Origin of the sequence: Micromonospora sp. WMMC264, from assembly GCF_027497275.1 — a bacterium.
Taxonomy (GTDB): domain Bacteria; phylum Actinomycetota; class Actinomycetes; order Mycobacteriales; family Micromonosporaceae; genus Micromonospora; species Micromonospora chalcea.
The window spans coordinates 3471666-3528312 of record NZ_CP114907.1 but is presented as its reverse complement, the minus strand read 5'-3'; the positions used below and the strand labels follow the sequence as shown (position 1 = coordinate 3528312).

Annotated in this window: 56 protein-coding genes (2 of these 56 only partly in view); 34 read left to right on the top strand and 22 right to left on the bottom strand. The window is 73.7% G+C overall.

Translation table 11 applies throughout. The features are described from left to right. Together O7542_RS15045 and O7542_RS15040 are read left to right on the top strand one after the other, a co-directional pair. Positions 1-218: the 3' portion of a glycosyltransferase family 9 protein gene (locus tag O7542_RS15045; RefSeq protein WP_166456359.1), read on the top strand. The gene continues 742 nt to the left of window position 1, outside the view; 218 of the gene's 960 nt are visible here — the last part of the coding sequence; the start codon falls outside the window, past its left edge; it ends in the stop codon at positions 216-218. Further along, positions 202-1191: a DNA topoisomerase IB gene (locus O7542_RS15040; RefSeq protein ID WP_166456358.1), complete on the top strand. Its 990-nt coding sequence runs from the start codon at positions 202-204 to the stop codon at positions 1189-1191. The genes O7542_RS15045 and O7542_RS15040 overlap by 17 nt, the downstream gene beginning before the upstream one ends. A 170-nt stretch (positions 1192-1361) precedes the next feature. Here O7542_RS15040 and O7542_RS15035 read toward each other — a convergent pair whose 3' ends face one another. The 4 genes from O7542_RS15035 to O7542_RS15020 form a co-directional block, all read right to left on the bottom strand. After that, positions 1362-2405: a helix-turn-helix domain-containing protein gene (locus tag O7542_RS15035; RefSeq protein ID WP_043325022.1), complete on the bottom strand. Its 1044-nt coding sequence runs from the start codon at positions 2403-2405 to the stop codon at positions 1362-1364. A 125-nt stretch (positions 2406-2530) separates the two neighbouring features. Then, entirely contained in the window at positions 2531-3034 is a 504-nt protein-coding gene (locus O7542_RS15030; RefSeq protein ID WP_064448748.1) for a hypothetical protein, read from the bottom strand. Positions 3035-3098: 64 nt separating this feature from the next. After that, complete coding sequence (locus O7542_RS15025; RefSeq protein ID WP_064448747.1) at positions 3099-4730, bottom strand: ATP-dependent DNA helicase RecQ; 1632 nt, start codon at positions 4728-4730, stop codon at positions 3099-3101. A gap of 68 nt (positions 4731-4798) precedes the next feature. Then, positions 4799-4921 (bottom strand): hypothetical protein, encoded by a 123-nt coding sequence (locus tag O7542_RS15020; protein ID WP_255358596.1) that lies wholly within the window; start codon positions 4919-4921, stop codon positions 4799-4801. 139 nt (positions 4922-5060) lie between these two features. On the opposite strand from O7542_RS15020, the gene O7542_RS15015 reads away from it, so the two are divergent. After that, positions 5061-6560, top strand: coding sequence for a glycoside hydrolase family 3 protein (locus O7542_RS15015; RefSeq protein WP_113973169.1), 1500 nt, complete (start codon positions 5061-5063; stop codon positions 6558-6560). A gap of 45 nt (positions 6561-6605) precedes the next feature. On the opposite strand, the gene O7542_RS15010 is transcribed toward O7542_RS15015, so the two are convergent. After that, positions 6606-6893 carry a GNAT family N-acetyltransferase gene (locus tag O7542_RS15010; RefSeq protein WP_064448745.1) on the bottom strand — a complete coding sequence of 96 codons (288 nt, stop codon included), beginning with the start codon at positions 6891-6893 and terminating at the stop codon, positions 6606-6608. After that, a complete protein-coding gene (locus O7542_RS15005; protein ID WP_281604757.1) occupies positions 6890-8116 on the bottom strand; it encodes a cysteine desulfurase-like protein in 1227 nt (408 codons plus the stop codon). The genes O7542_RS15010 and O7542_RS15005 overlap by 4 nt, the downstream gene beginning before the upstream one ends. A 99-nt stretch (positions 8117-8215) precedes the next feature. Between O7542_RS15005 and O7542_RS15000 the strand changes: the two genes are divergently transcribed. The 7 genes from O7542_RS15000 (at position 8216) to O7542_RS14970 (ending at position 12513) form a co-directional block, all read left to right on the top strand. Next, positions 8216-8575, top strand: a complete 360-nt coding sequence (locus O7542_RS15000; protein ID WP_030499883.1) for a hypothetical protein — start codon at positions 8216-8218, stop codon at positions 8573-8575. Positions 8576-8641: 66 nt separating this feature from the next. After that, positions 8642-9463 (top strand): DUF1206 domain-containing protein, encoded by an 822-nt coding sequence (locus O7542_RS14995; RefSeq protein ID WP_281604756.1) that lies wholly within the window; start codon positions 8642-8644, stop codon positions 9461-9463. Positions 9464-9541: 78 nt separating this feature from the next. Continuing rightward, positions 9542-10738 carry a mechanosensitive ion channel family protein gene (locus O7542_RS14990; RefSeq protein WP_043325015.1) on the top strand — a complete coding sequence of 399 codons (1197 nt, stop codon included), beginning with the start codon at positions 9542-9544 and terminating at the stop codon, positions 10736-10738. 242 nt (positions 10739-10980) lie between these two features. Continuing rightward, a complete protein-coding gene (locus O7542_RS14985) occupies positions 10981-11415 on the top strand; it encodes a phage holin family protein (protein ID WP_043325014.1) in 435 nt (144 codons plus the stop codon). Beyond that, positions 11412-11753, top strand: a complete 342-nt coding sequence (locus tag O7542_RS14980) for a DUF3618 domain-containing protein (RefSeq protein ID WP_043325013.1) — start codon at positions 11412-11414, stop codon at positions 11751-11753. The genes O7542_RS14985 and O7542_RS14980 overlap by 4 nt, the downstream gene beginning before the upstream one ends. Next, a complete protein-coding gene (locus O7542_RS14975) occupies positions 11750-12022 on the top strand; it encodes a DUF4235 domain-containing protein (protein WP_043325012.1) in 273 nt (90 codons plus the stop codon). The genes O7542_RS14980 and O7542_RS14975 overlap by 4 nt, the downstream gene beginning before the upstream one ends. Positions 12023-12309: 287 nt before the next feature. Beyond that, a complete protein-coding gene (locus O7542_RS14970; RefSeq protein WP_007075740.1) occupies positions 12310-12513 on the top strand; it encodes a cold-shock protein in 204 nt (67 codons plus the stop codon). 81 nt (positions 12514-12594) lie between these two features. On the opposite strand, the gene O7542_RS14965 is transcribed toward O7542_RS14970, so the two are convergent. Both O7542_RS14965 and O7542_RS14960 read right to left on the bottom strand, forming a co-directional pair. Beyond that, positions 12595-12783 carry a hypothetical protein gene (locus O7542_RS14965; RefSeq protein ID WP_043325011.1) on the bottom strand — a complete coding sequence of 63 codons (189 nt, stop codon included), beginning with the start codon at positions 12781-12783 and terminating at the stop codon, positions 12595-12597. A gap of 82 nt (positions 12784-12865) precedes the next feature. After that, positions 12866-13849 (bottom strand): aldo/keto reductase, encoded by a 984-nt coding sequence (locus O7542_RS14960; RefSeq protein ID WP_043325010.1) that lies wholly within the window; start codon positions 13847-13849, stop codon positions 12866-12868. An 84-nt stretch (positions 13850-13933) separates the two neighbouring features. On the opposite strand from O7542_RS14960, the gene O7542_RS14955 reads away from it, so the two are divergent. Further along, a complete protein-coding gene (locus O7542_RS14955; RefSeq protein WP_209961139.1) occupies positions 13934-14725 on the top strand; it encodes a trans-aconitate 2-methyltransferase in 792 nt (263 codons plus the stop codon). Then, on the top strand, positions 14722-15747 hold the full coding sequence (locus O7542_RS14950) for an adenosine deaminase (RefSeq protein WP_064448740.1): 1026 nt from the start codon (positions 14722-14724) through the stop codon (positions 15745-15747). Before O7542_RS14955 ends, O7542_RS14950 begins: the two co-directional genes overlap by 4 nt. Here O7542_RS14950 and O7542_RS14945 read toward each other — a convergent pair. The 3 genes from O7542_RS14945 to O7542_RS14935 form a co-directional block, all read right to left on the bottom strand. After that, positions 15704-15979 (bottom strand): hypothetical protein, encoded by a 276-nt coding sequence (locus O7542_RS14945; RefSeq protein ID WP_113973165.1) that lies wholly within the window; start codon positions 15977-15979, stop codon positions 15704-15706. The genes O7542_RS14950 and O7542_RS14945 overlap by 44 nt on opposite strands. Before the next feature lie 225 nt (positions 15980-16204). Next, entirely contained in the window at positions 16205-17593 is a 1389-nt protein-coding gene (locus O7542_RS14940) for a HAMP domain-containing sensor histidine kinase (protein ID WP_176722905.1), read from the bottom strand. 29 nt (positions 17594-17622) lie between these two features. Next, positions 17623-18312, bottom strand: a complete 690-nt coding sequence (locus tag O7542_RS14935) for a response regulator transcription factor (RefSeq protein ID WP_064448739.1) — start codon at positions 18310-18312, stop codon at positions 17623-17625. A gap of 73 nt (positions 18313-18385) precedes the next feature. On the opposite strand from O7542_RS14935, the gene O7542_RS14930 reads away from it, so the two are divergent. After that, the gene (locus tag O7542_RS14930) at positions 18386-19315 is read left to right on the top strand and encodes an ADP-ribosylglycohydrolase family protein (RefSeq protein WP_274478034.1); all 930 of its coding nucleotides are present in this window, start codon (positions 18386-18388) and stop codon (positions 19313-19315) included. 140 nt (positions 19316-19455) lie between these two features. On the opposite strand, the gene O7542_RS14925 is transcribed toward O7542_RS14930, so the two are convergent. Continuing rightward, the gene (locus O7542_RS14925; protein WP_281604755.1) at positions 19456-20397 is read right to left on the bottom strand and encodes a YcnI family protein; all 942 of its coding nucleotides are present in this window, start codon (positions 20395-20397) and stop codon (positions 19456-19458) included. A 202-nt stretch (positions 20398-20599) separates the two neighbouring features. Here O7542_RS14925 and thrS point away from each other — a divergent pair, with 202 nt between their 5' ends. The 4 genes from thrS to O7542_RS14905 all read left to right on the top strand — a co-directional run bounded on the left by thrS (position 20600) and on the right by O7542_RS14905 (position 25158). After that, on the top strand, positions 20600-22621 hold the full coding sequence (gene thrS / locus O7542_RS14920) for a threonine--tRNA ligase (protein WP_043325007.1): 2022 nt from the start codon (positions 20600-20602) through the stop codon (positions 22619-22621). Positions 22622-22676: 55 nt separating this feature from the next. Beyond that, positions 22677-23192 carry an HIT domain-containing protein gene (locus tag O7542_RS14915; RefSeq protein ID WP_162881603.1) on the top strand — a complete coding sequence of 172 codons (516 nt, stop codon included), beginning with the start codon at positions 22677-22679 and terminating at the stop codon, positions 23190-23192. A 32-nt stretch (positions 23193-23224) separates the two neighbouring features. Beyond that, a complete protein-coding gene (locus tag O7542_RS14910) occupies positions 23225-23893 on the top strand; it encodes a hypothetical protein (RefSeq protein WP_281604754.1) in 669 nt (222 codons plus the stop codon). 263 nt (positions 23894-24156) lie between these two features. After that, positions 24157-25158, top strand: coding sequence for an aldo/keto reductase (locus O7542_RS14905; protein WP_281606476.1), 1002 nt, complete (start codon positions 24157-24159; stop codon positions 25156-25158). Positions 25159-25188: 30 nt separating this feature from the next. Here the strand turns inward: O7542_RS14905 and O7542_RS14900 are convergent, their stop codons facing one another. Beyond that, positions 25189-27345, bottom strand: coding sequence for an elongation factor G-like protein EF-G2 (locus O7542_RS14900; protein WP_064448894.1), 2157 nt, complete (start codon positions 27343-27345; stop codon positions 25189-25191). 252 nt (positions 27346-27597) lie between these two features. Between O7542_RS14900 and pgsA the strand changes: the two genes are divergently transcribed. From pgsA to O7542_RS14865, 7 genes are all read left to right on the top strand, one after another. Next, a complete protein-coding gene (gene pgsA / locus O7542_RS14895) occupies positions 27598-28218 on the top strand; it encodes a phosphatidylinositol phosphate synthase (protein WP_043325003.1) in 621 nt (206 codons plus the stop codon). Next, on the top strand, positions 28215-29147 hold the full coding sequence (locus O7542_RS14890) for a phosphatidylinositol mannoside acyltransferase (RefSeq protein WP_064448893.1): 933 nt from the start codon (positions 28215-28217) through the stop codon (positions 29145-29147). The genes pgsA and O7542_RS14890 overlap by 4 nt, the downstream gene beginning before the upstream one ends. Before the next feature lie 12 nt (positions 29148-29159). Beyond that, the gene (locus tag O7542_RS14885) at positions 29160-30320 is read left to right on the top strand and encodes a glycosyltransferase family 4 protein (RefSeq protein WP_043325002.1); all 1161 of its coding nucleotides are present in this window, start codon (positions 29160-29162) and stop codon (positions 30318-30320) included. Positions 30321-30403: 83 nt separating this feature from the next. Beyond that, a complete protein-coding gene (locus O7542_RS14880) occupies positions 30404-30907 on the top strand; it encodes a hypothetical protein (protein ID WP_043325001.1) in 504 nt (167 codons plus the stop codon). Between the two features lie 125 nt (positions 30908-31032). Continuing rightward, a complete protein-coding gene (pdxS, locus tag O7542_RS14875) occupies positions 31033-31944 on the top strand; it encodes a pyridoxal 5'-phosphate synthase lyase subunit PdxS (protein ID WP_187693718.1) in 912 nt (303 codons plus the stop codon). Positions 31945-32020: 76 nt separating this feature from the next. Then, entirely contained in the window at positions 32021-32626 is a 606-nt protein-coding gene (pdxT, locus tag O7542_RS14870) for a pyridoxal 5'-phosphate synthase glutaminase subunit PdxT (RefSeq protein ID WP_043324999.1), read from the top strand. Between the two features lie 234 nt (positions 32627-32860). Further along, entirely contained in the window at positions 32861-33610 is a 750-nt protein-coding gene (locus tag O7542_RS14865) for a YebC/PmpR family DNA-binding transcriptional regulator (protein WP_043324998.1), read from the top strand. Positions 33611-33677: 67 nt separating this feature from the next. On the opposite strand, the gene O7542_RS14860 is transcribed toward O7542_RS14865, so the two are convergent. The 4 genes from O7542_RS14860 to O7542_RS14845 all read right to left on the bottom strand — a co-directional run bounded on the left by O7542_RS14860 (position 33678) and on the right by O7542_RS14845 (position 37674). After that, complete coding sequence (locus O7542_RS14860; RefSeq protein ID WP_113973161.1) at positions 33678-34739, bottom strand: ABC transporter permease; 1062 nt, start codon at positions 34737-34739, stop codon at positions 33678-33680. After that, entirely contained in the window at positions 34736-35629 is an 894-nt protein-coding gene (locus O7542_RS14855) for an ATP-binding cassette domain-containing protein (RefSeq protein WP_043324996.1), read from the bottom strand. The genes O7542_RS14860 and O7542_RS14855 overlap by 4 nt, the downstream gene beginning before the upstream one ends. A gap of 81 nt (positions 35630-35710) precedes the next feature. Further along, the gene (locus O7542_RS14850) at positions 35711-36388 is read right to left on the bottom strand and encodes a response regulator transcription factor (protein WP_281604753.1); all 678 of its coding nucleotides are present in this window, start codon (positions 36386-36388) and stop codon (positions 35711-35713) included. Beyond that, positions 36385-37674 (bottom strand): sensor histidine kinase, encoded by a 1290-nt coding sequence (locus O7542_RS14845; RefSeq protein ID WP_043324994.1) that lies wholly within the window; start codon positions 37672-37674, stop codon positions 36385-36387. Before O7542_RS14845 ends, O7542_RS14850 begins: the two co-directional genes overlap by 4 nt. An 87-nt stretch (positions 37675-37761) precedes the next feature. Here O7542_RS14845 and O7542_RS14840 point away from each other — a divergent pair, with 87 nt between their 5' ends. Then, positions 37762-38322: a GNAT family protein gene (locus O7542_RS14840; RefSeq protein ID WP_043324993.1), complete on the top strand. Its 561-nt coding sequence runs from the start codon at positions 37762-37764 to the stop codon at positions 38320-38322. Between the two features lie 62 nt (positions 38323-38384). On the opposite strand, the gene O7542_RS14835 is transcribed toward O7542_RS14840, so the two are convergent. Together O7542_RS14835 and O7542_RS14830 are read right to left on the bottom strand one after the other, a co-directional pair. After that, entirely contained in the window at positions 38385-39326 is a 942-nt protein-coding gene (locus tag O7542_RS14835; protein WP_113973160.1) for a permease prefix domain 1-containing protein, read from the bottom strand. After that, a complete protein-coding gene (locus O7542_RS14830; protein WP_043324991.1) occupies positions 39323-39664 on the bottom strand; it encodes a PadR family transcriptional regulator in 342 nt (113 codons plus the stop codon). The genes O7542_RS14835 and O7542_RS14830 overlap by 4 nt, the downstream gene beginning before the upstream one ends. A gap of 184 nt (positions 39665-39848) precedes the next feature. Here O7542_RS14830 and dnaE point away from each other — a divergent pair, with 184 nt between their 5' ends. Beyond that, positions 39849-43382 (top strand): DNA polymerase III subunit alpha, encoded by a 3534-nt coding sequence (dnaE, locus tag O7542_RS14825; RefSeq protein WP_064448535.1) that lies wholly within the window; start codon positions 39849-39851, stop codon positions 43380-43382. Between the two features lie 24 nt (positions 43383-43406). Here dnaE and O7542_RS14820 read toward each other — a convergent pair whose 3' ends face one another. After that, positions 43407-44972 carry an N-acetylmuramoyl-L-alanine amidase gene (locus tag O7542_RS14820; protein WP_281604752.1) on the bottom strand — a complete coding sequence of 522 codons (1566 nt, stop codon included), beginning with the start codon at positions 44970-44972 and terminating at the stop codon, positions 43407-43409. 154 nt (positions 44973-45126) lie between these two features. Here O7542_RS14820 and O7542_RS14815 point away from each other — a divergent pair, with 154 nt between their 5' ends. Next, the gene (locus O7542_RS14815) at positions 45127-46035 is read left to right on the top strand and encodes a hypothetical protein (protein ID WP_233514691.1); all 909 of its coding nucleotides are present in this window, start codon (positions 45127-45129) and stop codon (positions 46033-46035) included. Positions 46036-46398: 363 nt separating this feature from the next. Beyond that, entirely contained in the window at positions 46399-47436 is a 1038-nt protein-coding gene (locus O7542_RS14810; protein ID WP_113973156.1) for an aminotransferase class V-fold PLP-dependent enzyme, read from the top strand. Between the two features lie 21 nt (positions 47437-47457). Here the strand turns inward: O7542_RS14810 and O7542_RS14805 are convergent, their stop codons facing one another. Then, entirely contained in the window at positions 47458-48630 is a 1173-nt protein-coding gene (locus tag O7542_RS14805) for an acyl-CoA dehydrogenase family protein (protein WP_043324984.1), read from the bottom strand. Between the two features lie 87 nt (positions 48631-48717). Between O7542_RS14805 and O7542_RS14800 the strand changes: the two genes are divergently transcribed. The 6 genes from O7542_RS14800 (at position 48718) to O7542_RS14775 (ending at position 54978) form a co-directional block, all read left to right on the top strand. Then, complete coding sequence (locus tag O7542_RS14800) at positions 48718-49371, top strand: TetR/AcrR family transcriptional regulator C-terminal domain-containing protein (RefSeq protein ID WP_043324983.1); 654 nt, start codon at positions 48718-48720, stop codon at positions 49369-49371. Between the two features lie 48 nt (positions 49372-49419). Beyond that, on the top strand, positions 49420-50862 hold the full coding sequence (locus tag O7542_RS14795; RefSeq protein WP_281604751.1) for an aldehyde dehydrogenase family protein: 1443 nt from the start codon (positions 49420-49422) through the stop codon (positions 50860-50862). Then, positions 50859-51935, top strand: coding sequence for a zinc-binding dehydrogenase (locus O7542_RS14790; protein WP_281604750.1), 1077 nt, complete (start codon positions 50859-50861; stop codon positions 51933-51935). Before O7542_RS14795 ends, O7542_RS14790 begins: the two co-directional genes overlap by 4 nt. Before the next feature lie 88 nt (positions 51936-52023). Next, a complete protein-coding gene (locus O7542_RS14785) occupies positions 52024-52659 on the top strand; it encodes a transcriptional regulator (RefSeq protein WP_281604749.1) in 636 nt (211 codons plus the stop codon). A 133-nt stretch (positions 52660-52792) separates the two neighbouring features. Continuing rightward, positions 52793-54361 carry an MFS transporter gene (locus tag O7542_RS14780; RefSeq protein ID WP_064448531.1) on the top strand — a complete coding sequence of 523 codons (1569 nt, stop codon included), beginning with the start codon at positions 52793-52795 and terminating at the stop codon, positions 54359-54361. Positions 54362-54372: 11 nt separating this feature from the next. Continuing rightward, a complete protein-coding gene (locus O7542_RS14775) occupies positions 54373-54978 on the top strand; it encodes a TetR/AcrR family transcriptional regulator (protein WP_030502541.1) in 606 nt (201 codons plus the stop codon). 24 nt (positions 54979-55002) lie between these two features. On the opposite strand, the gene O7542_RS14770 is transcribed toward O7542_RS14775, so the two are convergent. Then, positions 55003-56647, bottom strand: the 3' portion of a protein-coding gene (locus O7542_RS14770) for a helix-turn-helix domain-containing protein (protein WP_209964175.1). Its footprint extends 275 nt past the window's final position; only the last 1645 of its 1920 coding nucleotides appear in the window; its start codon lies off the right edge, out of view — the gene reads right to left on this strand; its stop codon occupies positions 55003-55005.

Below are 56647 nucleotides of genomic sequence, written 5' to 3'. Positions count from 1 at the left end.
TGGTGCTGTTCGGGCCGATGCCGGCGGCGCACTGGGGGCCACCGGCGGACCGGCCTCGCCACCGCGCCCTCGGTGCGATCGAGCCCACGCACGTCAACCCGGATTCGACCGGGTCACGCGGGGTAGGAAGCCACCCGACATTGAATGCCATCGGGATCGACGAGGTGGTGGCCGCGGTGGCCGACGTGGAACGGGTTTCCGGTGCGGTTGCGGCGTAGCGATCCGGGCCGGCCGGGGTACGCGCGCCGGCGACGCGGCAAGGGCTGGCTGTTCCTCGACCCGGCCGGCGAGCCGGTGCGCGACGCCGGGGATCTGGCCCGGCTGCGCGAGCTGGTCATCCCGCCCGCCTGGCAGGACGTGTGGATCTCGCCGTACCCGAACGGCCACATCCAGGCCACCGGCATCGACGCGGCGGGCCGCAAGCAGTACCTCTACCACCCGGGCTGGCGGCGCAAGCGCGACGAGGCGAAGTTCGACCACGTGCTGGAGGTGGCCCACCGGCTGCCCGCGCTACGGGACCGGGTCACGCAGGACCTGGCGCTGCGCGGCCTGCGCCGGGAGCGGGTGCTCGCCACCGTCGCCCGGCTGCTCGACATGGGCGCCTTCCGGGTCGGCAGCGACCAGTACGCCACCGGCGACGACCCGACCTTCGGGGTGGCCACGCTGCGCCCCGAGCACACCCGCTCCCGGGGCGGGTGCGTGGTCTTCGAGTTCCCCGCCAAGGGCGGCATCGAGCAGGTCCGCCGGATCGAGGACGCGGAGCTGTGCCGGGTGCTGCTCAACCTGCGCCGGCGGCGGCGGGCCCAGGAGCGGCTGTTCGGCTACTGGGACGGCCGGTCCTGGCGCGACGTGCGCAGCGACGAGGTGAACGACTACCTGCGCGACGCCAGCGGCGGGGAGATGACCGCGAAGGACTTCCGTACCTGGCACGCCACAGTGCTGGCGGCGGCCGAGCTGGCGACAGTGGGCCCGCAGCGCTCCGCCACCGCCCGCAGGCGGGCGGTGGCCGGGGTGATGCGGTCGGTGGCCGAGTTGCTCGGCAACACCCCGACGGTGGCGCGGGCCTCCTACGTGGACCCGCGGGTGGTCGACCTCTACCACGACGGGGTGCTGGCGCCGGTGCAGCCGGAGATGCCACGCGAGGCGGTGGAGAAGTCGGTGCTGGCGCTGCTGGAGGAGGAGGCCGGCTGACCGGCCCCGTCGGTCCTGGGGGGAAGCGCGACGGGGCCGGAAACCTCGTCCGGCGCGGATGCGGGGAGACCGCCACCGGGGCGGCCGCCCGCGGCCGGGCCGCCGCGGACGCCACGCCACGGCCCCCCGATACCAGTGGGCCGCCGCTGGGAGCGGTCTCAGCCCTGCGTTCAGTATGTCCGCGCCGAGTTGACTGCGGATGCCGTGGTGTTGACGATCCGTGCCGGTTCCAGATGACGGGCCCGGAATGCCTGCGGTGTCTCCGCGTGCGCGGCCCGGAAGGCGCGGCTGAAGTGTGCCTTGTCCCGGAAGCCCCAGCGGGCGGCGATGAGCTGGATCGAGCGGTCGCTCAGCGCCGGGTCGGCGAGGTCGCGCCGGCACCGGGCCAGCCGCTCGTCCCTGATGTACGCCGCGACGGTGGTCTCCTCGTCCTCGAAGAGCCGGTGCAGCGAGCGCACCGAGATGTGGTGCGCGTCGGCGATCCGGCCCGGGTCCAGCGAGGCGTCCCCGAGGTGCTGCTCCACGTACGAGCGCACCTGGGCGAGCAGGGCGCGCCGCCGGATCTCGGTGGGGACCGCCTCCTCGGAGACCAGGTTGCGGCCGAGCAGCGTGGCGACCAGGTCCAGGCCGATCCCGCCCAGCCGCTCGGCGTCGGCGGCGTGGTACTGCTCGGGGTGCGCGGTGATCCGGACGAGGAAGTCGGCGAGCAGGCCGCCGACGCCCTCGGAGCCGGACATCCGCCCGGCGAACAGGGGAGCGAGACGGCGGCGCGGCAGCGGCAGCGCGTCGTACGGCATCAGGGCCACGATCGAGCGGGCGTACGCGGGCCCGGCCGGGTCGGCGTGGTGGCTGACCTCGTGCGGGCGGGAGCAGTCGTAGAAGGTGAGGTCGCCGGGGCGGCAGCAGGCCCTTTGCCCCGCCTGGTCGGCCTGGCTGGTCCCGGTGAGCGTGAGCGCGAGCAGGTAGTAGTCCGGGTCGGAGCGCTGGATCAGCTTCGAGGTGCGGACGCAGTCCACCGACGGGTAGCGGTAGCGGATGAGCCGCATCCGGCCCAGCTCGACGAACTCGGCCCGCGCGACGAAGTCGTCGGCGTGCGCGGTGTGCACCCGCAGCGGCGTCGGGGTGCTGGCCATCATGTCCAGCCACATGCCGAAGCGCTCGCGTGGTGGCAGATCCTCCGTGTCGAGCACCTGCCGGCGCAGCTTCCCGTCCATCAACCGACCCCCGTGGTTCGTCACACCTGCTAGAACCAGGACGCCCCACGGGGCCGAAAAGCGACACCCGTGGGGCCGTGACGTCCGTCATTGACGGACCGGGGAGCCTTCTGTTAGCAGTCCGTTCAGTCGTTCAGCACCTGGGCCAGCCGGTCCCGGAACCGCCGCTCCGAGTCGGTCACCGTGTCGCCGCCGAGGCCCAGGATGCCGCCGGTGGAGGCCGCGCCCACCACCTGCTCGGCGATGTCCACCAGCCAGTGCCGGTACGCCCCGGCCTGACCCTCGTCCACCCGGGCGGCGAGCAGGGCGGCGGCCTGGCCGGCCCGGGCCAGCACGTCCTCGATCATCGCCTTCGGGTCCTCCGGCGTGAGCACCGGAAGCTCCGCGCCGGTCTCCGGGTCGCCGACCCGGTCGACGATCTCGCCGGCCACCGCCGCGACGAGCGGGCTCGCCGACTCGCGGCCGGCGGCGATGGTCTGCAGCCCGGCGGCGTTCTCGGCCATGGTGCGGCGGGTGCCGTCGGACTCGGCGGCGGCCGCCGCGGTGAGCACCGACTGCGGCAGCCCCACCAGCAGCCCCCACTCCTCGTCGGAGACGCCGAACCGGGTGTACGCCGGCTGCTCGATCACGATCAGGCCCCTTTCGCCGTGGTCGTCGTTCGTCGACGGGCGCCGCCGCGGCGCCCGGGTCAGGCTAGTCGAGTTCCAGCAGTCCCTGTTCGGACACCACGGGCACGGAGAGCGTCTTGTAACCGACCTCGTCGAAGAGCACAGTCATCCGGTCCTCCTCGTAGCTGAGCACCAGGCCGGCGCCCCACTCCGGGTGGCGCACCTGGCTGTGCACGGGGAACGGCCCGACCGCGCCGTCTCCGGCCACGCTGGTGCCGGCGTGGCAGTTGTCGCAGTGCCCGCAGACCTCGTGCATCTGCTCGCCGAAGTACGCCAGCAGGGCCTGGCCCCGGCACCCGGTGGTCTCGGCGAACGCGCGCATCATGTCGGTACGCGACCGGGTCACCGTCTGCTGCCGTTCCGCCTCGGCCAGCGCGGCCCGGCCGGACTCGGCGGCCGCCGGGGCGTACCGGGGCGCGCCGATGCGCTGCCGGGCGCGCGGCTCGGCGGCGCCGACCTGCTCCAGCAGGGACAGGTACTGGCCCAGTTTGCGCGGGCCGAGCCCGGTCAGCTCGCGCAGCTCCTTGCGGTTGCGGGCCTTGCCGCGCAGCACCGCGGCCAGCTCGGTCAGCTCCTTTTCGTCCGGCAGCCCGCCGCTGAAGTAGCGCTGCAGGCCGACGTCCTCGGCGCGCCACAGCAGCAGCACCCGGGCCGGTGAGCCGTCGCGCCCGGCGCGGCCGATCTCCTGGAAGTAGCTGTCCGGCGAGTCGGGCAGCGCCATGTGCACCACCCAGGCGATGTTCGGCTTGTCGATGCCCATGCCGAACGCCGACGTGGCCACCATGATCGGCACCCGGTCGGCGAGGAACGCCTCGTGCAGCTCGTGCCGGGCCGCGGTGGGCATGCCGCCGTGGTAGAACTCGGCCGGGAAACCGGCGCCGGTGAGCCGCTCGGCCAGTTCCTCGGCCGCGCGCCGGGTCGGCACGTAGATGATGCCGGGCCGCTCGTCGTCGCGCAGCAGCGCGATCAGCCGCCGCCACCGGTAGTCGTCGGTGGGGCAGTGGGCCACCTCGAGGAAGAGGTTGGGCCGGTCCAGCCCGGAGACCACCACCTCGGGCTCGCGCAGCCGCAGCCGGGCGATGATGTCGTCGCGTACCGGCGGGGAGGCGGTGGCGGTGAGCGCCACCACCGGCGGGCGGCCCAGGCCGTCGATCAGGTGGCCCAGCGCCAGGTAGTCCGGGCGGAAGTCGTGGCCCCACGCCGAGATGCAGTGCGCCTCGTCGATCGCCACCAGCGCCGGCTTCAGCTCCCGGACCTCGGCGAGCCGGTCCGGGTTGCTCAGCGCCTCCGGCGTGATGAACAGGAACTCCGCCCGCCCGGCCCGGATGTCCTCGATCGCCTCGGCCTGCTGGGCGGCGCTCTCGTCCGAACTGATCCGCACCGCGCGCAGCTCCGGACGCTGCCGTTCGTTGAGCGCGGCGATCTGGTCCTGCTGCAACGCCAGCAGCGGGGAGATCACCACCGTGGGGCCGGGGATCAGGCTGGCCGGGATCTGGTAGATCGCCGACTTGCCGGCGCCGGTGGGCAGCACCACCAGCGCGTCGCGGCGCTTCATCACGGCGCGCATGGCGGCGAGCTGGTTGGGCCGCAGCGCGGTCCAGCCGAACAGGTTCCGTGCCGCCCGGCGCAGGCTGGAGGAGTGAGTGGTCAGTTTCATCAAGCGCCTCAGCTACCCCCGGCGATCCCGCGCGAAACCGCCTGCGCCGCTCACCCGCCCGGTGCGGATCAGCGGCGGAACATGGCGCGGATGGCGATCAGCAGGAACAGGCCGCCGACGATCAGGCCGAGCAGCCGTACGCCGGGGATGTCGGCGGCGCTGGTGGCGTCGGCGAGCGGCAGGGCGGACATGTGGGAACTCTCCCACGGGAGGTCGCGGGACGCCACCGCCTAACAGTAAGGATTGTTGACTATTTAGCTGCGCGGTGTGACCATGTCAGCACCCGCCGGCCCCGGCGGGTCCGTGGGGGAGACGGGGGTACGACAGCACATGAGCGAGCGGACCGAGGGATCGACCGGAGATCTGGCGGCGCTCGCCGCCGCCGTCCTGCAACCGGGGTTCGTCGGCACCACGCCGCCGCCGTGGGTGTGCCGCTGGCTCGGCGAAGGGCTCGGCTCGGTCGTCCTGTTCGCCCGCAACGTCGTCGACCACGAGCAGGTCGCCACGCTCACCGCGAACCTGCGGGCCGAGCGGCCGGACGTCATCGTGGCGATCGACGAGGAGGCCGGCGACGTCACCCGGATCGAGTCCGCCCGGGGCAGCTCCCGGCCCGGCAACTACGCGCTCGGCGCGATCGACGACCCGGCGCTGACCGAGGAGGTCGCCCGCGACCTCGGCGCCGAACTGGCAGCCGTCGGCGTCACTCTGGACTACGCCCCGGACGCCGACGTCAACTCCAACCCGGCCAACCCGGTGATCGGGGTGCGCGCGTTCGGCGCCGACCCGGACCTGGTCGCCCGGCACACCGCCGCCTGGGTACGCGGCCTGCAGTCCGGCGGCGTCGCCGCCTGCGCCAAGCACTTCCCCGGACACGGCGACACCCGGGTCGACTCGCACCACGACCTGCCCCGCATCGGCGGCGACCGGGCCCGCCTCGACGCGGTCGAGCTGGCCCCGTTCCGGGCCGCCGTGGCCGCCGGGGCGCAGGCGGTGATGACCGGCCACCTGCTGGTGCCGGCGCTGGACCCGGAACTGCCCGCCACGCTCAGCCCGCGCGTGCTGGGCGGGCTGCTGCGCGAGGAGATGGGCTTCGGCGGCGTGGTGGTCACCGACGCGGTGGAGATGCGGGCGGTGGCCGACCGGTACGGCTTCACCGGCGCGGCGGTGCGCGCGCTCGTGGCCGGCGCGGACGCGATCTGCGTGGGCGGGGAACGGGCCACCGAGGCCGACGCCCGCGAGCTGCGCGACGCGATCGTCGCCGCGGTGATCAGCGGCGAGCTGCCCGAGGAGCGGCTCGCCGAGGCGGCCAAGCGCGTCGGTCAGCTCGCCGCCTGGAGCGTCGCCGCCCGCGCCCGCCGGGTCGCCGGCACGCCACCGGCCGACGGCTCACCGATCGGGCTGGCCGCCGCCCGCCGGGCGGTCCGGGTCAGCGGCGACGCCGCGCTGCTGCCGCTGGCCGGGCCGGCGCACGTGGTGGAGTTCGCGCCGCCGCGCAACATCGCCATCGGCGAGGAGACGCCGTGGGGGATCGCCGCGCCCCTGGCCAGCCTGGCGCCGGGCACCACGACCGCCCGCTACGCCGCCGACGCCGTACCGGCCGACCCGGGCGACCTGCCGGCCGGACGGCCGCTCGTGCTGGTGGTGCGGGACCTGCACCGGCACGACTGGATGCGGGACGCGGTGCGCCGGGCGCTCGCCGCGCGCCCGGACGCGGTGGTGGTCGAACTGGGCGTGCCCGAGCTGGTCACCGGCGCGGTGCACCTGGCCACCCACGGCGCCACCGCCGCCGCGGCCCGCGCCGCCGCCGAGGTGCTCAGCGGCGCCCGCTGACTCCCGGGCCGGCCGGGCGGGGAGGTCCCCCGGCCGGCCCGGGCCTCACGCCGGGTCGGCCACCAGGTCGGCGTACTCGGGGTGACGCTTGACGAACGCGGCCACGAACGGGCAGCTCGGCACGATCCGGCCGCCCCGGGCGCGGACCTCGTCCAGCGCGCCCCGGACCAGCGCCGCGCCGACGCCCTGACCCTGGAACCGGTCGTCGACCTCGGTGTGCGTGAAGACCAGCACCCCGTCGCCGGGGGTGTACGCGGCGAACCCGGCCAGCGCGTCGTCCACCAGGATCTCGAAGCGACGCTTGGCGGGGTTGTCCTCGACCTGAAAGCTCACCGGGCCATTCTCCCTCCGGGGCCGGCCAGCCGGTCCAGTTCGGTCAGCAGCCGGTCCACCTCCTCGACCGTGTTGTAGTGGTAGACGCTGGCCCGGACCGCGCCGCCGTCGGCGCGCAGGCCCATCGTGCGGAAGTACTCGTAGGCGTAGTAGTCGCCGTGCGACAGGCACAGCCCCGCCTCGCCCAGCGCCGCCGCCGTCTGCGCCGGGGCCAGGCCGGCCACCCGGAACGACACCGTCGGGCAGCGCCGGGCCGGTGCGCCGTAGACGGTCACGAACGACCGGCCGGTCAGCCCGGCGAGCAGCCGATCGAAGACCGCCTCCTCGTGCGCCTGCGCGGCGGCCAGCCCGGCGCGTACCCGCTCCCGCCGGTCGCCGGTCGCGGCCGGATCCAGGCCGGCCAGATGGTCCACCGCGGCGGTCACCCCGGCCAGCAGCGGGAAGCTCGGCGTGCCGTACTCGAACCGGTCCGGGACCGAGTCGGCGGAGGGGAGCAGCTTCGCCGGGCGCAGCGCCTCCCAGCGCGCCGGGTCGGCCACCATCGCCGCGAGGTGCGGCCCGGACCACTTGTACGCGCTGGTCACCAGGAAGTCCGCGCCGAGCGTGGACAGGTCGGTCGGGCCGTGCGGCACCGAGTGCACGCCGTCCACGCACACCAGCGCGCCGGCCGCGTGCGCGGTCTTGGCGATCGCCGCCACGTCCGGCACGGTGCCGATCGCGTTGCTGCCGGCGGTCACCGCGACCAGCCGGGTCCGCTCGGTGACCAGGTCGGCGTACTGGCCGGCGGGCAGCTCGCCGCGCACCGGATCGAACTCGGCCCAGCGCACCGTGGCGCCGGCCGCCTGCGCGGCCTGCACCCAGGGCCGGACGTTCGCGTCGTGGTCCAGCCGGGACACCACCACCTCGTCGCCCGGCCGCCAGCCGGCGCCGAGCGTGCGGGCCAGGGTGTACGTCAGCGCGGTCGCGCTCGGACCGAGCACCACGCCCGACGGCTGCGCGCCGAGCAGGTCGGCGACCGCCGCCCGCGCCCCGGCGACCAGCTCCAGCGCCCGGCGGCCGGGTACGAAAGCGGCGCTGCGGTTGCCGGTGGCGGCGCGCATGGCGCCGGTCACCGCCTCGATCACGCCGGCCGCGGTCTGGGTGCCCCCGGCGCCGTCGAAGTGGGCGAATCCCTCGGCCAGGGCGGGGTAGGCGGCCCGGACCCGGGCGACGTCGAAAGCCATTCCGGCACCCTAGCGCGCACCCCGGACGCCCCGCCCGGCGTGCCGTCGCGGGCCCCGGGCGCGACGGCGCGCTGGCGCAGTCCGCCTATCCTTGGGCGGGTGACGATCCGACGCGCCACCTCCGCCCCCGCCCGCCGTGCCGCCGGTCTGCTCGCCGGTCTCGCCCTCGGCGCCGCGCTGCTCGCCGGATGCAGCTCCGAAGGCGCCGAGACCGACTGCGGCCTCGACGCCTGCACGATCACCTTCGACCGCGGCGTGGAGGCCAGCGCCCGGATCCTCGGCGTCGAGGCGAAGCTGGTCGGCGCCCAGGGCGACCAGGTCACCGTCGAGGTGGCCGGGGAACAGCTGTCCCTGACCGTGGGCCAGCAGGCCACCGAGGTCGCCGGTTTCCAGGTCAGCCTGGACAGCGTCACCGACCAGCAGGTGGTGCTGCGGGTCGCCCGGGACCTCGCCGGCTGATCCGTTTCGGCCGCTCCCGGCGGGCGCGGACGTTTGGAAAATCGCCCGCCGGGAGATTGAGGGCTCATGTCTCTCACCCGGAATGCCGGAGCCACCGCCGCCCAGGCTCGAAACAGCCGGTGGCTCGAACTGTTGACCCGTGGCGGCTTCATCGGATACGGAATCGTGCACCTTCTCCTCGCCTGGCTGGCGCTGCAGATCGCCTTCGGCAAGTCCGGCGAGGAGGGGAACCAGAACGGCGCGCTGCGCACCCTCGGTGAACAGCCGCTCGGGAAGTTCCTCCTGATCGCGATGGCGGTCGGCCTGTTCGCCATGGCGATCTGGCAGGCCTTCGAGGCGATCTCCGGCCACGTCTCCCGGACCGGCAAGGAACGCACGTTCGAACGGATCGCCTCGGCGGTCCGGGTCGTCGTGTTCGTCTGGCTGGGCTGGACCGCGATCAAGGTCTTCCAGGACGCCAGCGCCAACGCCTCGGACCAGCAGCAGCAGTTCTCCGAGAAGCTGATGGCCTCCGACGGCGGCCGGTGGCTGGTCGGGCTGGCCGGACTTGCGCTCGCCGCGCTCGGCGTCGGCATGGTGATCTACGGCCTGAAGAAGAAGTTCGAGCGCAACCTCAAGATCGGCGAGATGAGCCCGAAGACCCGCCAGCTCACCCGCCGTCTCGGCATGGCCGGGTACGCCTCCCGGGGCACCGTGTTCGCCATCGCCGGCGTGCTCGTCGTGGTCGCCGCGGTCAACTACGACCCGGAGAAGGCGCGTGGCCTGGACGCCGCGCTGCGGACGCTGCGCGACCAGTCGTACGGGCCGTGGCTGCTGGCGCTCATGGCGCTGGGCATCGCCGCGTTCGGCGTCTACTGCTTCTTCCAGTCCCGGTACCGCAAGGTCTGATCCTGGTCGATACCCGGGCCGCCGGGCACCATTGGGCCTTTGCGCCCGATTCCGCCCGGTCGGAGGGAGAGAGAGTTCGTGCAGAGTTACGTCGTGACCATCGCCGCCGCGCTCGCCGCGGCGGCGATCGCGTTGGTGCTGGCCCAGGTGGTGCACCGGGTCACCCGCCGGCTGGGCCGCCGCTCGCTGCTGATGACCGAGCTGACCGAGCACGCGCACCGCGCGTTCCAGGTGGCCGCCACAGTGGTCGCGGTGCAGATCGCGGTGCGGTTCACCACCCTGTACGCGGTCGGCAGCCCGTGGCGGCAGTTCGTCCTGCACACGCTCGTGCTGGCGATGATCGCCGCCACCGCCTGGCTGGTGGCCTCGCTGCTGGTGGTGGCGGAGGACACCGCGCTGGCCCGGTTCCGGGTGGACGTGCCGAACAACAGGCACGCCCGCCGGGTGCGTACCCAGGTGGTGCTGCTGCGCCGGCTGACCATCGCGGTGATCGTGATCCTCACCGTCGGCGTCATGCTGATGACGTTCCCGGCCGTACGCGGCGTCGGCGCGGGTGTGCTGACCTCCGCCGGTGTGATCGCCGCGGTCGCCGCGCTCGCCGCGCAGAGCCTGCTCGGCAACGTCTTCGCCGGTCTCCAGCTCGCGTTCAGCGACGCGGTGCGGCTCGACGACGTGGTGGTGGTCGAGGGCGAGTGGGGCCGGATCGAGGAGCTGACGCTCAGCTACGTGGTGGTGCAGGTCTGGGACGACCGCCGCCTGATCCTGCCCACCTCGTACTTCACCAGCCGGCCGTTCCAGAACTGGACCCGGACCGAGGCGGCGGTGCTCGGCACCGCCGAGTTCGACCTGGACTGGGCCATCCCGGTGCAGGCGATGCGGGAGGAGCTGCGCCGCCTGTGCGAGGGCACCGAGCTGTGGGACGGGCGGGTCTGCGTGCTCCAGGTGACCGACGCGACCGGCGGCATGGTCAAGGTCCGCGCGCTGGTCAGCGCCGCCGACGCGGGCAGCCTGTGGGACCTGCGCTGTCTGGTCCGTGAGCACCTGGTGACCTGGGTACGCGACCAGCGCCCGACCGCCCTGCCCCGGCTGCGCGCCGAGGTGGGCGACGCCACCGGCCCGCTGCCCTGGCAGGCGGCGCAGCCGCGCCGCCCGGTCCGCCGCCCGGCCGGCACCGAGGCGCCCGACGACGCGCGGGTCTTCGGCGGCAGCGACGACGGCGAGGCGCGCAGCGAGGTGTTCGTGGGCCGCGAGGACCACGCCGAGGCGCGTCGCTGACCCCGTACCCCCGATCGGGGACCCCGGCTGCCCACGGCGCCGGGGGTTCCCGCGTTCGGGCGGCTTTCCGGCCGGACGGGTTTGGCCGGACGGTTGCGGGGGACGTGGTGCGCACGCCCCGGATCCGGCGCTCACGGCGCCGGGTTCCGGCGGCGCGCGGCCGGGCGGACCGGCCGCGCCGCGCAGGATTGACGGGCGGCGACTCCGGGCATACAGCGCGGTGATGACGAAAGGAGGACAGCATGGCTGACGTCGCGAGTCGCAGCACGTCCCGGACCGGGAACGAGCCGTCCACCGCGGAACTGGTCCAGCGCGCCACCGAGCAGGTCACCCGTCTGGTACGGGACGAGCTGGCGCTGGCCCGGGCGGAACTGACCCAGAAGGGCAAGCACGCCGGGATCGGGATCGGTCTGTTCGGCGGCGGCGGGGTGATGGCGCTCTACGGCGCCGGCGCCCTGGTCGCCACCGTGATCCTGCTGCTGGCGCTGGTCATGCCGGCGTGGCTGGCGGCCCTGATCGTGGCGGTGGCGTTGTTCCTGCTCGCCGGGATCCTGGCGCTCGTGGGCAAGAAGCAGGTCAGCCGTGCCGTCCCGCCGGTGCCCGAGGCGGCCGTCCGTAGCGTGCGGGCGGACGTCGACACGGTCACCGCCGCGGTGAAGGACGGGAGACGGGCATGACCGGCAACGGAACCGGGGACGTGGCGGCGCTCCGGGAGGAGATCCGCCGGACCCGGGTGGAACTCGGTGAGACGATGGAGCTGCTCGCGGCCAGGGCCGACCCGAAGGCGCTGGTGCGGCACTCCGCCGAGGCGGCGAAGGCGCGGATGCGCGAGCAGGCGTCGCTGACCGCGGCCCGGGTGCGCGGGCGGGCGGCGGAGCGGGCCCGGCTGGTCCGGGCGCAGGCGTACGAGAAGGGTGAGGCGGTCGGGCGCAACCCGTTGCCGTGGGCGGCCGTCGCGGCCGGGGCCCTGGTGACGGTGGTGGTGCTGGCGATCGTCCGAGGGAGGCGCAGGTGAGCGGGAAGATCGGCAAGGCGGCGTACAAACCGGTGGGGGTGCTGCTCGGCCTGGCCGCCGGTACCGTCGCCGGCGTGATCTTCCGCCAGGTCTGGAAGTTGACAGCGGGCGACGGCGAGGCGCCGAGCGCCACCGACGAGGACCGCCGCTGGGGCGAGGTGCTCGCCGCCGCAGCGCTGCAGGGCGCCATCTTCTCGGTGGTGCGGGCCGCCGTCGACCGAGGTGGAGCGGTGGGCGTGCGCCGGTTGACCGGTCGCTGGCCGGACTGACGAAAGGCCGGAAAGGCCCCTTTCCCGAGCGCGGGAAAGGGGCCTTTCGCATGGCTCCGGCGGGGCCGCGCAGCGGCGTCGGCGCGACCTTCAGGTCACATGTCGGAGAATTTCGTCCGCTAGGCTGTGCGAAGTTTTTGCGTACGTGGTTTGCTGTCTCACGCTGTTGAGAGACGCGTGGGTTGAGAGAAGTCTCCGGTACTGGGGGCCGCCTCAGGCGCCGCTGCTCGAAAACGGCCAATCGGCCGCACGGCGTGCTCGGCCGCCAGTTTTAGAAGGAGATACACATGGCGCAGGGAACCGTGAAGTGGTTCAACGCTGACAAGGGCTTCGGCTTCATCACCGTCGACGGCGGGGGTGCTGACGTGTTCGTCCACTTCTCGGCCATCCAGACCAGCGGCTACCGCACGCTGGAGGAGAACCAGCGGGTGGAGTTCGAGATCGCCCAGGGTCAGAAGGGTCCGCAGGCCGAGCAGGTCCGCCCCATCTGAGCTGACCGCACCGGCCGCGCCGGCCGGTGCCGGAAGCCCCGCATCCCGTACGGGAGGCGGGGCTTCGCCTTGCCCGGCTCCTCAGCGGCGGGCACGCATGCCCCACCACAGCCCGACGAGTCCGATCAGGATCAGCACCGCGCCCACGTACGCCCAGAGCCGCTCGTCGCTCAGCGCGCTGCCCTCGACATACCCGAGCCCGAGCACCGTCCACAGCGCACCCAGCACCACGGCGAGCAGCCCCACTGTGAGCCGGAACCAGCCCCTCATCGTTCCCCCTCCGACGACGACAGTTCCGCTCCAGCATGCCCGGCGGCGCGGGCGGCCGGCGACGCCGCGCCGGCCGGCCGGCTCACCACCGGTCGTGCACCTGCGGGCGGATCAGCTCGTCGTAGGCGGCCCGCACCGCGGCCAGCTCCACGTCGGTCAGTGCCGGCTGGCCGGCTGCCTCCGCGTTGCGCCGCGCCTGCTCGGGGGAGCGGGCGCCGGGGATCACCACCGTCACGCCCGGCTGGTCGAGGATCCAGCGCAGCGCGAACTGCGCCATCGTGCGGTCGTCGCCGACCAGCGGGGCGAGCCGGCGCACCGCGGCCAGGCCCAGGTCGTAGTCGACGCCGGAGAACGTCTCGCCGACGTCGAACGACTCACCGTGCCGGTTGAACGTGCGGTGGTCGTCCGCCGGGAACGTGGTGTTCTCGTCGTAGCGGCCGGAGAGCAGGCCGCTGGCCAGCGGCACCCGGGCGATGATCCCGACCCCGGCGGCAGCGGCGGCGGGCAGCACCTGCTCCAGCGGCTTGTGCCGGACCGCGTTGAGGATGATCTGCACGCTCGCCACCCCGGGCCGGGCGATGGCGGTGAGCGCCTGGTCGCAGGTCTCCACGCTGACGCCGTACCCGGCCACGCGCTCCTCGGCGACGAGCGTGTCGAGGGCGTCGAAGACCCGGTCGTCGGCGAAGACGGCGGTGGGCGGGCAGTGCAACTGCACCAGGTCGAGCGTGTCGACGCCGAGGTTGGCGCGGGATCTGTCGGTCCAGGCCCGGAAGTTGTCGAGTGTGTACGCCTCCGGCGTCTGCTCCACCCGGCGACCCATCTTGGTGGCCACGGTGAGCCCGTGTCCGGGGCGGGAGCGCAGGAACCGGCCGATCAGCGCCTCGCTGCGGCCGTCGCCGTACACGTCGGCGGTGTCCAGGAAGGTGACGCCCGCGTCGACGGCCGCGGCGAGCACGGCGAGCGCCGCGTCCTCGCTGACCTCGCCCCAGTCCGCGCCGAGCTGCCACGCGCCGAGTCCGATGATGCCGACGTGCCGGCCGAGCCGGTCGAAGCTGCGCTGTTCCACCCGGCCGAGCCTAGTGAGCCGCTTGCCGTGGCGCGCGGCGGGCCGTACGGTCTAACAAGACGTACGTACGGTTTGGAGGCTGTCATGTGGGATCCGCGCACCTACCTGCGCTACGGCGACGAGCGCTCCCGGCCGTTCCACGACCTGCTGGCCCGCGTCGGCGCCGAGTACCCGCGTGCCGTGGTCGACCTCGGCTGCGGCCCCGGCACGCTCACCGCCACGCTCGCCGGCCGCTGGCCCGGCAGCCGCGTCACCGGCCTCGACTCCTCCCCGGAGATGATCGCCCGGGCGAGCGCCGAGAGCGGACCGGTCGGCTACGCCGTCGCCGACGTCCGCGACTGGCGGCCCGAGCCCGACGTCGACGTGCTGGTCGGCAACGCCGTGCTCCAGTGGGTGCCGGAGCACCGCGACCTGCTCCGCCGCTGGGCGCACGCACTGCCGGCCGGCGCCTGGATGGCGTTCCAGGTGCCGGGCAACTTCGACGCGCCGTCGCACCGGCTGCTGCGCTCCGTCGCCGCGCGGGAACCGTGGCGCGACGCGCTCGCCGGCAAGCTGCGCGAGGCGCCGGTCGACGAACCCGTCGGCTACGCCACGCTGCTGACCGGCGCGGGCTGCGCGGTCGACGCCTGGGAGACTACGTACGTGCATCTGCTGCCCGCCACCGGCGCCGACCACCCGGTGCTGGCCTGGATGGAGGGCACGGCGCTGCGCCCGGTCCGCGCCGCGCTGGACGCCGCCGGCTGGGCCGCCTTCCGCGCCGAGCTGGGGGTACGGCTCGCGCAGGCGTACCCGGTGCGGCAGGGTCAGGTGTACTTCCCGTTCCGCCGGATCTTCATGGTGGCCCGCACCGGCGCCCGCGCAGAGGAGAACTCGTGACCGACCTGCCCACCTTCATCGCCGGACTACCAAAGGTGGAGCTGCACGTGCACCACGTCGGCTCCGCCTCGCCCCGGATCGTCGCCGAGCTGGCCGCCCGGCACGAGGGGCGCAGCCCGGTGCCGGCCGACCCGGAGGCGCTCGCCGACTACTTCGCGTTCCGCGACTTCGCCCACTTCATCGAGGTCTACCTCAGCGTGGTGGACCTGATCCGCGACGCCGACGACGTCTGGCTGCTCACCCACGAGGTCGCCCGGGAACTGGCCCGCCAGCAGGTCCGGTACGCCGAGCTGACCGTCACGCCGTACTCGCACGTGAACCGGGGCATCCCGGCGCCGGCGTTCTGCGAGGCCATCGAGGACGCCCGCAAACGCGCCGAGGCCGACTTCGGCATCGCGCTGCGCTGGTGCTTCGACATCCCCGGCGAGGCCGGCCTGCCCGCCGCCGAGCAGACGCTGCGGATCGCGCTCGACGAACGACCCGACGGGCTGATCAGCTTCGGCCTCGGCGGCCCCGAGATCGGCGTGCCCCGGCCGCAGTTCAAGCCGTACTTCGACCAGGCACGGGCGGCCGGGCTGCGCTCGGTGCCGCACGCCGGCGAGACCACCGGCCCGGAGACGATCTGGGACGCGCTGCGCGAACTGGGCGCCGAGCGGATCGGCCACGGCATCTCCGCCGTGCAGGACCCGGCGCTGCTGACCTACCTGGCCGAGCGGCGGATCCCGCTGGAGATCTCCCCGACCTCCAACGTGCGGACCCGGGCCGTGCCGAGCATCGACGCGCACCCGCTGCCCCGGATCGTCGAGGCCGGCGTGCCGGTCAGCATCAACTCCGACGACCCGCCGATGTTCGGCACCACGCTCAACGACGAGTACGCGGTGGCCGCCCGGCTGCTGCGACTCGGTCCGGACGGCGTCGCCGCGCTGGCCCGCGACGCGGTCGCCGCTGCGTTCCTGCCCCCGGCCGAGCAGGCCCGGATCAGCGCCGAGATCGACGCGTACCGGGTGAGCGCGGCACGCTGAGCGGCCGTACCGGCGTCGGCCGCCGCGAACCCCGGGGCGGCCGGCGCCGCGCGGTCAGCATCACCCCGGCCAGGGCCAGCGCGGACAGCGCGGCGGCCGGACCTGACGCGACAGCCGCCGGCCGGACCGGGCCGTGGGCGAGCACCGGGTCCTGCCAGAAGGCGAGCGTGAGGGCGATGCCCAGGCCGATCACGGCGGCCCAGCGGAGCAGACGGCCGACGGTCGGCGTCATGACGGTCACCTCGCCCGGAACGACGGGAGAGCGCGCGACGGGAGCGAGGTGTGGGGGGACCGAACTCCCGCCGCGCGCACCGATCCGTCGGCCGAAAGGTGTTACGGGGCGTCCCGGCCGACGGAACTGATGGGTTCTGTCGGTAATCCTGGCAGTTCACGGCGGTTTCCCGGCCGTCGTTAAACCACCTTTAAGGAGAACTTGCGCCGGCCCACAGTCAAGGCGTCAGCGCGGACGCGGCCAGCGCCGCCCGGCACGCGGCTCGCGGGCGTCCCGGGCCATCCGTCCGACCAGCCCGAACCGGTTCACCGGCCGGGGCGCCGCGTCCGGGTCGGCCAGCAACATGACCACGCTGGCCCCGCCCAGCCGGGCCCGGTCGATGCTCACCGAACCGTTGGCCTGCAACGCGACCCGCTTGGCGATGTCCAGCCCGAGCCCGGTGGAGCCCTGGTCGCTCTCGCCCCGGCGCAGCGCCCGGTCCGGGTTCGGGATGCCCGGCCCGGCGTCGTCGATCCGGATCGCCACCCAGCCGTCCCGGCGGCTCACCGCCACCTCGAACGCGGTGCCCTGCGGCGTGTACCGGAACACGTTGCCGATCACCGCGTCCAGCGCGGCGGCCAGCTCGGCGCGCGGCACCGGCGCCGGGATGCGCAACTGCGCACCGACCACCCGGTGCGGGCGGTTCTGGTCCCCGGCCAGCGCCGACCAGAACACCATCCGGTCCCGCACCACCTCGCTGACGTCGCACGACGCCGGCGCCGACTCCTGGCTCACTGCCTTGCGGGTCGTCTTGATCAGCTGGTCGACCTCGCCCTCCAGCGTGACGATCGCCTGCCGGATACGCCGGATGCCACGCCGCCGGTCCAGCTCCGCCTCACTGAACGTGCCGATGCTCGTGTCGTCGGACTCCAGCGCCTCGGCGTCCAGCCGCAGCGCGGTCAACGGCGTCCGCAGCCGGTGCGACAGGTCGGCGACCAGCTCGTGCTCGTCGGCACGCAACGCCACCAGCCGTTCCGTCATCCGGTTGAACGCGTGCCCGGCCTCGGCCAGCTCGCGCGGTCCGGTCGGCTCGACCCGTACCCCCAGCTCGCCGTCACCCACCGCGAGCGCCGCCTTGACCAGGTCGCCGGTGGCGTCCACGGCCCGGGCCGCCACCCGGTCGACCACCACCACCGCCGCGCCGACCAGCGCCAGCGCAATCCCGAGCAGCAACAGCCAGCGGCCCCCGCCCTCGTCGAGCGCCTCGTCGGGTACGAAGACCTCCACCACGGCGACCCGCTCGCCGAGCACCACCGGGTCCAGCCGCAGCACCCCGCCGTCCACCTCGGTCACCACCGAACGCCGCTGCGCGGCGGCGTCGGCGAGAGCTGCCGCGTCGGCCCGGCCGGCGGACTCGTCCGCCCCGATGCCGTGCACCACCGGGCGCAGCGCCGGGTCGTCGCCGGCCGCGGCGGCCACCGCCCGCTCGACAGCAGCGGTGTCGGTGCTCACCGCCAGGGCGCCGGTCACCAGCGCGGCGCGACGCGCGGCGTCGGCCAGTTCCGCCTCCCGGGCCCGGTCGGCGAGGGTGAGCCCGAGCGGGACGAGGAAGGCGAGCGCGATCAGGCCGCACATGCCGGCGGTGAGCCCGGCCAGCGTCAGCCTCAGTCCGGCGCCACCAGCCGGAAGCCGACCCCCCGCACGGTGCGCAGGTAGCGCGGCTTCGCCGCGGACTCGCCCATTTTGCGGCGGAGCCAGTACAGGTGCACGTCGATGGTCTGGTCCTCGCCGACCGATGGCTGCCGCCATACCTCCTCCAAGAGTTCCCGCCGGGACACTACCCGGCCGGGACGCGCGGCGAGATACGCCAGCAGGTCGAATTCCTTACGGGTCAGCGCCAGCGGTTCCCCGTCCAGCACCGCGCTGCGCTCACCCACGTCGACCCGCAGGCCGCCGACCGTGTGCACGGCCGGCGCGACGGTACGGCTGGCCCGCCCGGCCCGCCGCAGCACAGTGGTGATCCGGGCGTCCAGGTGTGCGCCGGTGAACGGCTTGACCATGTAGTCGTCCGCCCCGGCGCGCAGCAGACGCACCACCGACTGCTCGTCGTCGCGGGCGGTGGCGATGATGATCGGCACGTCGGTGATGCCACGCAGCATGCGCAGCGCGTCCGAGCCGTCCAGGTCGGGCAGACCGAGATCGAGCACCACCAAATCCGGTGTCTCGGCGGCGACCCGGCGCAGCGCGTCGAGCGCGGTGCCGACGGCGTGCACCGCGTGCCCCCGGTCGGTGAGCGACCGCAGCATGGCGCCGCGCACGACGTGGTCGTCTTCGACCAGCAGGACGGTTGCCACGTCAGCACCGTACTCGTCGTGGCAAGCCGGTCGCGTTGCGGCGGTCCGGCGAAGCGGGCAAGCTGGGACGGCGATGACGTTCACGCTCTTCCCCGACACCCGCCTCACGCTCGCCCGCGACGCGCTGGCCGGCCTGTCGGTGGGCGACGCCCTCGGCTCCCAGTTCTTCGTTCCCGGCCGGCGCCCGGACGACCTCGCCGCCGGCCGGCTGCCCGCCCCGCCGTGGGAGTGGACCGACGACACCGAGATGGCCTGCTCGGTGGTGGCCGAACTGGCTGCCGGGGCACGGATCGACAGGGACCGGCTGGCGTTGGCGTTCGCGCAGCGCTGCGAGCCCTACCGGGGGTACGGGCCAGGCGCGGTGAGGGTGCTGCGGCTGATCCGTACCGGCACGCCGTGGCCGGTGGCCGCCGCGTCCGCGTTCGACGGGCAGGGCTCCTGCGGCAACGGCGCGGCCATGCGGGTCGCGCCGCTCGGCGCCTGGCACGCCGACTCCACCCGGCGCGCCGCCGAGCAGGCCCGGGCGTCGGCCGAGGTGACCCACGCCCACCCGGAGGGCGTCGCCGGCGCGGTGGCGGTCGCTGTCGCCGCCTCGCTCGCCGCCCGCGCCCGCCTCGACGGCGGCCGGCCCGAGCCGGCCCGGCTGCTCAGCGCCGTCGCCGGGGCGCTCGACCCGGCCGGGGAGGTGCACCAGGGGGTACGCCGGGCCGCCACGCTGCTCGGTCGTCCCGCCGTCGAGGCGGCCGACGCGCTCGGCAACGGATCCCGGGTCACCGCGCAGGACACCGTGCCGTTCACGCTCTGGGTGGCGGCCACGCTGCTGCACGACTATCCCGCCGCGATCCGCGTCTGCGTGGAGGCGGGCGGCGACGTGGACACCACAGCCGCGATCGTGGGCGGGATCGTTGCCGCGTACACCGGGGTCGGCGGGCCCGGCGGCGTGCCGCAGGACTGGCTGACCGCGCGCGAGCCCCTTCCCGGCTGGGTCACCACCCCCGCCTGACCCCTCCCACCCGCACCCGCGCTCGCGGTCCGCCGCCGTAGGAGTCCGAGATCTTGGTACGGGACGGCCCTCCTGGGGGCCGTTCCGTACCAAGATCTACTGTGGTCTCGCGGTGCTCCCGCTTTCTGGGCGGGCGGCGGTCAGGGGCGCGAGGAGGCGGTGCCGGCGGTGACGGCTTCGGAGGTCGCGCTCTCGAGGGCCGCGTTGCCGACGCGGGGCACGCTGTCTTGGGTCGCGGTGGCGTCGGGAGGTGTGCGGCTGTCGGGGGCCGCGGTGGTGTCGTCGAGCGGCAGGGTCATGGCGTCGCGCCGGCGGCGGCTGAGCAGCCAGCCGATCGCCGCGCCGCCGGCCAGTCCGGCGAGCAGGCCGCCGCCGAGCAGCAGGTCCGCGCTCGGCCCGTCGTCGACCGTGCCGGCCGTCGGCGCGCCGTTCGGGGCACCGTTCTGAGCACCGCCCTGCACCCCGCCCTGGGCTCCGCCCGCCGCGCCGTGACCGCCGTGCGCGCCGCCGTTCGTGCCGGGGTCGCCGTTGTGCGTCATGGTGCCCGGCAGCGGCGGCAGCAGGTCGACGGTCGGCGCCGGGTGCTTGCCGCCCGCCGGGTCGGCCCACTGCACGACGGTGCCGTCGGCGTACGTCTGGGTCACTGTGAACGTGAGCCGGTCGGTGGCGGGCATCGGACCCATGCCGAGCGGCAGCCGGGCCGCTCCGGCGCCGGTGCCGGGCACCCGCAGCCAGGTCACCGAATGGGTCACCTGGTTCAGTTCGGCCGCGTGCATGCCGGGGACCGGCTGGTCCAGGGTGCGGGTGGTGATGGTCGGCGCCCAGTCCGGCACCGACAGCGGGTACACCTCGCCGATCGGGGCGTCCGGGGGCATGGTCAGTTCGATCTTCGTGGTGCGGGTGCCGGGGCGGTCCGCCGGCACCACCACAGACAGCTGGATCGCGTCGCCCTGGCGTACCTCGGCGGGAGAGGTCGTGACCGTGACCTCGGCCGCGCTCGCCGCGCCCGGCCAGCTCACCGCTCCGGCGAGCGCGGCGGCCAGCAGCGCCGCCGCCCACCGGCCCTGACGAATCATCCTCATCGTGGCCCCCATCCATCTCGACCGGGGCCGGTCCGGCTCCGGCCCCACCTGGTAGTTCGGGCGGCGGGGCGAAAAGGTTCAACGCGGGCCGAACTCGTTGCCGGCGGGCAGCGGCGTCGGCGACGGCACGCCTCGGGGCGACCGATAGCATCGCAGGGGCCGGTCACCGGCCGATCCGTACCGTCGACGACTAGGAGTCACCGTGTCCGCACCCCGTACCCCCGTCGTGGCCGACCCCGTCGTCGTCGCCGCCGGGACCACGGCGGCCGACGCGGTGGCCGCGGCCGGCCTGCCGATGAGCGGGCCGAAGGCGATCGTGGTGGTCCGCGATCCGCAGGGCCAGCTGCGCGACCTGGACTGGCGTCCGGCCGAGGAGGTCGCGGTCGAGCCGGTCGCGCTGGACAGCCCGGACGGGCTGAACGTGCTGCGCCACTCCACCGCGCACGTGCTGGCCCAGGCGGTGCAGGACGTCTTCCCGGAGGCGAAGCTCGGCATCGGCCCGCCGATCGAGAATGGCTTCTACTACGACTTCGGCGTCGACAAGCCGTTCCAGCCGGACGACCTGGCCAAGCTCGAGAAGCGCATGCAGGAGATCGTCAAGTCCGGCCAGCGGTTCCGCCGCCGCCGGTTCGCCGACCTGGACGAGGCGCGGTCCGAGCTGGCCGCCGAGCCGTTCAAGCTGGAGCTGATCGAGGTCAAGGGGGAGGGGCTGGACTCCTCCGAGGTGATGGAGGTGGGCGGCGGCGAGCTGACCATCTACGACAACCTCGCCGCGAACGAGGACAAGGTCTGCTGGTCGGACCTGTGCCGCGGCCCGCACCTGCCGAACACCCGGCTGATCGGCGCGTTCAAGCTGATGCGCTCGGCCGCCGCGTACTGGCGCGGGTCGGAGAAGAACCCGCAGCTGCAGCGCGTGTACGGCACCGCGTGGCCGACCCGCGACGAGCTCAAGGCGTACCTGAAGCTCCTGGAGGAGGCCGCCCGCCGCGACCACCGCAAGCTCGGCGCGGACCTCGACCTGTTCAGCTTCCCCGACGAGATCGGCTCCGGTCTGCCGGTCTTCCACCCCAAGGGTGGCGTGCTCAAGCGGGTGATGGAGGACTACGTCCGGGCGCGGCACGTCGAGGAGGGCTTCGACTACGTCGGTACGCCGCACATCTCCAAGGAAGGTCTCTTCCACACGTCGGGACACCTGCCCTACTACAAGGACACGATGTTCCCGCCGATGGAGATGGAGGGCAGCGACTACTACCTCAAGGCCATGAACTGCCCGATGCACAACCTGATCTACCGGTCGCGCGGGCGGTCCTACCGGCAGCTGCCGCTGCGGCTGTTCGAGTTCGGCACGGTCTACCGGTACGAGAAGTCGGGCGTCATCCACGGCCTGACCCGGGTGCGCGGATTCACCCAGGACGACTCGCACTCCTACTGCACGAAGGAGCAGGCGCCGGCCGAGATCAAGCACCTGCTCGGCTTCGTGCTCAGCCTGCTGCGCGACTTCGGCATCGACGACTTCTACCTGGAGCTGTCGACCCGCGACGACTCGAAGCCGGACAAGTTCGTCGGGTCCGACGAGGACTGGGCGACCGCCACCGCCGTGCTGGAGCAGTGCGCGCTGGAGACCGGGCTGGAGCTGGTGCCGGACCCGGGCGGCGCGGCGTTCTACGGCCCGAAGATCTCCGTGCAGGCCAAGGACGCCATCGGCCGGACCTGGCAGATGTCGACGATTCAGTACGACTTCAACCAGCCGAAGGGCTTCGGGCTGGAGTACCAGGCGGCCGACGGCACCCGGCAGCAGCCGGTGATGATCCACTGCGCCAAGTTCGGGTCGATCGAGCGGTTCATCGGCGTGCTCACCGAGCACTACGCGGGCGCGTTCCCGGCCTGGCTGGCGCCGGTGCAGGTGGTCGGCATCCCGATCCGCGAGGAGCACGGCGACTACCTGGTCGACTTCGCCGCGACGCTGCGCCGGCACGGCGTCCGGGCCGAGGTGGACCTGGGCGACGACCGGATGCAGAAGAAGATCCGCAACGCGCAGCAGCAGAAGATCCCGTTCATGGTGATCGCCGGGGACGACGACGTGGCCGCCGGCACCGTCTCGTTCCGCTACCGGGACGGCTCGCAGCGCAACGGCGTGCCGATCGACGAGGCGGTCGCGCACGTGCGCGAGGTGGTGGAGTCGCGCACCAACGCCGGTCCTGCCGCCGAGCGGGCCGGATCGTAGGATCGCCGGTGTGACAGGGGCGGAGCGGGACACCGGGTACGGCGGCGACAACGGTCTGGCGGACGGGCTGGACCGGCTCTGGACGCCGCACCGGATGACCTACATCTCCGGCGAGGACCGGCCCGAGGGCGGGTACGAGAAGCCGGCCGGCTGCCCGTTCTGCCTCGCGCCCGGGCTGCCGGCCGAGGAGTCCCTGGTGGTGGCCCGGGGCGAGCACGTCTTCGCGGTGCTCAACCTCTACCCCTACAACCCCGGGCACCTGCTGGTCTGCCCCTACCGGCACGTGGCCGACTACACGGAGCTGGACGAGCCGGAGACGGTCGAGCTGGCCGCGTTCACCAAGGCCGCCATGCGGGTGGTCCGGCACGTCTCCAGCGCGCACGGCTTCAACCTGGGCATGAACCAGGGTGGCGTGGCGGGCGCGGGCATCGCCGCGCACCTGCACCAGCACGTGGTGCCGCGCTGGGGCGGCGACGCCAACTTCATGCCGGTGATCGGCCGGACGAAGGTGCTGCCGCAACTGCTCGCCGACACCCGGGAGCTGCTCGCCAAGGCGTGGGCGGCGGCCTGACGCCGGCCCGTTCCGACAGTACGATCTTGCGCATGGCTCTCCTGCACCGCGCGGAACTGCGCCCCTCGAAACTGGAGCTGCTCGTACCCTGGCTGCCCGGCCGGTCCTGGTTCGCCGGGGAGGCGGGCGCGGAGGTCACCCGGGTCGCGGCGTACCGGTTCGACGATCCGGCCGGTGAGGTGGGCGTCGAGACGCTGCTCGTGCGCGCCGGTGACGGCCCGGTGCTCCAGGTGCCGCTGACCTACCGGGGCGCGCCGCTGGCCGGGGCGGACGACTTCCTCGTGGGTCTCGTCGAGCACTCGGTGCTCGGCCGCCGCTGGGTGTACGACGCCTGCGGCGACCCGGTGTACCCGCCGCTGCTTGCTGCCGCAGTGCTCGCCGACGCCGGCCAGGCCGAGGAGTATTTCGAGGTCGACGGCAAGCGTGAGATGCGTCCGGCGAGCATGACGCTGACCGGCAGCCGTACCGGCCGTCCGGTGCCGACGGGTCCGGCTTCGGCTGGTGCGGTGTCGGCTGGTTCGGTGTCGGCTGGTTCGGTTTCGACCGGCTCGGGTGACGGCGGCGTGACGGTGGTCCGGGTGGGGGACGTCGAGCTGGCGGTGGTCCGGCGGCCCGTACCGGCCGAGGTGCCGGGCTCCGGCGGGCTCACCGGCTCCTGGCCGGGCCAGGACGAGCCGGTGCTGCTGGCCTACGCGCGCTGACGGCTCGCCGGGCGGCGGCGTTCCTCCGCAGAGCCGGATCGGGAGGGATGACCTCGGACCGATATACCTCAGAGTCATATTTATGACTCTGAGGTATATCGCTTCACCGCGAACGTCCACCGCCTGGCGTCACGCGGCGTGACCGCGCCCGGACTCTTCGGCTACGAACCGGCCCGCGATCGCCGGGAAGATGACAGGATGCGGCGGTGGCAGTCGACAAGCGACAGTTGGGGCGCAGCGGCATCGAGGTGAGCGCCCTCGGTATGGGGTGCTGGGCCATCGGCGGCCCCTGGGCCGAGGGCGCCCGCCCGCTGGGCTGGGGCCAGGTCGACGACGACGAGTCGGTACGCGCGATCCGCCGCGCGCTCGACCTCGGTGTCACGCTGTTCGACACCGCCGACACGTACGGCGCCGGGCACGGCGAGCGGGTGCTCGGCCGGGCGCTCGCCGGGCGGCGCGGCGAGGCCGTGATCGCCACGAAGTTCGGCTACACGTTCGACGAGAGCGCCCGGCAGGCCACCGGGGAGAACGCCTCGCCGCACTACCTGCGCCGGGCGGTGACCGACTCGCTGCGCCGGCTGGCCACCGACCACATCGACCTCTACCAGCTGCACCTCGGTGACCTGCCGCTGCCCCGGGCCGAGGCGCTCATCGGCACGCTCGACGACCTGATGGACGACGGCCTGATCCGCGCGTACGGCTGGAGTACCGACCGGGCCGACCGGGCCGCCGCGTTCGCCCAGGTCGCCCGGGGCGCCGCCGCCGTGCAGCACGCGCTGTCGGTGCTCCGCGACGCCCCGGCCATGCTCGACGCCTGCGACAAGCACGACCTGGCCAGCCTGGCCCGGGGACCGCTCGGGATGGGGCTGCTCACCGGCAAGTACACGCCGGAGTCGACGCTGCCCCGCGACGACGTACGCGGACTCGGGCCGACCTGGCTGGAGTGGTTCCGCAGCGGCCGGCCCGCCCCGGAGTGGCTGCGCCGGGTCGCCGCCGTCCGCGACGCGTTGACCGCCGACGGCCGTACCCTCGCCCAGGGGGCGATCGGGTGGATCTGGGCGCGCAGCGGCCGCGCGGTGCCGATCCCCGGCGCCCGTACCGTCGCCCAGGTCGAGGAGAACGCGGCAGCGCTGAGCTGGGGTCCGCTCGCCCCGGACCACTTCGCCGAGGTGGAGCGGCAGCTGGCGGCGGTACGCTCGGCAGCCCTCCGGGACGCCGACCGCCCCCACTGGCCGATGCCCCCGGTCCCCGCCGTCCGCCCCTGACCCCGCGGCGGGTGGGCGGGGCGGGCGGGGTCAGTGGGAGGTGGACTCCTTGCGGGCCTGGTCGGCCAGGTGGGCCGGCATGGGGTCGTGGCGGGCGAACTCGCGGCGGAACGTTCCCGTGCCGGCGGTCATCGAGCGCAGCTCCACCGCGTACCGCAGCAGCTCCGTGGCGGGCACCTCGGCGCGGACCAGCGTGCGGCCCTCGGCGTCCGGGTCCGGCTCGGTGCCGAGCACCCGGCCGCGCCGCCCGGACAGGTCGCCCATCACCGCGCCGACCGACGAGTCCGGCACCCGCACGGTGATCTCGTCGACCGGCTCCAGCAGCGTCGGCTGGCCCTTCTCGGCGGCGTCACGCAGCGCCAGCGCGCCGGCGGTCTGGAACGCGGCGTCGGAGGAGTCGACGCTGTGCGCCTTCCCGTCCACGAGCGTCACCCGCAGGTCCACCACCGGGTAGCCGGCGACCAGACCGCGTTCCATCTGCGCCCGTACACCCTTCTCCACCGACGGGATGTAGTTGTGCGGGACCGCGCCGCCGACCACCCGGTCGACGAACTCGAAGCCGGCGCCCCGGGGCAGCGGCTCCACCTCGATGTCGCAGACCGCGTACTGACCGTGTCCGCCGGACTGCTTGACGTGCCGGCCGTGCCCGCGCGCGGCGGCGCCGAACGTCTCGCGCAGCGGCACCCGGACCGGCTCGGTGTCCAGCTCGACCCCGCCGCCGCGCAGCCGGTCGAGCACCACGTCGGCGTGCGCCTCGCCCATGCACCACAGCACCAGCTGGTGGGTCTCCGCGTTGCGTTCCAGCCGCAGCGTCGGGTCACCGGCGACCAGCCGGGACAGGTTGCGGGCCAGCGCGTCCTCGTCGGCCCGGCTGCGCGCCACGATCGCCACCGGCAGCAGCGGCTCGGGCATCTCCCAGGGCGCGACCAGCAGCGGGTCGTCCTTGGCCGAGATGGTGTCGCCGGTCTCCGCGCTGCCCGACTTGGTGATCGCGCACAGGTCACCGGCGACGCAGGCGGCCACCTCGCGCAGCGTCGCGCCCAGCGGGGTGTAGACGTGGCCGACCCGCTCGTCGGCGTCGTGGTCGGGGTGGCCGCGCTCGGCCATGCCGTGACCGGACACGTGGATGACCTGGTCGGGGCGGAGCGTGCCGGAGAAGACGCGCACCAGCGAGACCCGCCCGACGTGCCTGTCGACTGTCGTCTTGACCACCTCGGCGACGAGCGGGCCGTCCGGGTCGCAGGTCAGCGGCGGGCGGGGCGAGCCGTCCACGCCGGTGACCGGCGGCAGGTCGTGCTCCAGCGGCGACGGGAACGCCGCGACCAGGCCGTCGAGCAGCGCGTCCAGGCCCACGCCGGTCTCCGCGCAGACCGGCACCACCGGGTAGAAGTGGCCGCGGGCCACAGCGGTCTCCAGGTCGGTGATGAGCACCTCGGGGTCGATCTCCTCGCCGCCGAGGTAGCGGTCCATGAGGGTCTCGTCCTCGCTCTCCGCGATGATCCCCTCGATCAGCTCGTTGCGGGACTCCTGGATGGCCGGCAGGTGCTCCGGGTCCGGCTCGCGTACCTCCGGCGGCAGCCCGGCCGAGTAGTCGTACACCCGGCGGGTGATCAGGCCCATCAGGCCGGCCACCGACTCGCCGTCGTCGCCGAGCATCGGCAGGTAGAGCGGGAGCACGTTGTCGCCGAAGACGCGCTGGCACAGCGCCACCGCCTCGTCGAAGTCGGCCCGCGGGTGGTCCAGCCGGGAGACCGCCACCGCGCGGGGCATGTCGACGGCGGCGCACTCCTCCCACAGGGCGGCCGTGGCGGCGTCCATGCCGTCGACGGCGGAAACCACGAACAGCGCCGCGTCGGCGGCGCGCAGCCCGGCGCGCAGCTCGCCGACGAAGTCGCCGTAGCCCGGCGTGTCCAGCAGGTTGACCTTGACGTCGCGGTGCACCAGCGGCGCGCAGGCCAGGCTGACCGAGCGCTGCTGCCGTACGGCGGCGGGGTCGTGGTCGCAGACGGTGGTGCCCTCGGTGACGGCGCCGGCCCGGCCGATCGTGCCGCTGGCGGCCAGCAGCGCCTCGACGAGAGTCGTCTTGCCGGCGCCGGAGTGCCCGACGAGCACCACGTTGCGAACCCTGCCGGGCTCGGTCACCACCGGCGCGCCGCCGGTGACACCCTTCTCGTTCTTCTGCGCCATCGCGGCGCACCTCCCTCAACCGGTGGTGGTGGCGACCGCCGCGGGCGACGGGGGAGCGGACCCGGGACGGGCGCCGCGGCGATATCTTCCGGTGATCTCCTGCTGGCCGGGAACGCGGACCGGTGATCCGGTGAACTGGCTCACCTCCTGGCTCGATCTCACACCCGCGCGAGTGCGGGCACAAGGGCCGTCGGGCGGGTCGTGTGCCCGGCTGTGTCCCCGGCGGTTGCGGGCCGTTATCGTGGGACCGCCATGGCGAAGATCTTCCAAGTGACGGCCCGCGCGGGCATGACCCGCGTCGTGGAGCCGATCGCCCGTGCGCTGCTGCGTGCGGGCGTGTCCCCCAACGCGGTCACCGTGACCGGCACCGTCGGCGTGCTCGTGGGCGCGCTCGGCTTCGGCGCGCGCGGCCATCTGGTCGCCGGCGCGCTGATCGTCACGGTCTTCGCCCTCACCGACCTGCTCGACGGCACGATGGCGCGGATGAGCGGCGGGTCCACCCGGTTCGGGGCGTTCCTCGACTCGAGCATGGACCGGGTCGCCGACAGCGCGGTGTTCGGCGCGGTCGCGTACTGGCTGGCCACCGAGCACGACTACTCGGGCGTGGCGGCGGCGCTGATCTGCCTGGCCGCGGGCGGGCTGGTCTCCTACGTCAAGGCCCGCGCCGAGGGCCTCGGGATGACCTGCAACGTGGGCATCGCCGAACGCACCGAGCGGCTGCTCATCGTCGGCGTCGGCGGCCTGCTCACCGGCCTTGGCGTACCGCTGGCGCTGGAGATCGCGCTCTGGCTGCTCGCCGCCGTCTCGATCTTCACCGTCGGGCAGCGGATGGCCCACGTGTACCGCCAGGCCCAGCAGGTCGGCGTCGAGTGAACCTCACCGAGGCGGGCTTCGTCGCGGGCTGGCGCCTGATCCGGGCGCTGCCCCGGCCCGTCGCGGCCGCGGCCTTCCGGGCGGGCGCCGACCGCGCCCACCGCAAGGACGGCGGGGGTACGCGCCGGCTGCGCGCCAACCTGCGCCGGGTGGTCGGCCCGGAACTGCCCGACGCGGAGCTGGACGCGCTGGTGCGCGAGGGCCTGCGCTCGTACGCCCGGTACTGGATGGAGGCGTTCCGGCTGCCCGGCCTGAGCCGGGCGCAGATCCTCGCCGGGTTCCGCCTGGACGGGCAGGAACTGCTCGCCGCCGACGTGGCGGCCGGGCGGGGCGCGGTGGTGGCGCTGCCGCACGCCGGCAACTGGGACGCGGCCGGCGCCTGGGTGGCGGCCACCGGCTGGCCGATGACCACGGTGGCCGAGCGGCTCCCGGACGGCGTCTACGAGCGGTTCGTCGGGTTCCGGGAAGGGCTGGGCATGGAGATCCTGCCCAACACCGGCGGCCCGCGTCCCGCGTTCGACGTGCTGGTGGACCGGCTGCGCGCCGGCTACGTGGTGCCGCTGCTGGCCGACCGGGACCTGTCGGCCCGGGGCGTGGAGGTCGACTTCTTCGGCGGCCGGACCCGGATGCCGGCCGGGCCGGCGCTGCTGGCGATCCGCACCGGCGCGCCGCTCTACGTGGCCTCGATGTGGTACGAGCCGGACGCGGCGTGCGCGTCGATCGACGGCCCGCTGCCGCTGCCGGACCCGGACAGCGCCCCGCTGGACGAGCGGGTCCGCGCGGTGACGCAGCGGATTGCCGACGGTCTGGCGGCGGGCATCGCCCGGCATCCGCAAGACTGGCACATGTTGCAGCGGATGTGGCTGGACCAGGGCCGGGACGGTACGCCCACGTCGGCGGCGCCGCCGGCCACCACCGGGACGGTCTAGGGGGAGGGCGCAGTGCGTATCGGCATCGTGTGCCCGTACTCGTTCGACGTGCCGGGCGGGGTGCAGAACCACGTCATGGACCTGGCCGAGGCGCTGCTCGGGCTCGGCCACGAGGTGAGCGTGCTGGCGCCGGCCGACGAGGACTCGGCGCTGCCGCCGTACGTGGTGTCGGCCGGGCGGGCGGTGCCGCTGCCGTACAACGGGTCGGTGGCCCGGATCGCGTTCGGCCCGGTCTCCACCGCCCGGGTGCGGCGCTGGATCACCCGGGGCGACTTCGACGTGCTGCACGTGCACGAGCCGCTCACGCCGAGCCTGTCGATGCTGGCCGTGCTCTGCGCCCGCGGCCCGGTGGTGGCCACGTTCCACACCGCGATGACCCGTTCCCGGGTGCTGTCGGCCGCGCAGGGCGCGCTGCAGATCGTGCTGGAGCGGATCACCGCCCGGATCGCGGTGAGCGCGCTGGCCCGCAAGGTGCAGGTCGAGCACATGGACGGCGGCGCGGTGGAGATCCCCAACGGGGTGGCGGTGGCGAAGTTCGCCGGGGTGCCGCCGCTGCCCGGCTGGCCGGGGGAGTGCGCGCCGGGCACCGGCGGCACGCTGGGTTTCCTGGGCCGGTTCACCGAGCCGCGCAAGGGCTTCCCGATCCTGCGGGACGCGTTCGTCGCGCTCGCGCCGCACCGCCCCGGGCTGCGCCTGCTGGTCGCCGGGCCGGGCGACGCCGACGAGCTGTACGGGCGGTTCCCGGCCGCCCTGCGCGACCGGGTCACGTTCCTCGGCCTGGTCTCCGAGGCGGACAAGGCACGCATGTTGCGCAGCGTGCACCTCTACGTCGCACCGAACACCGGCGGGGAATCCTTCGGGATGATCCTCACCGAGGCGCTGGCCGCCGGGACGACTGTGGTCGCCAGCGACCTGGACGCGTTCCGCCGGGTGCTCGACGGCGGCCGGGCCGGACAGCTGTTCCCGACCGGCGACGCGGCGGCGCTGGGCGGCGCGCTGTCCGAGCTGCTCGACGACGCCGGCCGCCGCGCCGGGCTGACCGCCTGCGGCGACCAGGTGGTGGCGAATTTCGACTGGCCCGTGGTTGCCCGCCGTGTTCTGGAGGTATACGCAGCCGCGATCGAGGCCACCGACGGCCGGGTCATGGACCAGGAGTGGGCGGGACTGGGCTGACCGGGGTGGCCGCTGCGGCCGCTGTGACGAGCGCGTCGACCGGTGCCCCGCGCCGGGCGGGCGGGATGAGGAGCAGCACTACGATGCCGGGCATGTGGTGGGTGGTGGGCGCGGTCGGTGTGCTCGGGCTGGTCTCGGCGTACCTGATCTGGACCTCCGGCCGGGTGCAGCGGCTGCAGGTCCGCGCGGACTCGGCGGCCCGCGCGCTGGAGGCGCACCTGCTGCGCCGCGCGGCCGCCGCCGCGGTCCTGGCCGAGCAGCGGTACGGCGTGGAGCTGTACGCCGCCGCCCGGATCGCGCTCGACGCCGCCCCGGAGGAGCGCGAGGCGGCCGAGAACGACCTGACCCGGCAGTTGCGGGCGGTGCGGCTGGACCCGGACGACCCGGGCTGCGCGGCGGTGATCGCGGCGAGCCGCCGGCTGGCGCTGGCCCGGCAGGTGCACACCGACCTGGTCCGGGACGCCCGCTCGGCGCGCAGCCGCCCGGTGGTGCGGCTGTTCCGGATGGGGCGGGGGCGGGAGTGGCCCCGCTACTTCGACATCGACGATCCCACGCTGGCCTCCCCGGCGGACGTGACCACCGGCTGACCGCCGGTCGTGACCGGGGCCACACGGCAGGCCACCGGGGGTTCGATTGGCGCTCGGAGCGGCGTCGCGACGGTCGTAGCATTCCTGCGCAGTCACCTCCCGAGCACGCCGAGGAGCGATGTCCCGTGTCTGAGTCCGCAGCCCCGACCCCCGCCACCGCCGTCGGCACCGCCCGCGTCAAGCGCGGCATGGCCGAGATGCTCAAGGGCGGTGTGATCATGGACGTGGTCACCCCCGAGCAGGCGAAGATCGCCGAGGACGCCGGCGCCGTGGCCGTGATGGCGCTGGAGCGGGTCCCGGCCGACATCCGCGCCCAGGGCGGCGTGTCCCGGATGAGCGACCCCGACATGATCGACGGCATCATCTCCGCCGTCTCGATCCCGGTGATGGCCAAGGCCCGGATCGGGCACTTCGTCGAGGCCCAGGTCCTCCAGGCGCTCGGCGTCGACTACGTCGACGAGTCCGAGGTGCTGACCCCGGCCGACTACGCCAACCACATCGACAAGTGGGCGTTCACCGTCCCGTTCGTGTGCGGCGCGACCAACCTGGGCGAGGCGCTGCGCCGGATCACCGAGGGCGCCGCCATGATCCGCTCGAAGGGTGAGGCGGGCACCGGTGACGTCTCCAACGCCACCACCCACATGCGCAAGATCCGGCAGGAGATCCGCCGGCTCCAGTCGCTGCCCGACGACGAGCTGTACGTGGCGGCCAAGGAGCTGCAGGCGCCGTACGAGCTGGTCAAGGAGGTCGCCGAGCAGGGCAAGCTGCCGGTCGTGCTGTTCACCGCGGGCGGCATCGCGACCCCCGCCGACGCGGCCATGATGATGCAGCTCGGCGCCGAGGGCGTCTTCGTCGGCTCGGGCATCTTCAAGTCCGGCAACCCGGCGCAGCGGGCCGCCGCGATCGTCAAGGCGACCACGTTCCACGACGACCCGGACGTGCTCGCCAAGGTGTCGCGCGGGCTGGGCGAGGCGATGGTCGGCATCAACGTCGACGAGATCCCGCAGCCGCACCGCCTCGCCGAGCGCGGCTGGTGAGTGAAAGGAAGGGCCCCCTGTTAACGCCTCCGGTAGAGGCGGGGCCCCTTGTTAACACGGTGGCGGGAGGAGCGGCGTGACCGTACCGGTGATCGGCGTGCTCGCGCTGCAGGGCGACGTACGCGAGCACGTCGCGGCGCTGACCGGCGCGGGCGCCGACGCCCGGCCGGTGCGGCGCCCCGGCGAGCTGGACGCGGTCGACGGCCTGGTGGTGCCCGGCGGCGAGTCGACCACGATCAGCAAGCTGGTGGACATCTTCGAGATGCGCGAGCCGATCGACAAGCGGATCGCCGCCGGCATGCCGGTCTACGGCTCCTGCGCCGGCATGATCATGCTGGCCGTCGAGGTGCTGGACGGCCGCCCCGACCAGCGCGGCTTCGCCGGCGTCGACATGACGGTGCGGCGCAACGCGTTCGGCCGTCAGGTCGACTCGTTCGAGGCGCCGGTGGCGCTCACCGGCGTCGACGGCGGCCCGTTCCACGCCGTGTTCATCAGGGCGCCGTGGGTCGAGCGCGTCGGCCCCGACGTCGAGGTGCTCGGCCGGGTGACAGACGGCCCGGCCGCGGACCGGATCGTCGCGGTACGGCAGGGCAACCTGCTGGCCACCTCGTTCCACCCGGAGCTGACCGGCGACCTGCGCCTGCACCGCCACTTCGTGGAACTGGTCCGGGCGAGCCGCTGAGCGGCCGGTCCGTCCCTGATTGTGCCGGTTCGGGCGGCCCGGGGCGGGCCGCTGCCGTGCGGCGCGTGACAGTGACCCGGCCCCCGCCGGTAGGATTGCCGAGATTCGGCAGGGCCATCAGCCCGCCGCGGCTCCCAGCAGAGATCACGGCACCTCGGCGTCGGCGTGCGCCGGCGGGGGAGCGGGGCGTGTGGTGCGGTCGATGCAGACGGCGGGTAGCAACGGAGGTAACAGATGTCCGGCCACTCAAAGTGGGCGACGACCAAGCACAAGAAGGCGGTCATCGACGCCAAGCGCGGCAAGATGTTCGCCAAGCTGATCAAGAACGTCGAGGTGGCCGCCCGTACCGGCGGTGGTGACCCGGCCGGCAACCCGACTCTCTACGACGCCATCCAGAAGGCGAAGAAGAACTCGGTCCCGAACGACAACATCGACCGCGCGGTCAAGCGCGGCTCCGGCCTGGAGGCCGGCGGCGCCGACTGGCAGACGATCATGTACGAGGGTTACGGCCCGAACGGCGTGGCGATGCTGATCGAGTGCCTCACCGACAACCGCAACCGTGCCGCCACCGAGGTGCGCACCGCGCTGACCCGCAACGGCGGCTCGCTGGCCGACGCCGGCTCGGTGTCGTACATGTTCTCCCGCAAGGGGGTGGTGATCGTCCCCAAGGGCGGCACGACCGAGGACGACGTGATGATGGCAGTGCTCGACGCGGGCGCGGAGGAGGTCAACGACCTCGGCGAGGCGTACGAGGTGGTGTCCGAGCCGGGCGACCTGATCGCGGTCCGCACCGCGCTGCAGGACGCCGGCATCGAGTACGAGTCGGCCGAGTCCTCCCTCATCCCCAGCGTGAACGTGCCGCTGGACGAGGAGGGCGCGCGCAAGATCTTCAAGCTGATCGACGTGCTGGAGGACTGCGACGACGTGCAGAACGTCTACGCCAACTTCGACGTGTCCGACGAGGTGATGGCCGCGGTCGGCTGACCCCGGTCCGACGTGCCGAGCGCCGGCTCCCCGCTGCGGGGTGGCCGGCGCTCGGCGTATGCCGTCGTCAGCCGATCGGCTCGCGCTGCCGCCACGCCGCCCGCACCGAGGTCCGCCCGTTGGTGCGCAGCAGCGAGCCCTCGTAGACCCGGGCCCCGGCGAGCAGGAACCCGGCCGCCGCGAGCAGCAGCAGCGCCAGCGACACGAACGGCTCCCACGTCGCCGCGTCACCGGTGAACAGCCGTACCGGCATCGCTGTGGGCGCGGAGATCGGCAGGTACGACAGGACCCGCATCGCGGTGGCGTTGTCGTTGAGGAACACCACCGCGAAGAACGGCGCCATCACGGCGAGCTGCACCGGGGTGGACGCCCCGGCGATGTCCTCCTGCCGGTTCACCAGTGCCCCGGCCGCCGCCCACATCGCCGCCAGCAGCAGGAAGCCGCACAGGAAGAACGGCACGAACCAGCCGATCGCGGGCGCGATCAGGCCCAGCAGGTCACCGCCGTCGGTCAGGCGCATCCCGATCAGCGCGACCGCCGCGATCAGCGTGATCTGCCCCAGCGCCAGCGCGCCCGCGGCGAGGATCTTGCCGGCCAGCAGCGCCCGGGCCGGCACGGCGGCCACCAGGATCTCCACGATCCGGGTCTGCTTCTCCTCGGTGACGCTCTGCGCGATCTGCAACCCGAACGTCTGGGACATGAAGAAGAAGACGAACGCGAAGGCGAACGGCACCAGGTACGCGACGAGTGGATCCACCGCGTCCGGGTCCAGCAGCTTCACCTGCGGGGCCGCGCTGAGCGCGGCGACCACGTCGTCCGGGGCCCGCTCGTCGGCGACCACCACCGGACCGGCCACCACCGCGGCGTCCGCGTCGCCGTCGCGTACCGCCTGCTCGGCGGCGCCGTCGTCGGCGACCAGCAGGACGTCCAGCCCGGCCGCGCGCAGCGGTTCGGCGCCGGCCGCGGTCACCGCCACCGTGGACGGGCCGCTGCTCAGCATCGCCGGCACCACGGTGGCCACGACGGCGAGCAGCAGGAAGATCAGCGTGCTGTAGAGGAACGTCTTGTCGCGGACCTTGACCTTGATCTCGCGGGCCGCGACCAGCCGGGTGGCCTGGAACGTGTTCACTGGTTGACCTCTCGGAAGATCTCGGCGAGGGACGGGGTGACCGGGCCGAACGCGCGTACCGGGCCGCGTTCCAGCGCCGCGCGCAGCACCGCCTGGTCGTCGGCGGGCGGGTCCACCTCGAACACGGCGCGCGCGCCGTCGAGGTCGACCAGCCGCACGCCGGGCTGGTCCCGCAGCCAGCCGGCGTCGCCGTCCACCACGAGCGAGAACCGGGGCAACGTGTACGCGGCGCGCAGCTCCTCGCGGGCGCCGGCGGCCCGGATCGTCCCGCCGGCGATGAGCACCAGGTCGTCGCAGAGCCGCTCCACCACGTCGAGCTGGTGGCTGGAGAACAGCACCGGCGCTCCGGCGGCGGCACGTTCCCGCAGCACCGCGACCACCATGTCGACGGCGAGCGGGTCGAGCCCGGAGAACGGCTCGTCCAGGATCAGCACCTCCGGGTCGTGCACCAGCGCGGCGGCGATCTGCGCGCGCTGCTGGTTGCCCAGCGACAGCGTCTCCAGCAGGTCGTCGGCCCGCTCGCCGAGACCGACCCGCTCCAGCAGCGCGTCGGTGCGGCGGCGCGCCCCGGCGGCGTCCAGCCCGTACAGGCGGCCGAGGTGGACCACCTGCTCGCGGGGCGTCATCTTCGGGTAGAGGCCGCGTTCCTCGGGCATGTAGCCGAACCGGGCCCGGTCCTCCCGGGTGAGCCGGTGTCCCCGCCAGGTGACCTGCCCGGCGTCCGGGGCGAGCACGCCGAGGATGATGCGCATGGTGGTGGTCTTGCCGGCGCCGTTGCCGCCGACGAACCCGGTCATGCGCCCGGCGGTCACGTCGAAGGAGACGTCTTTGAGCACCTGACGGCCGCCGAAGCTGCGGTCGACGCCGTCGAGGCGGAGCACGCTGGTCATGATCCCGACGCTACGGCCGGCGCCCGCACCCGTCGTCCCACCGCGGAACGATCACGTGGTCCGCCCTGCGGCGGACCGGCGTCATCCGCCGGGCCGGACCACCCCGTGCTCGTACGCGAACACCACCGCCTGCACCCGGTCGCGCAGCCCCAGCTTGGCCAGTACGCGGCTGACGTGGGTCTTCACCGTCGCCTCGCCGACGCGCAGCACGTCCGCGATCTCGGCGTTGCTGGCGCCGCTCGCGACCAGCTCCAGCACCTCCCGCTCGCGCGGGGTCAGGTCCGCCGTCGCCGCGTCGTGCCGGGGGTCCGGCGGCGCCCCGCCGGGCCGGGCGAACGTGGAGATCACCCGCCGGGTCAGCGCCGGCGCGATCAGCCCTTCGCCGCGCGCCACCACCCGCACCGCCTCGACCAGGTCCTCCGGGGTGCCGTTCTTCAGCAGGAAGCCGCTCGCCCCGGCGCGCAGCGCCGCGAACAGATAGTCGTCCCGGTCGAACGTGGTGAGGATCAGCACCGCCGCGCCGCCCGGCGTCGAGTCGGCGGTGATCCGGCGCGTGGCCTCCAGCCCGTCGAGCACCGGCATCTCCACGTCCATCAGCACCACGTCCGGCCGCAGCGCGGACGCCATCGACACGGCGCGCTGCCCGTCGGCGGCCTCGCCGACCACCTCGATGTCGTCCTCGACCTCCAGGATGACCCGGAAACCGGTCCGGACCAGGTGCTGGTCGTCGACGAGCAGCACCCGTACCGGCGCGTTCACGCCGCCCGCCCGGCGGCCTCGACCGGCAGCGGCATGCGGGCCCGGACGCGGAACCCGCCGCCGGGGCGCGGCCCGGCCTCCACCTCACCGCCGTGGGCGGCGACCCGCTCCCGCATGCCGATCAGGCCGAGTCCGGTCCCGGCCGCCGGCGCGCCGCCCTGTCCGTCGTCGCTCACGTCGATCTCCAACTCCCTCGCCAGATAGCGGATGCGCACGTCCAGCGTGGTGGCGTGGGCGTGCTTGACCACGTTCGTCACCGCCTCCTGGACGATCCGGTAGGCCGCCTGCGACACCGAGCGCGGCAGCGGCACCGGCTCCCCGTACACCCCGAGGTCGGCCCGTAGCCCGGTCTCCCGGGCCCGGTCGACGAGCGCGCGGACCTGGTCGATGCCGGCGGTGTCCTCCGGCGCGGTGACCGCGCCGGCCGCGGCGTCCGGGTCGCGCAGCACGCCGAGCATCCGGCGCAGCTCGTCGACGGAGGTGCGGGCCGTCTGCTCGATGGCGGCCAGCGCGGTACGCGCCTTGTCCCGGTCCCGGTCGAACACGCGCCGGCACGCGGCGGCCTGCACGCCCATCACCGACACGTGGTGGGCGACCACGTCGTGCAGTTCGCGGGCGATGCGGACCCGCTCGCCCATCACCGCGCGCTCGCGCGCCTCCGCCTGGGAGCGGCGCAGCTGCTCGGCCTGTTCGCGTAGCTCGTGCCGGCGGCGCGCGGCCACCCAGGCGGTCTGCCCGGAGTAGTAGGCGAAGCCGAAGAACAGCACGTTGTAGAGCACACCGTTCACCACTGCGGCGAGCACCGGCGGCACCGGGCCGGCGGCGTCGGCGAAGGAGGCAGCGGAGATCTGGTCGGCCCGCAACGCGAGGGACAGCCAGAGCCAGGCGAACATCGCGACGATGATGCCGGCCCGCAGCCGCCCGGCCAGCCGCCGGTCGGTGCCCCACGCGCCGAGCGTGAACAGGGCGGCGAACAGCGCGCCCGACGGGATCTGGGCCAGCGGGACCGCCCGGGCCTGCCCGGCGACGAAGGCGACGGCCACGATCACCGCGACGGTGGCGGGCCAGCGCCGCCGTACGGCCAGCGGGGCGGTCACCGCGACGGTCCACCAGACCTGCTCGGCGACGCTCGGCGGCGGCCCGAGCAGGAACGCCCCGGTGCTGTACGCCAGGGTCAGCTCGAACAGGGCCAGCACGGTGACCGCGAGCCCGACCCAGAGGTCGGCGCGGAACTGCGCCGCCGTGGGAGCCGGCCGGCGCCAGGCGGTGGTGGGTGCGGTGCTCACCGTACGACCATGCCACCGACCGGGCCGTCGCGGTGGCCGGGGCGTAATCGGGTGGGCCGGACGACAGTGCCGACGTAGCCTGCCGGGGTGTTCGTGCCTGATCTGCCGTTGCGTACCGAGCGTCTGCTGCTGCGCGCCTTCACCGCCGCGGACGTGACCGTGCTCCGGGACTACCGGGGCCGCCCGGAGGTCACCCGCTACCTCTACCACGAGCCGTACGACGACGGCGCCGCCCGGGCCGCGATCGAGCGGCTGGTCCGGCGGACCGCGCTGCGCGCCCCCGGCGACGTGCTCAACCTCGCCGTGACGGTCGCGGACACCGGCGAGTTCGTCGGCGACGTGCTGCTGAGCTGGACCAGCGGAGAGCACCGGCAGGGCGAGATCGGGTACGTGGCGCATCCCGCGCACACCGGCCGCGGCTACGTCACCGAGGCGGCCCGGGAACTGCTGCGGATCGGCTTCGACGGGCTGGGCCTGCACCGGATCGTCGGCCGGCTGGACGCCCGCAACACCGCCTCGGCCCGGTTGCTGGAGCGGCTCGGCATGCGCCGGGAGGCGCACCTGCGGGAGAACGAGTTCGTCAAGGGGGAGTGGACCGACGAGGTGGTCTACGCGCTGCTGGCCCGGGAGTGGCGGGCGGCGGCCTGACTGCCCGCGTACCCGGAAGGGCCCGGCACGCCCTCGACGGGGCGTGCCGGGCCGGGCGTGGCTCAGGTGGCGCGGGCGGCCTTGACCGCGCTGTCGATCACGTCCCAGATCGCGACCAGCACGACCACCGCGCCCGCCACCCGGGCGAACTCGACGGTGCCGCCGTCGCGCAGCCAGGCGAACCGCTCGACCAGCTCCGGGTTGAGCAGCCGGTCGGTGGCGAGCAGCCAGAGCACCGGGGCGGCGAAGGCGACGTTGAGCACCGCGTTGACCGCCACCAGGGGCCAGGTCCACCGGCCGGACCGGTACTTGGCGATCTCCAGGCCGACGGTGGCCAGCAGCACCACGATCAGGGCCGGCAGCCAGAAGCTCCAGAGCGCCGGGTCGAGCGCCGGCAGCCGGGTGCCGTCGTCGGTGGTCCAGCGCTGGAAGTGCTGGCCGATCAGGAGGCCGATGGTGGCGAGCAGGAACACCACCGAGGCGATGCTGTCGGAGTGGTTGATCTGCCGTTCCCGGGTCTCCTCGGGGAGCTGGTCGACGGTCCACTCGGGCAGGCCGAGCGGGGTGCGGGTGCGTTCCAGCACGGCGAACACCAGCGTGACCCAGAACGCGATCTGCACCGCGGTCTGCATGGCGGCCACGATCGCCGCGCCGATCGCCGCGCCCGGCTCGCCGTCGACGAGCGCCTTCGTGACGCCGGAGAGCACGCCGACGATCGCCGGGATCCAGGTGAGCAGCAGTCGCAGCAGCCGCCACCAGGTCAGGTAGTAGCGCGGGCCGATGAGTTGCAGCGTGCGGTCGCTGTAGCGGGCCGCGAGCTTCTCCGGGTGGCCCAGCTCGGTGAGCACCTCGCGTTCGGCGGAGGCGTGGTCCTGCCCGCCCGCGGTCCGGTCGTCGATCATGTCGGCGATGGAGCCGCGCAGTTCCTCGGCGAGTTCCAGGCGGCGCTGCGCGGGCACGGCCCGCATGGTGGCGGCGACGTAACGGTCGGTCAGGGAACTCATCGTTCCGCTCCTTCGATCAGGTCGGTGACGGACGTCCGCACCGCGGTCATGTCGTCGAGCAGGCGGTTCAGGACGGACTCGCCGTCGTCGCTGGTCCGGTAGAACTTGCGCGGCCGGCTCTCCTCGGTGTTCCACTCGCTGGTCAGCAGGCCCTGGTCCTCCAGCCGGCGCAGCAGCGGGTAGAGCGTGTTGGCGTCGACCGCGAAGCCGTGCGCGGCCAGCCGTTGCAGCAGGGCGTATCCGTAGTCGGGGCGGCGCAGGGCGACCAGGCTGGCCACCACGACAGTGCCGCGCCGTAGCTCCTGGAGGTGGGTCCGGAGGACCTCTTCGCTGACCATGCTCAACACGATAGTGTGTGCCACACACCATTGCAATAGAGAAGAACATCGCGTGCCGCACACCGGCCGGCCGGAGAGACCCGGGCCACGCCCGGCGCGGACGGTGGAGCCCGCGAGATCACCTCGGTAGGGTGGGTCGGTCGACTCCGACGCAGCTTGATCCACAACCCGGGGGGCGCCACGCATGGGCGATTCGTTCGCGCATCTGCACGTACACACCGAGTACTCGATGCTCGACGGGGCGGCCCGGCTCAAGGACCTCTTCGCCGAGGCGGCGCGGCTCGGCATGCCGGCGGTGGCGATCACCGACCACGGCAACATGCACGGCGCGAACGACTTCTACAAGCAGGCCATGGACGCCGGGGTCAAGCCCATCCTCGGCGTCGAGGCGTACGTCGCGCCGGAGTCGCGCTTCCACAAGGCGCGGGTCAAGTGGGGGCGCCCCGAGCAGAAGAGCGACGACGTCTCCGGCAACGGCGCGATCACCCACATGACCATGTGGGCGGCCAACCGCGACGGCCTGCACAACCTGTTCAAGCTCAACTCCCGCGCCTCCATGGAGGGCCACTACGTGAAGTGGCCCCGGATGGACATGGAGCTGATCGCCGAGCACGCCCAGGGCATCATGGCCACCACCGGCTGCCCGTCCGGCGCGGTGCAGACCCGGCTGCGGCTCGGCCAGTTCGACGAGGCGCTCAAGGTCGCCGCCGCCTATCAGGACATCTTCGGCAAGGACAACTACTTCCTGGAGATCATGGACCACGGCCTCGACATCGAGCGCCGCGTCCGCGACGGGCTCACCGAGATCGCCCGCAAGCTCGACATCCCGCCGGTGGTCACGAACGACTCGCACTACACGCACGAGGCGCAGGCCGAGGCGCACGACGTGCTGCTCTGCGTACAGACCGGCAGCAACGTGGCCGACCCCAACCGGTTCCGGTTCGAGGGCGGCGGCTACTTCGTCAAGTCCGCCGACCAGATGCGCGCCGTCGACTCCTCCGAGCTGTGGCAGCAGGGCTGCCGCAATACGCTGCTGGTGGCCGAGAAGGTCGACCCGGCCGGCATGTTCACGTTCCACAACCTGATGCCGCGCTTCCCGATCCCCGAGGGCGAGACCGAGGAGTCCTGGTTCCGCAAGGAGACCTTCGCCGGGCTGAAGCGCCGCTTCCCCAACGGCATCCCCGAGGGCCACGTCGTCCAGGCCGAGTACGAGCTGGGCGTCATCATCCAGATGGGCTTCCCGTCGTACTTCCTCGTGGTCGCCGACTTCATCCAGTGGGCCAAGAGCCAGGGCATCGCGGTCGGCCCCGGGCGTGGCTCGGCGGCCGGCTCGCTCGTGGCGTACGCGCTCGGCATCACCGACCTCGACCCGATCCCGCACGGCCTGATCTTCGAGCGGTTCCTCAACCCCGAGCGCGTCTCCATGCCCGATGTCGACATCGACTTCGACGAGCGCCGGCGCGGTGAGGTCATCAAGTACGTGACCGACAAGTGGGGCGAGGACAAGGTCGCGCAGATCGCCACGTTCGGCACGATCAAGGCGAAGGCCGCGATCAAGGACTCGGCCCGGGTGCTCGGCTACCCGTACGCGGTCGGCGACCGGATCACCAAGGCCATGCCCCCGGCGGTGATGGGCAAGGACATCCCGCTGTCCGGCATCTTCGACCCGAAGCACCCCCGCTACGCCGAGGCGGGCGAGATCCGTGGCCTCTACGAGTCCGACCCGGACGTCAAGAAGGTCATCGAGACCGCCAAGGGCATCGAGGGCCTGATCCGGCAGACAGGTGTGCACGCCGCCGGTGTCATCATGTCCGCCGAGCCGATCATCGAGCACATCCCGCTCATGCGGCGCGACTCCGACGGCGTCATCATCACGCAGTTCGACTACCCGACCTGCGAGTCGCTCGGGCTGCTGAAGATGGACTTCCTCGGCCTGCGCAACCTGACGATCATCGACGACGCGGTGAAGAACATCCAGCTCAACCACGGCCGGGAGCTGGACCTGCTCGGCCTGCCGCTGGACGACAAACCGGCGTACGAGCTGCTGGCCCGCGGCGACACGCTCGGCGTGTTCCAGCTCGACGGCGGGCCGATGCGCTCGCTGCTGCGGCTGATGAAACCGGACAACTTCGAGGACATCTCCGCCGTCCTCGCGCTCTACCGGCCCGGCCCGATGGGCGTGGACTCGCACACCAACTACGCGCTGCGCAAGAACGGCCTCCAGGAGATCACCCCGATCCACCCGGAGCTGGAGGAGCCGCTGCGCGAGATCCTCGCGCCCACCTACGGCCTGATCGTCTACCAGGAGCAGGTGCAGCGCGCCGCGCAGATCCTCGCCGGCTACACGCTCGGCCAGGCCGACCTGCTGCGCCGGGCGATGGGCAAGAAGAAGAAGGAGATCCTCGACAAGGAGTTCATCCCGTTCCGGGACGGCTGCCGCGAGCGCGGCTACTCCGACGAGGCCATCCAGGCCGTGTGGGACGTGCTGGTCCCGTTCGCCGGCTACGCCTTCAACAAGGCCCACTCCGCCGCGTACGGCCTGGTCTCCTACTGGACCGCGTACCTCAAGGCGCACTACCCGGCCGAGTACATGGCCGCCCTGCTCACCTCCGTCGGTGACGACAAGGACAAGATGGCGATGTACCTGTCCGAGTGCCGCCGGATGCGCATCCAGGTGCTGCCGCCGGACGTCAACACCTCGGCCGGGCCGTTCACCCCGGTCGGCGAGGAGATCCGCTTCGGTCTCGGCGCGGTACGCAACGTCGGCGCGAACGTGGTCGCCTCGATCATGCGGTGCCGCGAGGAGAAGGGCGACTACGCCGACTTCTACGACTTCCTGTCCAAGGTCGACGCCGTGGTCTGCAACAAGAAGACAATCGAATCGCTGATCAAGGCCGGGGCGTTCGACGCGCTCGGCCACCCGCGCAAGGGCCTGCTCGCAGTGCACGCCGACGCCATCGACGCGTACGCCGACGTCAAGCGCAAGGAGGCGGTCGGCCAGTACGACCTGTTCGGCGCGGGCTTCGGCGAGTCCGAGACCGGCGGCACCACCACTGTCATGCCGGTCATCGGCGAGGGGGAGTGGGACAAGCGCGACAAGCTCGCGTTCGAGCGCGAGATGCTCGGCCTGTACGTCTCCGACCACCCGCTGTTCGGCCTGGAACACGTGCTCGGCGCGGCGGCGGACACCACCATCGCCGCGCTGTCGGAGGAGGGCACGGTGCCCGACGGCGCGGTGGTCACCCTGGCCGGCATCCTCTCCGGCGTGCAGCGCCGGGTCACCAAGCAGGGCCGGGCGTGGGCGTCGGCCACCCTGGAGGACCTGGCCGGCGGCGTGGAGACGCTGTTCTTCCCGAACACGTACGAGGTGATCGGCCAGTACATCGCCGAGGACGCGATCGTGGTGGTCAAGGGCCGGGTCGACCGGCGCGACGACACCCCGCGCATCATGGCGATGGACATGTCCATGCCGGACGTCACCAGCAACCCGGCGAACAAGCCGGTCACGCTCACCATCCCGGTGCACCGCTGCACGCCGCCGCTGGTGGAACGGCTCAAGGAGACGCTCGTGCTGCACCCCGGCGACACCGAGGTGCACGTCAAGCTGCTCAACGGCGGCAAGGTCACCACGCTGCGCCTCGGCCCGTTCCGGGTCGCGCCGACCACTGCGCTGATGGGTGACCTGAAGAGCGTGCTCGGCCCGGCCAACGTGAGCTGACCGGGCCGAGCGGGGACGTGCCGGCTAGACGCGGGTGACGCGGATGGCGTCGGCGATCACGTACCCGGTGCTGCCGGACCACCTGCTGACACCGACCTTGTTGGCGTCACCGGCGGCCAGGGTGAAGGTGCCCAGTGACCGCCACGCACCGCCGTTGGCGCCCTGGTTCACCGCTACCGTCTGGTTGCCGCTCGTCGTCGCGACGATGTACGGCGTGGAGGTGTTGTAGCCGGCGACGGCCGGATACCAGACCTCCACCCGGTAGGTGGCCGTCGCCGGGATGTTCACCTTGTACCAGGCGGTGTCGCTGGCCGCGACGGGGTTGGCGTACCGGTAGTCGGCACCGTAGCGCTGCGCCGAGTACGTCGAGGTGCCCCAGTTGGCGCTCGCGGTGAACCGGCCGGCGGTGGTGTTGTCCACGATCGTCGACCAGGCGGTCGGCGGGGGAGTGGTGCCGCCGGTGACGAGCTGCATGTAGTAGGTCCAGTTCCAGTTCGACCCCGGGTCGGTGTGCGTGGCGCCCGGCACCTGGTTGTGCCCGATGATGTTGGTGCGGGTCTTCGGGATGCCGTACTTGTCGCACAGGAAGCGGGTCAGCGCCGCCGACGACCGGTACATCGCGTCGGTGTACCAGGAGGCGTTGTCGACGTACCCCTCGTGCTCGATGCCGATCGACTGGGTGTTGTAGGTCCAGTTGCCGGCGTGCCAGGCGATGTCCTTGTCCCGCACCATCTGGGTCACCGCGCCGTCGGAGGAGCGGAGCAGGTAGTGCGCGCTGGTGCCGGCGGCGGCGTTCTGGAACCAGCTGATCGAGCCGGCGTAGCTGCCCTGCATGGTGTGGATGACGATGTAGTTGATCGGGTACGCCGACTCGCGGCTGGAGACCGTGTAGTTGGACGAGTTGGCGGGCACCCATGCGGCCGGGCCGTAGTCGGTGCTCAGGGTGCCGAAGTCGCCGGTGCCCAGCGGCGCCACGGCGGCGTACCGGCCCCGCTGCGGCGCGACCGGACGGCCGTCCACGCTGACCTCGCCGCCGGCGGTGGTAGCGATGAAGCCCCGGGCGAGCAGGTCGTACACGGCGTCCGCGTACAGCCGGGCGGTGGCCGCGTCCGTCGAGCCGCCGTAGCGGGCGATCGGGACGTACCACTGATTGACGTCGTCGCGCTGCGCCGCGGTCAGCCCGGCCTCGTCGGCGTAGGAGCGCAGCACGGCCGCCGCGCCGGCCACGTTCGCCGCGTCCCGGGTACGCAGGTCGGCCCGGTCCAGCCGGGTCCGGCGTGCGGCCTCGTCCAGCGTCCGTACCTTCGGGTTGCTGGTCAGGTGCATCACGCCGTATCCGCCGGAGGCGCTGGGCTGCCCGCCGTGACCGTCCAGTCGGGTCTCGGCGTACCCGAGCGCGGCGAGCAGGTCGCGCGGCACGTCGGAGCCGGCGGCGGCCCGGTCGAAGGCCGCGGCGAGCGGTGGCGCGGCGAGCGGCTGAGCGCCGTGCGCAGGCGCGGCGTGGGCCGGCTGGCCGGTCAGGCCGATCATGAGGATCACGGCGCCGCCGAGCAGGTGGCTCACCCGGCGCGAGGGTCTCCGAACTGTCACGTCACTCCTCGTCGACTGCATGGGGCGACTGGCTCCCGTCGCCGGTTCGCCGCACCTTATAGCGTGACGTTCGTCTATGTCGATACCTTGCGTCGAAGGGCAGTTTGCTGAAGACTTCCTTCAGATGCGGAGCTGTCCCCGTACCGTCGCGGTCTTGCCCGCCGCGCCGCGGCCGGGCAGCATCGTGCGGATGCCGCCCACCGACCTGCTGCTCGTCCGTGACCTGGTGCCCGACTTCCTGGCCCGCGCCGAACGGTCCGGCCCGCCGTGGACCTCCCGCTACCTGGCCGGGCACCCGGACGTGGTCCGGGCGCTGCGCCGCGACGGCGGCTGGTCCGACGCAGCCGGCGTGGCCGCCGCCCTGGACGGGCTCCGCGGCCGCGCCACCGAGCTGGCGGCACGAGCCGAGACGGTACGCGCGCTGCTGCCCGGCGGCGTCGCGGCGGTGGCCGGCGCGCTGGGCTGGTCCGGCGACGGCGGGCCGGTCGAGTGCGTGGTGCTGGTCGGGCGCAACCAGGCCAACGGCTGGGCCGGTGAGCTGAACGGCAGGTACGCGCTCTTCCTCGCCGTGGAACAGCTCGGCCCGCCCGAGGATCTCGACCTGCTGGTACGGCACGAGGCCGCGCACGTGGTGCACGACCGCGGCGCCGCGATCCGCGACTGGCCCGAGTACGGGGTGGCGAACGCCCTGTTCACCGAAGGGCTCGCCACCCAGGTGACGGCGGAGCTGGACCCCGGGCGGCCGGACGAGGAGTACCTCTGGTTCGGCCGGCCCGGCCACCGGCAGTGGCTCGACGAGTGCCGCCGCCGGTGGCCGGAGATCCTGCGCCGGGTCCGCGCCGACCTCGACGCCACCGACGTCGAGCACCACGCCCCGTACTTCCTGATGCGGGACTCGCCGCTGGCCGACGGCCTGCCCAAGCGGTGCGGCTACCTGGTCGGCCTGACCGTGGTACGACACCTGCGCCGCCACCACTCCCTGCGAGACCTGGCCACCTGGCCCCTGCCCCGGGTCCGCGAGGAGCTCACTGCCGCACTCCCCAACCTCCCCCCACCCCCCTGACCCTCCCCACCCCACCGCGTCGATCATGAAGTTGACGGCACCTGACGTCCGATTTGTCGCCGCCAACTTCATGATCGACAGGACGGGGGGTTGGTGCGTTGGTGCTCCCGCCTGGCCCCGCGATCTTGCACATTCCGCCCCTCGGCCTCGTTCCGCCGCGCGATTTTGTACATCTCGCCGCCCCCAACGCCCTCGTTCTGCCGCGATCTTGCAGCTTCGGCCCCACCGATGGCCTGTTTGCCCCGATTCGCCGGGGCCGAAAGTGCAAGATCGCGGGGGCGGGGGCGGGGGCGGGGGTGCGGGGGCCACGGGGGTGGGATTGGTGGTGTCGGGGGTGGGGTGGGGGTGGTTAGCGTCGGGGGCATGGAGCTGGAGCAGGCACGGAAGTTGTGGCAGCCGGAACCGGGCTGGTTGAACACCGCCACCTACGGGCTGCCGCCCGAGCCGGTGTGGGACGCCGTGCAGCGGGTGCTCGCCGACTGGCGGGGCGGACGGGTGTCGTTCGAGGTGTGGGACGAGTCGGTGGACCGGTCCCGGGCCGCGTTCGCCCGGCTGACCGGCGTGGACGCCGCCGACGTGAGCATCGGTTCCGCCGTGTCGCAGCTGGTCGCGCCGATCGCGGCGAGCCTGCCGGAGGGTGCGACTGTGGTGGTGCCCGAGAGCGAGTTCACCTCGATCCTGTTCCCCTGGCTCGTCCAGCAGGAGCGCGGGGTGCGGGTCCGCACCGTGCCGCTGGCCGGCCTGGTCGACGCGATCGACGCCGGCACCGACCTGGTGGCGTTCAGCGTGGTGCAGTCCGCCGACGGCGTCGTGGCCCCGTACGACGAGATCGTCGCGGCGGCCCGGGCGCACGGCGCCGTCGTGGTGGTCGACGCCACGCAGGCGTGCGGGTGGCTGCCGTTCGCCGCGGACCGGGCGGACGCGGTGGTGGTCGGGGCGTACAAGTGGTTGATGGCACCGCGCGGCGCGGCCTTCGCCTACCTGGCGCCGGAGCTGCGCGAGCGGATTCGCCCGGACGCGGCCGGGTGGTTCGCGGGCAAGGACCCGCACGCCTCCTACTACGGACTGCCGCTGCGCCTGGCCGACGACGCCCGGCGCTTCGACATCTCCCCGTCCTGGCTGTGCTACGTCGGGGCCGCGCCCGCGCTGGAGTTGCTCGCCGACCTCGATCCGGAGGCGGTGCGCGCGTACGACGTGGGGCTGGCCAACCGGTTCCTGACCGGGCTGGGCCGCCCGCCCGGCGACAGCGCGATCGTCTCCGTGGACGTGCCGGACGCGCAGGAACGGCTGGCCCGCGCCGGGGTGCGCGCGGCGGTCCGGGCGGGCCGGGTCCGCGCCTCGTTCCACCTGTACACGACCGAGGAGGACGTGGACCGGGCGGTCGAGGCGCTGACCGGCTGACCGCTGCGGTCGGGTGACAGCTCAGGCCAGGTGCCCGCCGATCTTCGTGTAGCCGCGCAGCAGGTCCCGGGAGATGATCAGCCGCTGCATCTCGTCGGTGCCCTCGAAGATCCGGTAGAGCCGGACCTGCCGGTACCAGCGTTCGATCGGCAGCTCGCGGGTGTAGCCCATGCCGCCGTGGATCTGCAGCGCGCGGTCCACCACCCGGTTGACCATGCCGGCGCCGTAGAGCTTGCCCATCGAGGAGGCGTGCCGGGGGTCGAGGCCCTGGTCGACCGTCCAGGCCGAGCGCAGGATCAGCCAGCGGGCCGCCTCCAGTTCGGTCTCCGAGTCGGCGATCATCCACTGGATGGCCTGGTTGGTGGCGATCGGCGCGCCGAACGTCTCCCGCGTGTTGGCGTGGTCGATCGCCATCTGGAGGACTCGTTCGGCGATGCCGACGGCGTGCGACGGGATGGTGTAGCGGCCCTTGCCGATCCACTCCATGCCGAGCGTGAAGCCCTGCCCGATCTCGCCGAGGATGTTGCGGTGCGGCACCCGTACGCCGTCGAAGATCAGCGAGGCCGGGCCGCCCTCGCCCATGGTCTGGATGAACTCCGAGCGCCAGCCCATCGCGCGGTCCACCAGGAAGGCGGTGGCGCCGCCGCGGCGGGCGCCCTTCTCCGGGTCGGTCACGGCGACCACGATGGCGAAGTCGGCGTCGTTGCCGTTGGTGATGAACGTCTTCTCGCCGTCGAGGATCCAGTCGTCGCCGTCGCGGCGGGCGCGCAGCTTGATGTTCGCCGCGTCGGAGCCCGCGCCGGGCTCGGTGATGGCGAAGCAGGAGATCCGTTCCCCCTCGATGGTGGGGATGAGGAACTCGCGCTTCTGCTCCTCGGTGGCGTGGAACAGGATGTTGTCGGCTTCGCCGCCGAAGCGGAACGGCACGAAGGTGCGGCCCAGCTCGGTCCAGATCAGCGACTGCATGACCGCCGGCAGCGCCATGCCGCCGTACTCCTCCGGGGTGGCCAGCCCCCAGAAGCCGAACTTCTTCGCCTTGAGCTGCAGTTCGCGCAGCTCGGAGCGGTCGAGGCCGGGCTGGTGGGCGCGCTCGCGGCGCAGCACCTCCGCCTCCAGCGGCATCACCTCGCGGGTGACGAACGTGCGAACGGTGTCCCGGATCGCGCGTTCCTCGTCGGACAGTGCGAAGTCCACGGTTCCCCCTCAGGTCGACTGGCTATAAACTAGCGCTGGAAGTTTTCCCGCGTCCAGACCCGATGTCGAAAGGAGGATGATGATCAGGTGCCCCGACCCCGACAGGCCCTGCTCACCCGCGACCGGATCGTCGAGACCGCGCTGGCGCTGATCGACGCCGACGGGCTGGACGCGCTCTCCACCCGGCGGCTCGCCGCCGCGCTGGGCGTACGCGGCCCCTCGCTCTACAACCACTTCGCCACCAAGGAGGAGATCCTCGACGCGGTGGCCGACGGCGTCGCGGCGACCGTGGACATCGGCGTCTTCGACGAGTACGAGTGGCTCGACGCGCTCGGCCGCTGGGCGCGCTCGTACCGGGCCGCGCTGGCCGCGCACCCGAACATCGTGCCGTACCTGGCGCAGGGGCCGGGCCGGCGTCCGGCCGCGCTCGCCATGGCCGACGCGGTCTACGGCGCGCTGGTCCGGGCCGGCTGGCCGCCCGCGCGGGCCACCCACATCGGCGCCGCGATGCGCTACTTCGTGGCCGGGTCCGCGCTCGGCTCGTTCGCCCGCGGCTTCGTCGAGGACCCCTCGCTCTACGCCGCGCACCCGCACCTCAACCAGGCGCACCGCCTCGCCGGCCACCAGCGCAGCGTGGACGAGGGGGCGTTCGCGCTCGGCCTGGACGCGCTGCTGCACGGCCTCGCCGCCGAGTACGCGGCCACCGTCGCCCCGCTGGAACGGGTCGGCGGTCCGGAGTAGCGTCCAAACTCCCACCGCTAGTTTCCACCGCCGCCCCCGAAGGACGCCATGGATCTCGCCGCCGCCCCGCCCGCCCTGCTGACGCGCCGCCACCTGCACATCTCCGGTGACTGGGCCGACCCGTCGTCGGACGACACCGTCCCGGTGGAGAACCCGGCCACCGCGAGCATCATCGGCGAGGTGCCGGCCGGTACGCCGGCCGACGTGGACCGCGCGGTCGCCGCCGCCCGCGCCGCGTTCCCCGGCTGGGCCGCAACCGCCCCCGGGCAGCGGGCCGCGCACCTGGACCGGCTGCACACCGCGCTCGCCGCGCGCGCCGACGAGATCGCCCGCACCGTGGCCACCGAGCTGGGCACCCCGCTCAAGCTCGCCACCCGCGTCCAGGCCGGGCTGCCGCTCAAAGTGCTGCGGAGCATGGTCGACCTGGCCGCCCGCCCGGCCGCCGAGCACACGGTCGGCAACTCGCTCGTCGTCCGCGAGCCGGTCGGCGTGGTCGGTGCGATCACCCCGTGGAACTACCCGCTGCACCAGGTGGTCGCGAAGGTCGCGCCCGCGCTCGCCGCCGGGTGCACCGTGGTGCTCAAGCCCAGCGAGTTGACGCCGCTCACCGCGTACCTGCTGTTCGACGCGATCACCGACGCCGGCCTGCCGCCCGGCGTGGTGAACCTGGTGCCCGGCACCGGCCCGGTGGTCGGCGAGGCGCTGGCCGCGCACCCCGACGTCGACCTGGTCTCGTTCACCGGCTCCACCGCCACCGGCCGGCGCATCGCCCACCTGGCCGCCGAGCGGATCGCCCGGGTGTCGCTGGAACTCGGCGGCAAGTCCGCGAACATCGTCCTGGCCGACGCCGATCTGCCCACCGCGGTCAAGGTCGGCGTCGGCAACGCGCTGCTCAACTCCGGGCAGACCTGCACCGCCTGGACCCGGATGCTCGTACACCGCGACCGCTACGACGAGGCCCTGGACCTGGTCGCGGCGGCGGTGGCCGGCTACCGGCTCGGCGACCCCTTCGACCCGGCCACCCGGCTGGGCCCGCTCGCCTCCGCCGCGCAGGCCCGGCGGGTACGCGACCACGTGGACCGGGCGCTCGCCGACGGCGCCCGGCTCGTCGCCGGCGGCCCGGACGCGCCGCTGCCGCCGCAGGGGCACTTCGTCGCGCCCACCGTCTTCGCCGACGTGCACCCGGACAGCGCGCTCGCCCAGGAGGAGGTGTTCGGCCCGGTGCTCGCGGTGATCCCGTTCGCCGACACCGACGAGGCGGTCGCCATCGCCAACAACTCCCGGTACGGGCTGGCCGGCGCGGTCTGGTCCGCCGACCCCGACGCGGCGCTGGCGGTGGCCCGGCGGATGCGTACCGGTCAGGTGGACGTCAACGGCGGCGCGTTCAACCCGCTCGCCCCGTTCGGCGGCTACAAGCAGTCCGGCCTGGGCCGGGAACTGGGCGCGTACGGCGTGGAGGAGTTCACCGAGCTGAAGGCGATCCAGCGGTGAGGGCGCTGGTGGTACGCGGCCGGGGCGAGACCCCGGCGGTCGAGGAGGTACGCCTGCCCGCCCCCGGCCCGGGCGAGCTGCGGGTACGCATCCGCGCCGCCGGCATCTGCCACTCCGACCTGGCCATGGTGGACGGCACGCTGGCGCCCGCGTACCCGCTGGTGCTGGGCCATGAGGCGACCGGCGTGGTGGCCGAGGCCGGGCCGGACACGACGATCGCGGTCGGCACGCCAGTGGTGCTCAACTGGGCGCCGGCCTGCCGGGACTGCTGGCACTGCCGGCACGGTGAGCCGTGGCTCTGCGCGGCCAACCTCAACCCGTCGACACCCCGGGGTGAGACGGCCGCCGGTGAGCCCCTCGCGGTCACGCTCGGGCTCGGCGCGCTCGCCGAGGAGGTGGTGGTGCCGCAGCGCGCCGCCGTACCGGTGCCGGCCGGGCTGCCGCCGGAGCAGGCCGCCGTGCTGGGCTGCGCGGTGCTCACCGGCGTCGGCGCGGTCCGCAACACCGCGCGGGTCGCGCCCGGCGAGTCGGTAGCGGTGATCGGGCTCGGCGGGGTGGGCCTGGCCGTGCTGACCGCCGCGCGGCGGGCCGGCGCGTCGCCGATCCTCGCCGTGGACGTGGTGGAGGCGAAGCGGGACCTGGCGCTCGCGGCCGGGGCCACCGACTTCCTGCGCTCCGACGACACGCTGGGCAAGCAGATCCGGGCGCGCACCGACGGGCGCGGCGTGGACCACGCCTTCGAGTGCGTCGGCCGGTCCGCCACCATCCGCGCCGCCTGGCGGGCGACGCGGCGCGGGGGAGCGGTCACAGTGGTCGGCATGGGCGGCAAGGACGACATGCTCAGCCTCTCCGCGCTGGACATCTTCCACTCCGCCCGCACGCTGCGCTCCTCGGTGTACGGCTCGACCGACCCGGACCGGGAGGTGCCGGAGCTGGCCGCCGCGCTCGCCGCCGGTGATCTCGACCTCGGCCCGCTGGTGAGCGGCACGGTGCCGCTGGCGGAGGCGCCCGATGCGCTGGAGCGGCTGGCCCGTGGCGAGGGCGCCCGCTGGGTGGTGACCTTCCCGGACTGACCGGCCGATCCGGATCCGCCGTCGGCGCATCCGGATCGGCCGGTGCGAGCGAACCCCTGGGTAGGAGAGCTACCCGGGGGTACGTCCGTTGCTGACCGAGAACATGCCGGCCGGGGCCGCCGAGACGGCCCGCAAACGGCTGACCGCCGCCGCCGAGGACCTGGACGACAACCAGGTCGCCGGGCTGCTGCTCGACCTGGCCGCCGAGGCCGGCGTGGTGCCCGCCTGGGAACAGGTCTGCCTGCCGCTGCTCGGCTCGCTGCGCGGCGACAGCGCCGCCGAGATCGCGATGGAGCACGCCCTCTCCGAGGGGCTGCGGGTCGGGCTGGACGTGTTCGGCCGCGAGCCGACCCGGCCGCTGCCCGCCCAGGGTGTGCTGCTGGCCGGCGCCGAGCACGAGACGCACTGCCTCGGGCTGCACGCGCTCGCCGCGGCGCTGCGCGAGCGCGGGCGCGGCGCGCTGCACCTCGGCCCGGCCCTGCCCTGGTCGGCGCTGGCCAGCGCGGCGGCGCGGGTCCGTCCGCGGGTGGTGGTGGTCTGGTCGCAGACCCCGGTGACCGGCCGCGCGTACCGCCTGGTCCGCCTGCGGCGGGACCTGCCGGGGGTACGGGTGCTCGCCGCCGGCCCGGGTTGGATCGAGCCGTTCCCGCCCACCTCGGCCGTGCCGCAGCGCCTCACCACGCTCGGCGAGGCCGCGCTGGCCTGCCTGCATAGCGCCACCTGACGCCGAGAAGTGACCTGGCACACATTCGATACGAACCGGTTCCGTATCGAAATCCTCGCGCCTACGCTCGTCACCGTTACGAGTCTGACCCGTATCGTATTTCGACGCGGGGGAGCCGGGGGGAGAACCTGCAGTGGAACCACACGGGAACACCGGACACCCGAGGAGGTGGGCGATCCTCGGGGTGCTGGTGATCAGCCTCCTCGTGGTCGTCCTCGACAACACCATCCTCAACGTCGCGCTGCGCACCCTCGCCGACCCGGTGCACGGCCTCGGCGCCACCCAGGGCGAGCTGGAATGGGCGATCAACTCCTACACGCTCGTCTTCGCCGGGCTGCTGTTCACCTTCGGCGTGCTCGGTGACCGGCTCGGCCGCCGCCGCTTCCTGGTCCTGGGCCTGGCGCTGTTCGGGCTGGCCTCGCTGCTGTCCGCGTACGCGCAGGACCCGGCCCAGCTCATCGCGGCCCGCGCGCTCATGGGCGTCGGCGGCGCGGCCATCATGCCGGTGACGCTCTCGATCATCTCCAACGTCTTCGACCCGCGTGAGCGGGCCAAGGCGATCGGCGTCTGGGCCGGCGCGGTCGGCCTCGGCGTGGCGATCGGCCCGGTGCTCGGCGGCGCGCTGCTGGAGCGCTTCTGGTGGGGCTCGGTCTTCCTGATCAACGTGCCGGTGGTGGCGCTCGGCGTGGTGCTGGTCGCGGCCCTGGTGCCGGAGTCCCGCGACCCGAAGCCCGGCCGGGTCGACGTGCCCGGAGTGCTGCTGTCGGTGGTCGGCCTGGTCGCGCTCACGTACGGCATCATCGACGGCGGCGAGCACGGCTTCGACCGGCCGCAGGTGTGGGTAGCGGTGCTGGGCGGTCTCGCGGTGCTCGGCTGGTTCATCGCCCACGAGCTGCGCAGCGACCACCCGTCGCTGGACGTACGGCTGTTCCGGGTGCCCCGCTTCGCCGCCCCGGTGGCGCTGGTCGGGCTGGTCTTCTTCGCCGCCATGGGCGTGATGTTCTTCGGCGCGTTCTACCTGCAGCTGGTCCGCGGCTACAGCCCGCTGGAGAGCGGCCTGCTGTTCCTGCCGTTCGCGGTGGCCCAGCTGATCTTCGCCCCGCGCAGCGCGGCGATGGTCCGCCGCTACGGCGGCCGGTCGGTGGCGGCGGTCGGACTGCTGCTCACCGCCACCGCGCTGGGCGCGTTCGTCTTCATCGACGCGGACACCCCGATCTGGATCTTCTCGGCGCTCGGCTTCCTCCAGGGCGCCGGCATGGCCAACATCATGCCCCCGGCCACCGAGTCGATCATGTCGTCGCTGCCCCGGGAGAAGGCCGGTGTCGGTTCGGCGGTCAGCAACACCGTGCGGCAGGTCGCCGGCGCGCTCGGCGTGGCGGTGCTCGGCTCGGTGCTCTCCGCCGTCTACCGCGACCAGGTCGCCCCGGCGGTGGCCGCCCTGCCCGCGCCGGTACGCGACGCGGCCCGCGAGTCGGTCTCCGGGGCGTACGCGGTCGCCGACCGGCTCGGCCCGGCCGCGCCGCGACTCATCGACGCGGCGAACGACTCCTTCGTCTCGGCCATGCACTGGGCCGCCGGCGTCTCGGCGGTGGTGGCCGCGCTCGGCCTCGTCATCGTGCTGCGCTGGATGCCCGGCCGGCCGGTCGCCGCCGCCGGTGGTGCGACCCCCGCCACGGACCGGGAGCTGGCCGGGGCCGCGTAGGTTCGTGGACAATGTCTGACATGACTTCCACGGCGGATGCTCCGCGGTCGCCCGGACGACCGCGGAGCACCCGCGCGGACGAGGCGATCGTGGACGCCACACTCGACCTGCTGGCCGAGGGCAACAGCGTCGAGTCGCTGAGCATCGAGGCGATCGCGGCCCGCGCCGGAGTCGGCAAGGCCACCATCTACCGCCGCTGGCCGGGTAAGGACGCGCTGCTGCTGGACGCGCTGCGCACGCTCAAGGGGCCCGCGCCGCACTGCGCCGGCCGTTCCGTCCGCGACGACCTGGTGCTGCTCGTCGGCGCCGTCGGCCAGCACGCCGACCCCCGGGCCCGCAAGATCATGCCGTGCCTGGTGCCCGAGGTGAACCGCAGCTCGGCCCACCGGCAGGCGTACGAGGCGATCGTCGAGCCGCGCCGCGAGGCGTTGCGCGAGGTGCTGCGCCGCGCGATCGAGCGCGGCGAACTCCGCGCCGACATCGACATCGAGGTGACCATGGCGCTGCTCACCGCGCCGATGCTCACCCAGCGGATGCTGCACTGGCACGCCGGGGACGAGCGGGTGGTGCCCGAGCGGATCGTGGACACCGTCCTGGACGGCCTGCGCGTCCGCTGAGACCGGGTCGCAGTGCCCGGCCGCTCAGCGAGTGGGCGTGCGCAGCCGGTGCAGGCGCAGCGCGAGCTGCACCTCCAGCGCCCGATCCGGGCGCTGCCAGTCCGCGCCGAGCAGCTGCCCGACCCGTTCCAGCCGCTGGGTGACCGTGTTCACGTGCACGTGCAGCTGCTCGGCGGCCCGGGCCAGGCTGCCGCCCACCCCGAAGTACGCCTCCAGCGTCTTCACCAGCGCCGTGCCCCGCCGGGCGTCGTAGTCCACCACCGGACCCACTGTCGCGGTGAGGAATCCGGCCACGTCCCGGTCCCCGGCGTCGCCCACCGCGCCCAGCAGCAGCCCGACGAAGCCCAGCTCGGCGGTGCTCGCCCCCTGCCCGGCCCGCCCCAGCGCGCCCAGCGCGGACAGGCAGCGCTCCGCCTCGGCGAACGTGACTGCGAGCGACGCCGGCCCGGTCGAGGGGCCGCTCGCCCCCGCCGTCACCGGCCGCCCGGTCACCCGCGACAGGTCCCGGGCCACCGCCCGGGCCGCGCCGCCCGCGTCCCGGCCCGGCAGCATCAGCACCACCCGCCCGTCGCGCGCCGCCGCCAGGCCGCCCCGGGTCGAGGCGTACGTGGTGGCCCAGGACAGCACCCGCTGCCGGGCCGAGCCGGTCTCGGCGAACGCGTCGTCGCCGACCGCCACCAGCACGTGCGGCGCGTCCAGGTCCACCCCGATGCGGCGGGCCCGCGCCCGCAGCGCGTCCGCGTCGCGCAGCGGCCGGGCGATCAGGTCGTCCAGCAGCTCGCCGCGCACGCGCCCCTCCGCCTCGGCCACCGTGCGGCGGAACAGCAGCAGCAACGCGGTCACCAGCGCGGCCCGCTCCAGGATGCGCTGGTCGGCGTCGACCAGCTCGTCGTCCGGGCGCAGCACCAGCGCGCCCAGGTTCTCCGCGCCGGCCACCACCGCGGCGTACCAGAGCGGACCCCGGCGCACGCTGCGCCCCTCGGTACGCGACGCGGCGACCGCCTCCACGATGTCCGCCCGGTCCGGCTCCTCGATCTCGCCGACCCGGGCCAGCCGCCGGCCCTCGGCATCAAGCGCCAACAGCGCGCCGCCGAGAACCTCGGTGACCGCCGCGGCCACGTCCTCCATCCCGCCGCCGCGCACCACCAGCGCGGTCATCCGGTCGTGCGCGGCGGCGGCACGCTCCACCGAGCTGCTGTGCGCCCGGATCGTGCTGTTCGCCGCCGACAGCTCGGCCAGCGCCGCCCGCGTCTCGGCCAGCAGCCGCGCGGTGTCGATCGCCACCGCCGCGTGCGCCGCCAGCGACACCAGCAGCGACACCTCCTCGCGGGCGAACGGCCGGGCCGAGCGGTTCGCCGCGTACAGCACGCCGATCACGCTGGAGCCCAGCCGCAGCGGCACGCCCAGGATGGCCACCAGGCCCTCCTCGCCCACCCCGCCGTCGATCTCGCCGGTGTGCCGGAACCGCTCGTCCTCCTGGTAGTTCGAGGTGACGTACGGCGTCCCGGTCTGCGCCACCAGGCCGCCCAGGCCGTCGCCCAGCTCCAGCCGCAGCCGCTGGAACCGGGCCGAGATCGAGCCGTCGGTCACCCGCATGTACGTGTCGCCGCGCTCCTCGTCGTTGAGCGTCATGTACGCCACGTCGGTGCCGAGCAGGATCCGCGCCCGG

Coding starts and splice junctions, on each gene's coding strand:
- O7542_RS15035 (WP_043325022.1), bottom strand. CDS start 2,405: ATGGACGGGAAGCTGCGCCGGCAGGTGCTCGACACGGAGGATCTGCCA.
- O7542_RS15025 (WP_064448747.1), bottom strand. CDS start 4,730: ATGAAACTGACCACTCACTCCTCCAGCCTGCGCCGGGCGGCACGGAAC.
- O7542_RS15020 (WP_255358596.1), bottom strand. CDS start 4,921: ATGTCCGCCCTGCCGCTCGCCGACGCCACCAGCGCCGCCGACATCCCC.
- O7542_RS15015 (WP_113973169.1), top strand. CDS start 5,061: ATGAGCGAGCGGACCGAGGGATCGACCGGAGATCTGGCGGCGCTCGCC.
- O7542_RS15005 (WP_281604757.1), bottom strand. CDS start 8,116: ATGGCTTTCGACGTCGCCCGGGTCCGGGCCGCCTACCCCGCCCTGGCC.
- O7542_RS14995 (WP_281604756.1), top strand. CDS start 8,642: ATGTCTCTCACCCGGAATGCCGGAGCCACCGCCGCCCAGGCTCGAAAC.
- O7542_RS14985 (WP_043325014.1), top strand. CDS start 10,981: ATGGCTGACGTCGCGAGTCGCAGCACGTCCCGGACCGGGAACGAGCCG.
- O7542_RS14980 (WP_043325013.1), top strand. CDS start 11,412: ATGACCGGCAACGGAACCGGGGACGTGGCGGCGCTCCGGGAGGAGATC.
- O7542_RS14970 (WP_007075740.1), top strand. CDS start 12,310: ATGGCGCAGGGAACCGTGAAGTGGTTCAACGCTGACAAGGGCTTCGGC.
- O7542_RS14965 (WP_043325011.1), bottom strand. CDS start 12,783: ATGAGGGGCTGGTTCCGGCTCACAGTGGGGCTGCTCGCCGTGGTGCTG.
- O7542_RS14955 (WP_209961139.1), top strand. CDS start 13,934: ATGTGGGATCCGCGCACCTACCTGCGCTACGGCGACGAGCGCTCCCGG.
- O7542_RS14945 (WP_113973165.1), bottom strand. CDS start 15,979: ATGACGCCGACCGTCGGCCGTCTGCTCCGCTGGGCCGCCGTGATCGGC.
- O7542_RS14940 (WP_176722905.1), bottom strand. CDS start 17,593: ATGTGCGGCCTGATCGCGCTCGCCTTCCTCGTCCCGCTCGGGCTCACC.
- O7542_RS14930 (WP_274478034.1), top strand. CDS start 18,386: ATGACGTTCACGCTCTTCCCCGACACCCGCCTCACGCTCGCCCGCGAC.
- O7542_RS14925 (WP_281604755.1), bottom strand. CDS start 20,397: ATGAGGATGATTCGTCAGGGCCGGTGGGCGGCGGCGCTGCTGGCCGCC.
- O7542_RS14910 (WP_281604754.1), top strand. CDS start 23,225: ATGGCTCTCCTGCACCGCGCGGAACTGCGCCCCTCGAAACTGGAGCTG.
- O7542_RS14905 (WP_281606476.1), top strand. CDS start 24,157: ATGGGGTGCTGGGCCATCGGCGGCCCCTGGGCCGAGGGCGCCCGCCCG.
- O7542_RS14900 (WP_064448894.1), bottom strand. CDS start 27,345: ATGGCGCAGAAGAACGAGAAGGGTGTCACCGGCGGCGCGCCGGTGGTG.
- pgsA (WP_043325003.1), top strand. CDS start 27,598: ATGGCGAAGATCTTCCAAGTGACGGCCCGCGCGGGCATGACCCGCGTC.
- O7542_RS14880 (WP_043325001.1), top strand. CDS start 30,404: ATGCCGGGCATGTGGTGGGTGGTGGGCGCGGTCGGTGTGCTCGGGCTG.
- O7542_RS14865 (WP_043324998.1), top strand. CDS start 32,861: ATGTCCGGCCACTCAAAGTGGGCGACGACCAAGCACAAGAAGGCGGTC.
- O7542_RS14855 (WP_043324996.1), bottom strand. CDS start 35,629: ATGACCAGCGTGCTCCGCCTCGACGGCGTCGACCGCAGCTTCGGCGGC.
- O7542_RS14835 (WP_113973160.1), bottom strand. CDS start 39,326: ATGAGTTCCCTGACCGACCGTTACGTCGCCGCCACCATGCGGGCCGTG.
- O7542_RS14830 (WP_043324991.1), bottom strand. CDS start 39,664: ATGGTCAGCGAAGAGGTCCTCCGGACCCACCTCCAGGAGCTACGGCGC.
- dnaE (WP_064448535.1), top strand. CDS start 39,849: ATGGGCGATTCGTTCGCGCATCTGCACGTACACACCGAGTACTCGATG.
- O7542_RS14810 (WP_113973156.1), top strand. CDS start 46,399: ATGGAGCTGGAGCAGGCACGGAAGTTGTGGCAGCCGGAACCGGGCTGG.
- O7542_RS14795 (WP_281604751.1), top strand. CDS start 49,420: ATGGATCTCGCCGCCGCCCCGCCCGCCCTGCTGACGCGCCGCCACCTG.
- O7542_RS14775 (WP_030502541.1), top strand. CDS start 54,373: ATGTCTGACATGACTTCCACGGCGGATGCTCCGCGGTCGCCCGGACGA.